The 57,671-nt window shown below is 54.4% G+C and carries 54 protein-coding genes and 1 pseudogene (2 of these 55 running past the window's edge); 19 read left to right on the top strand and 36 right to left on the bottom strand.

Features of this window, described 5'->3' with window-relative positions; all coding sequences use genetic code 11:
* Nucleotides 1-45 carry the start of a TetR/AcrR family transcriptional regulator gene (locus AC1RPZ_RS12890; RefSeq protein ID WP_493137404.1) on the bottom strand. The gene continues 663 nt to the left of window position 1, outside the view, so only the first 45 of its 708 coding nucleotides appear in the window; it begins with the start codon at nt 43-45; the stop codon falls past the left edge of the window.
* A gap of 252 nt (nt 46-297) precedes the next feature.
* On the opposite strand from AC1RPZ_RS12890, the gene lexA reads away from it, so the two are divergent.
* A complete protein-coding gene (lexA, locus tag AC1RPZ_RS12885) occupies nt 298-906 on the top strand; it encodes a transcriptional repressor LexA (protein WP_493137403.1) in 609 nt (202 codons plus the stop codon).
* 10 nt (nt 907-916) lie between these two features.
* The gene (gene sulA / locus AC1RPZ_RS12880) at nt 917-1,390 is read left to right on the top strand and encodes an SOS-induced cell division inhibitor SulA (protein ID WP_493137402.1); all 474 of its coding nucleotides are present in this window, start codon (nt 917-919) and stop codon (nt 1,388-1,390) included.
* 106 nt (nt 1,391-1,496) lie between these two features.
* Here sulA and AC1RPZ_RS12875 read toward each other — a convergent pair whose 3' ends face one another.
* The 7 genes from AC1RPZ_RS12875 to AC1RPZ_RS12845 form a co-directional block, all read right to left on the bottom strand.
* Nucleotides 1,497-1,730 (bottom strand): hypothetical protein, encoded by a 234-nt coding sequence (locus AC1RPZ_RS12875; RefSeq protein ID WP_123426092.1) that lies wholly within the window; start codon nt 1,728-1,730, stop codon nt 1,497-1,499.
* A 151-nt stretch (nt 1,731-1,881) separates the two neighbouring features.
* Complete coding sequence (locus AC1RPZ_RS12870) at nt 1,882-2,406, bottom strand: DUF6586 family protein (RefSeq protein WP_493137401.1); 525 nt, start codon at nt 2,404-2,406, stop codon at nt 1,882-1,884.
* 142 nt (nt 2,407-2,548) lie between these two features.
* A complete protein-coding gene (gene topA, locus AC1RPZ_RS12865) occupies nt 2,549-5,170 on the bottom strand; it encodes a type I DNA topoisomerase (protein WP_493137400.1) in 2,622 nt (873 codons plus the stop codon).
* 114 nt (nt 5,171-5,284) lie between these two features.
* Complete coding sequence (locus AC1RPZ_RS12860; protein ID WP_019692748.1) at nt 5,285-5,521, bottom strand: DUF1653 domain-containing protein; 237 nt, start codon at nt 5,519-5,521, stop codon at nt 5,285-5,287.
* An 89-nt stretch (nt 5,522-5,610) separates the two neighbouring features.
* Nucleotides 5,611-6,786: an acetyl-CoA C-acyltransferase FadA gene (gene fadA, locus AC1RPZ_RS12855; RefSeq protein ID WP_493137399.1), complete on the bottom strand. Its 1,176-nt coding sequence runs from the start codon at nt 6,784-6,786 to the stop codon at nt 5,611-5,613.
* 30 nt (nt 6,787-6,816) lie between these two features.
* On the bottom strand, nt 6,817-8,964 hold the full coding sequence (gene fadB, locus AC1RPZ_RS12850) for a fatty acid oxidation complex subunit alpha FadB (protein ID WP_493137398.1): 2,148 nt from the start codon (nt 8,962-8,964) through the stop codon (nt 6,817-6,819).
* A 526-nt stretch (nt 8,965-9,490) separates the two neighbouring features.
* The gene (locus tag AC1RPZ_RS12845) at nt 9,491-9,928 is read right to left on the bottom strand and encodes a hypothetical protein (RefSeq protein WP_493137397.1); all 438 of its coding nucleotides are present in this window, start codon (nt 9,926-9,928) and stop codon (nt 9,491-9,493) included.
* 104 nt (nt 9,929-10,032) lie between these two features.
* Here AC1RPZ_RS12845 and AC1RPZ_RS12840 point away from each other — a divergent pair, with 104 nt between their 5' ends.
* On the top strand, nt 10,033-10,470 hold the full coding sequence (locus AC1RPZ_RS12840) for a universal stress protein (RefSeq protein ID WP_262117248.1): 438 nt from the start codon (nt 10,033-10,035) through the stop codon (nt 10,468-10,470).
* A gap of 90 nt (nt 10,471-10,560) precedes the next feature.
* Here the strand turns inward: AC1RPZ_RS12840 and AC1RPZ_RS12835 are convergent, their stop codons facing one another.
* Nucleotides 10,561-12,477, bottom strand: coding sequence for an ATP-binding cassette domain-containing protein (locus AC1RPZ_RS12835; protein ID WP_493137395.1), 1,917 nt, complete (start codon nt 12,475-12,477; stop codon nt 10,561-10,563).
* 213 nt (nt 12,478-12,690) lie between these two features.
* Between AC1RPZ_RS12835 and AC1RPZ_RS12830 the strand changes: the two genes are divergently transcribed.
* Entirely contained in the window at nt 12,691-14,619 is a 1,929-nt protein-coding gene (locus AC1RPZ_RS12830) for a transglycosylase SLT domain-containing protein (RefSeq protein WP_493137394.1), read from the top strand.
* 147 nt (nt 14,620-14,766) lie between these two features.
* On the opposite strand, the gene AC1RPZ_RS12825 is transcribed toward AC1RPZ_RS12830, so the two are convergent.
* A complete protein-coding gene (locus AC1RPZ_RS12825) occupies nt 14,767-16,560 on the bottom strand; it encodes an ABC transporter transmembrane domain-containing protein (RefSeq protein WP_493137392.1) in 1,794 nt (597 codons plus the stop codon).
* A gap of 259 nt (nt 16,561-16,819) precedes the next feature.
* On the opposite strand from AC1RPZ_RS12825, the gene AC1RPZ_RS12820 reads away from it, so the two are divergent.
* Complete coding sequence (locus tag AC1RPZ_RS12820) at nt 16,820-16,999, top strand: PA1571 family protein (RefSeq protein WP_493137391.1); 180 nt, start codon at nt 16,820-16,822, stop codon at nt 16,997-16,999.
* Between the two features lie 219 nt (nt 17,000-17,218).
* On the opposite strand, the gene AC1RPZ_RS12815 is transcribed toward AC1RPZ_RS12820, so the two are convergent.
* Nucleotides 17,219-17,971: a DUF899 domain-containing protein gene (locus AC1RPZ_RS12815; RefSeq protein ID WP_493137389.1), complete on the bottom strand. Its 753-nt coding sequence runs from the start codon at nt 17,969-17,971 to the stop codon at nt 17,219-17,221.
* Between the two features lie 113 nt (nt 17,972-18,084).
* Between AC1RPZ_RS12815 and AC1RPZ_RS12810 the strand changes: the two genes are divergently transcribed.
* Together AC1RPZ_RS12810 and AC1RPZ_RS12805 are read left to right on the top strand one after the other, a co-directional pair.
* The gene (locus AC1RPZ_RS12810) at nt 18,085-19,305 is read left to right on the top strand and encodes a helix-turn-helix domain-containing protein (RefSeq protein ID WP_493137388.1); all 1,221 of its coding nucleotides are present in this window, start codon (nt 18,085-18,087) and stop codon (nt 19,303-19,305) included.
* Nucleotides 19,306-19,340: 35 nt separating this feature from the next.
* Nucleotides 19,341-19,970, top strand: coding sequence for a Vgb family protein (locus tag AC1RPZ_RS12805; protein ID WP_493137387.1), 630 nt, complete (start codon nt 19,341-19,343; stop codon nt 19,968-19,970).
* A 202-nt stretch (nt 19,971-20,172) separates the two neighbouring features.
* On the opposite strand, the gene aepX is transcribed toward AC1RPZ_RS12805, so the two are convergent.
* From aepX to AC1RPZ_RS12770, 7 genes are all read right to left on the bottom strand, one after another.
* Complete coding sequence (gene aepX, locus AC1RPZ_RS12800; RefSeq protein WP_493137386.1) at nt 20,173-21,063, bottom strand: phosphoenolpyruvate mutase; 891 nt, start codon at nt 21,061-21,063, stop codon at nt 20,173-20,175.
* A gap of 68 nt (nt 21,064-21,131) precedes the next feature.
* On the bottom strand, nt 21,132-22,517 hold the full coding sequence (gene fumC, locus AC1RPZ_RS12795) for a class II fumarate hydratase (protein ID WP_493137385.1): 1,386 nt from the start codon (nt 22,515-22,517) through the stop codon (nt 21,132-21,134).
* Nucleotides 22,518-22,622: 105 nt separating this feature from the next.
* Nucleotides 22,623-23,471, bottom strand: a complete 849-nt coding sequence (locus AC1RPZ_RS12790) for a hypothetical protein (protein WP_493137384.1) — start codon at nt 23,469-23,471, stop codon at nt 22,623-22,625.
* Between the two features lie 55 nt (nt 23,472-23,526).
* A complete protein-coding gene (locus AC1RPZ_RS12785) occupies nt 23,527-24,753 on the bottom strand; it encodes a pyridoxal phosphate-dependent aminotransferase (protein WP_493137382.1) in 1,227 nt (408 codons plus the stop codon).
* Between the two features lie 359 nt (nt 24,754-25,112).
* Entirely contained in the window at nt 25,113-26,345 is a 1,233-nt protein-coding gene (locus AC1RPZ_RS12780; RefSeq protein WP_493137381.1) for an MFS transporter, read from the bottom strand.
* Between the two features lie 193 nt (nt 26,346-26,538).
* Entirely contained in the window at nt 26,539-27,363 is an 825-nt protein-coding gene (locus AC1RPZ_RS12775) for a hypothetical protein (RefSeq protein ID WP_493137379.1), read from the bottom strand.
* A 2-nt stretch (nt 27,364-27,365) separates the two neighbouring features.
* Nucleotides 27,366-28,613, bottom strand: coding sequence for an MFS transporter (locus AC1RPZ_RS12770; protein ID WP_493137377.1), 1,248 nt, complete (start codon nt 28,611-28,613; stop codon nt 27,366-27,368).
* 95 nt (nt 28,614-28,708) lie between these two features.
* Between AC1RPZ_RS12770 and AC1RPZ_RS12765 the strand changes: the two genes are divergently transcribed.
* Nucleotides 28,709-29,617, top strand: a complete 909-nt coding sequence (locus tag AC1RPZ_RS12765; RefSeq protein ID WP_493137376.1) for a LysR family transcriptional regulator — start codon at nt 28,709-28,711, stop codon at nt 29,615-29,617.
* Nucleotides 29,618-29,658: 41 nt separating this feature from the next.
* Here the strand turns inward: AC1RPZ_RS12765 and AC1RPZ_RS12760 are convergent, their stop codons facing one another.
* Both AC1RPZ_RS12760 and AC1RPZ_RS12755 read right to left on the bottom strand, forming a co-directional pair.
* A complete protein-coding gene (locus AC1RPZ_RS12760) occupies nt 29,659-31,470 on the bottom strand; it encodes an ABC transporter ATP-binding protein (RefSeq protein WP_493137375.1) in 1,812 nt (603 codons plus the stop codon).
* A gap of 186 nt (nt 31,471-31,656) precedes the next feature.
* A complete protein-coding gene (locus AC1RPZ_RS12755; protein WP_493137479.1) occupies nt 31,657-32,109 on the bottom strand; it encodes an Lrp/AsnC family transcriptional regulator in 453 nt (150 codons plus the stop codon).
* Between the two features lie 186 nt (nt 32,110-32,295).
* Here AC1RPZ_RS12755 and AC1RPZ_RS12750 point away from each other — a divergent pair, with 186 nt between their 5' ends.
* The 4 genes from AC1RPZ_RS12750 (at nt 32,296) to AC1RPZ_RS12735 (ending at nt 34,835) form a co-directional block, all read left to right on the top strand.
* A complete protein-coding gene (locus tag AC1RPZ_RS12750) occupies nt 32,296-32,913 on the top strand; it encodes a LysE family translocator (RefSeq protein ID WP_493137373.1) in 618 nt (205 codons plus the stop codon).
* Between the two features lie 26 nt (nt 32,914-32,939).
* Nucleotides 32,940-33,782 (top strand): 3-methyl-2-oxobutanoate hydroxymethyltransferase, encoded by an 843-nt coding sequence (panB, locus tag AC1RPZ_RS12745; protein WP_493137372.1) that lies wholly within the window; start codon nt 32,940-32,942, stop codon nt 33,780-33,782.
* A gap of 30 nt (nt 33,783-33,812) precedes the next feature.
* Nucleotides 33,813-34,298, top strand: a complete 486-nt coding sequence (locus AC1RPZ_RS12740; RefSeq protein WP_493137371.1) for a MaoC family dehydratase — start codon at nt 33,813-33,815, stop codon at nt 34,296-34,298.
* A gap of 255 nt (nt 34,299-34,553) precedes the next feature.
* Complete coding sequence (locus AC1RPZ_RS12735) at nt 34,554-34,835, top strand: DUF3761 domain-containing protein (RefSeq protein WP_493137370.1); 282 nt, start codon at nt 34,554-34,556, stop codon at nt 34,833-34,835.
* Nucleotides 34,836-34,886: 51 nt separating this feature from the next.
* On the opposite strand, the gene AC1RPZ_RS12730 is transcribed toward AC1RPZ_RS12735, so the two are convergent.
* Nucleotides 34,887-35,231, bottom strand: a complete 345-nt coding sequence (locus AC1RPZ_RS12730) for an NIPSNAP family protein (protein ID WP_493137369.1) — start codon at nt 35,229-35,231, stop codon at nt 34,887-34,889.
* A 571-nt stretch (nt 35,232-35,802) separates the two neighbouring features.
* On the opposite strand from AC1RPZ_RS12730, the gene AC1RPZ_RS12725 reads away from it, so the two are divergent.
* The 7 genes and pseudogenes from AC1RPZ_RS12725 (at nt 35,803) to rfaH (ending at nt 41,723) form a co-directional block, all read left to right on the top strand.
* Entirely contained in the window at nt 35,803-36,030 is a 228-nt protein-coding gene (locus tag AC1RPZ_RS12725) for an AlpA family phage regulatory protein (protein ID WP_493137368.1), read from the top strand.
* Nucleotides 36,030-36,503: pseudogene (locus AC1RPZ_RS12720) on the top strand (ParA family protein); the annotation flags it as partial. The gene AC1RPZ_RS12725 and the pseudogene AC1RPZ_RS12720, both read left to right, overlap by 1 nt.
* Nucleotides 36,504-37,111: 608 nt before the next feature.
* Nucleotides 37,112-37,849, top strand: coding sequence for a winged helix-turn-helix domain-containing protein (locus tag AC1RPZ_RS12715; protein ID WP_493137367.1), 738 nt, complete (start codon nt 37,112-37,114; stop codon nt 37,847-37,849).
* Between the two features lie 210 nt (nt 37,850-38,059).
* Complete coding sequence (locus AC1RPZ_RS12710; protein ID WP_493137366.1) at nt 38,060-38,620, top strand: EAL domain-containing protein; 561 nt, start codon at nt 38,060-38,062, stop codon at nt 38,618-38,620.
* Between the two features lie 34 nt (nt 38,621-38,654).
* Nucleotides 38,655-39,350: a winged helix-turn-helix domain-containing protein gene (locus AC1RPZ_RS12705; protein ID WP_493137365.1), complete on the top strand. Its 696-nt coding sequence runs from the start codon at nt 38,655-38,657 to the stop codon at nt 39,348-39,350.
* Between the two features lie 354 nt (nt 39,351-39,704).
* Nucleotides 39,705-41,099 carry an undecaprenyl-phosphate glucose phosphotransferase gene (locus tag AC1RPZ_RS12700; RefSeq protein ID WP_493137364.1) on the top strand — a complete coding sequence of 465 codons (1,395 nt, stop codon included), beginning with the start codon at nt 39,705-39,707 and terminating at the stop codon, nt 41,097-41,099.
* 120 nt (nt 41,100-41,219) lie between these two features.
* Nucleotides 41,220-41,723: a transcription/translation regulatory transformer protein RfaH gene (gene rfaH / locus AC1RPZ_RS12695; protein WP_493137362.1), complete on the top strand. Its 504-nt coding sequence runs from the start codon at nt 41,220-41,222 to the stop codon at nt 41,721-41,723.
* 131 nt (nt 41,724-41,854) lie between these two features.
* Here rfaH and AC1RPZ_RS12690 read toward each other — a convergent pair whose 3' ends face one another.
* From AC1RPZ_RS12690 to AC1RPZ_RS12620, 15 genes are all read right to left on the bottom strand, one after another.
* Complete coding sequence (locus AC1RPZ_RS12690) at nt 41,855-43,945, bottom strand: YjbH domain-containing protein (RefSeq protein WP_493137361.1); 2,091 nt, start codon at nt 43,943-43,945, stop codon at nt 41,855-41,857.
* Nucleotides 43,942-44,685, bottom strand: a complete 744-nt coding sequence (locus tag AC1RPZ_RS12685; RefSeq protein ID WP_493137360.1) for a capsule biosynthesis GfcC family protein — start codon at nt 44,683-44,685, stop codon at nt 43,942-43,944. Before AC1RPZ_RS12685 ends, AC1RPZ_RS12690 begins: the two co-directional genes overlap by 4 nt.
* A gap of 20 nt (nt 44,686-44,705) precedes the next feature.
* Nucleotides 44,706-45,362 (bottom strand): YjbF family lipoprotein, encoded by a 657-nt coding sequence (locus AC1RPZ_RS12680; RefSeq protein WP_493137359.1) that lies wholly within the window; start codon nt 45,360-45,362, stop codon nt 44,706-44,708.
* Between the two features lie 15 nt (nt 45,363-45,377).
* Complete coding sequence (locus AC1RPZ_RS12675; protein ID WP_493137357.1) at nt 45,378-46,493, bottom strand: polysaccharide biosynthesis/export family protein; 1,116 nt, start codon at nt 46,491-46,493, stop codon at nt 45,378-45,380.
* A gap of 90 nt (nt 46,494-46,583) precedes the next feature.
* The gene (locus AC1RPZ_RS12670; RefSeq protein ID WP_493137478.1) at nt 46,584-46,847 is read right to left on the bottom strand and encodes a hypothetical protein; all 264 of its coding nucleotides are present in this window, start codon (nt 46,845-46,847) and stop codon (nt 46,584-46,586) included.
* Nucleotides 46,848-47,195: 348 nt separating this feature from the next.
* Complete coding sequence (gene rfbD / locus AC1RPZ_RS12665) at nt 47,196-48,077, bottom strand: dTDP-4-dehydrorhamnose reductase (protein ID WP_493137477.1); 882 nt, start codon at nt 48,075-48,077, stop codon at nt 47,196-47,198.
* 2 nt (nt 48,078-48,079) lie between these two features.
* Complete coding sequence (gene rfbC, locus AC1RPZ_RS12660) at nt 48,080-48,619, bottom strand: dTDP-4-dehydrorhamnose 3,5-epimerase (RefSeq protein ID WP_493137355.1); 540 nt, start codon at nt 48,617-48,619, stop codon at nt 48,080-48,082.
* Entirely contained in the window at nt 48,616-49,494 is an 879-nt protein-coding gene (rfbA, locus tag AC1RPZ_RS12655; protein ID WP_493137354.1) for a glucose-1-phosphate thymidylyltransferase RfbA, read from the bottom strand. Before rfbA ends, rfbC begins: the two co-directional genes overlap by 4 nt.
* A gap of 50 nt (nt 49,495-49,544) precedes the next feature.
* Nucleotides 49,545-50,612 carry a dTDP-glucose 4,6-dehydratase gene (gene rfbB / locus AC1RPZ_RS12650; protein WP_493137353.1) on the bottom strand — a complete coding sequence of 356 codons (1,068 nt, stop codon included), beginning with the start codon at nt 50,610-50,612 and terminating at the stop codon, nt 49,545-49,547.
* Entirely contained in the window at nt 50,613-51,731 is a 1,119-nt protein-coding gene (locus AC1RPZ_RS12645; protein WP_493137352.1) for a DUF1972 domain-containing protein, read from the bottom strand. It abuts the gene before it with no gap.
* A 64-nt stretch (nt 51,732-51,795) separates the two neighbouring features.
* Nucleotides 51,796-52,899 (bottom strand): glycosyltransferase family 4 protein, encoded by a 1,104-nt coding sequence (locus AC1RPZ_RS12640; RefSeq protein WP_493137350.1) that lies wholly within the window; start codon nt 52,897-52,899, stop codon nt 51,796-51,798.
* Nucleotides 52,900-52,901: 2 nt separating this feature from the next.
* The gene (locus tag AC1RPZ_RS12635) at nt 52,902-53,771 is read right to left on the bottom strand and encodes a glycosyltransferase (RefSeq protein WP_493137349.1); all 870 of its coding nucleotides are present in this window, start codon (nt 53,769-53,771) and stop codon (nt 52,902-52,904) included.
* Entirely contained in the window at nt 53,752-55,062 is a 1,311-nt protein-coding gene (locus AC1RPZ_RS12630) for an MATE family efflux transporter (RefSeq protein WP_493137347.1), read from the bottom strand. Before AC1RPZ_RS12630 ends, AC1RPZ_RS12635 begins: the two co-directional genes overlap by 20 nt.
* 176 nt (nt 55,063-55,238) lie before the next feature.
* Complete coding sequence (locus AC1RPZ_RS12625; RefSeq protein WP_493137346.1) at nt 55,239-56,561, bottom strand: UDP-glucose dehydrogenase family protein; 1,323 nt, start codon at nt 56,559-56,561, stop codon at nt 55,239-55,241.
* Between the two features lie 231 nt (nt 56,562-56,792).
* On the bottom strand, nt 56,793-57,671 hold the 3' end of the coding sequence (locus tag AC1RPZ_RS12620) for a polysaccharide biosynthesis tyrosine autokinase (protein WP_493137345.1). Its footprint extends 1,350 nt past the window's final position; 879 of the gene's 2,229 nt are visible here — the last part of the coding sequence; its start codon lies off the right edge, out of view — the gene reads right to left on this strand; its stop codon occupies nt 56,793-56,795.

The raw sequence follows: 57,671 nt of genomic DNA, 5'->3' as shown, positions 1-57,671 counted from the left end.
CTCGGCAGCATCGAGAATGCGTTCAACGGTTTCCGACTGGGCCATGGCTACTCCGCCTGACAAACACTTGTTTGAAACATACGTTTCAGCCTGAGCCTTGTCAAGTCTGCCTGTTCGTTTTGCGAACGGTCGGTCAGCTATTTAACCATACAAGCAGACGGGTGTAGTCAGTCCTTCAACCAACGAGCTGACGATCTGTAAACCGACCGTCCAGCGGGAGGGTGAAAAAGGAGGATTGCCAAGATCACTTCACTGTATATAATCCCAGTCACTGTATAAAAAGACAGAGCGATCGACATGCTAAAACTGACGCCACGCCAAGCTGAGATTCTGGCTTTTATCAAACGCTGCCTCGAAGACAACGGCTATCCGCCGACCCGTGCGGAGATCGCCCTGGAGCTTGGCTTCAAGTCGCCCAACGCGGCTGAAGAGCACCTCAAGGCACTAGCGCGCAAGGGAGCGATCGAAATGACGCCCGGCGCCTCACGCGGCATTCGCATCCCGGGCTTTGAAACCAAGGCCGATGAGCCCACCCTGCCGATCATTGGCCGGGTTGCTGCCGGCGCTCCGATTCTCGCTCAACAGCACATCGAAGAATCCTGCAACATCAATCCTTCCTTCTTCCACCCACGCGCCGACTATTTGTTGCGCGTCCACGGCATGAGCATGAAGGACATAGGGATTTTCGACGGCGACCTCCTCGCCGTGCACACCACTCGTGAAGCCCGCAATGGCCAGATTGTGGTTGCACGGATCGGCGACGAAGTGACCGTCAAGCGCTTCAAGCGCGATGGCAGCAAGGTCTGGTTGATTGCCGAAAACCCCGAGTTTGCCCCGATCGAAGTGAACCTGAAAGATCAGGACCTGGTGATCGAAGGCTTGAGTGTCGGCGTCATTCGCCGCTAAAGGAGGCGTTATGCAGTTCCCTCACACACCACAGCACACACAACTTCCGCTGTTCGAAGCGTTCATGGCTCAGCCGCTGGCGCCGACTCTCAAAGACGTGGTCGAGTCGCCCTGGAGCGCCGAACCCGAAGCGTTCAGTGAGTTGTCATTACGTGGTGCGGCCGGGAACTGCCTGAACCTTCTGGCCCCTATCCTCAGAGAACTGAGTCAGGATCAGGATGCTCGCTGGCTGACGCTGATTGCACCGCCCGCCAGCCTGACTCAAGCCTGGCTGCGAGACGCCGGCCTGAACCGCGAACGCATTCTGCTGCTGCAACCGAGAGGGACTCAGAGCGCTCAGCAATTGGCTTGCGAAGCCTTGCGCCTAGGTCGTAGTCATACCGTTGTGAGCTGGCTGAATCCGTTGAACAGCGGCGCGCGGCAACAACTGATCGGTGCCGCCCGTATCGGGGATGCGCAAAGTCTGAATATTCGGTTGGGTTAAGTGACACGCACCGTGCACTTGAAAAGCGCAGGGCTTCTCCAGGACAGAGAAGCCAATCTGTAACGTTGATGTGGAATGATGCCCTACGAAAAGCCGACAAACGGAATCAATGGAGAATCCGCGGCCCTTCTTCTTTGTCGAACTCGCCTTCAACCAAGCGCCCAGCCATCTGCACACCCACGCTCAACATCGCCTTGGCGACTTCAACGTGCTGGCCTTGCAGGAACGCCTTGGCGTCTTCAGAGAAGTCCAAAGTCACCAGAGAACCCTCGTCCTCAGCTCTGCGCAGCTCAATACGGCCGTCTGGCAGCTCGACAATTTCTAGAAAGGACGTTGGCATAAAGGTCTGTTCTCCACGAAAGGCGGGGATTATATAGTCATCAGCGCAGCTTCGCTCGGGATCTTGACCGGCTGCACGCCACCGAAACCGGTGTTGGAGATCATCCCTGATCCATAGCCACCCATGAACGCTCAGCGCTCAGTGCCGTGACTCAGCACTCATTCAGCCCTTCGCGAAACCGAATCGCCAGGCCTTTAAGGTTCTGACGCCAGCTCTCAAGCTCTTCTCGGCTCAACTCTTGAGGAGGCTCTTCTTCATCCAGGTTAACCGCCAGGATCAGCGGCTGCGTTACATCGCCCTTGGGTTTGCGCGGTGCGCGTGGTGGTTGAAACAGCGCGGCATGGGCAGCCAGAAGCTTTGCCAGCCAGGTTTCAGGGTTGTTCGCCAACTCGACCATCTCCGCCATCTCTGGAATAGCGATGGTTTCGAGCACTTCACGGGTCAGCAGCAATTCTGCTCGCGGCGCACTGGCCTGAGGCAAGCGGTAGAAACCAGCGATCTCATGGCATAGGCCCAGCAGTGCGCCGTACAAATGAAACAACGCCGACTCACGCTCCGCCTGGATCAGCGCCAGGGAGTTCATCGCCCGCCCCTCTTCCGCTCGGGCCAGCGCCTCAAGCGACAGACCGGCGAAGTAAATTTTCTGATTGGTACGGGTGTAAAGTTCGTGGGCCATGACGGCAGTCTCCACAACGAAATAAGACGCGTGATGCAGGTCTGACAGTGTCATGGATCAGACAAGCCCACTGCAAGCGCAAAACAAAGGCCGCATGAAATCCCGAGGGTTCGCATGCGGCCTTTTACATCGCATTGCCCGGTTACTTGGCTACGCGCTTGTCTTCAACCACCCACTTGCCACCGTCGTAGAACGCCTTCCAACCGGTAGGCTTGCCTTCGACCTCGGTCTGCACGTACTGCTCCTTGGTCTTGCGGCTGTAACGGATCACCGCCGGGAGGCCATCCGGATCCTTCTTCGGCGCTTCGCAGAGGAAGTGGTACTTCGGATCAATCTCATCCTTGTGCGGCACAATCTCGATCACCAGCGGAGCACGTGTCTCGCGGTTTTTCGGGAACTGGCTCGCCGCCAGGAACAGGCCGGAAGCACCGTCACGCAGAATGTAGGTGTCGTTGACCTTCTCGCACTTGAGCTCGGGCATCTTCACCGGATCCATCTTCGGCGGTGCCGCGTCACCGCTCTTCAGCAGTTTGCGGGTGTTCTTGCAGGTCGCGTTGGTGCACCCGAAGAACTTGCCGAAACGGCCAGTCTTCAACTGCATTTCGCTGCCGCACTTGTCGCATTCCAGACTCGGGCCTTCGTAGCCCTTGATGCGATAGCTGCCTTCTTCGATCTCGTAGCCCGCGCAATCCGGGTTGTTACCGCAGATGTGCAGCTTGCGCTTCTCATCCAGCAGGTAAGCATCCATCGCAGTGCTGCAGATCGGACAGCGATGCTTGCCACGCAACACCAAGGACTCCGACTCGCCCTCATCGTCCGCTGCGATCTCATCGCCCGGCACCAGGTTGACGGTGGCCTTGCAGCGCTCTTTTGGCGGCAGGCTGTAGCCCGAGCAACCAAGGAACACACCGGTCGATGCGGTACGAATCTGCATCGGACGACCGCAGGTGAGGCACGGGATGTCAGTCATGACCGGCTGGTTGGCACGCATGCCGTTTTCCGCACTCTCGGCTACTTCGAGCTTCTTCTTGAAGTCGCCGTAGAACTCGTCGAGCACGCTTTTCCAGTCACGCTCGCCCTGGGCAACGTCATCGAGGTTCTCTTCCATGCCGGCGGTGAAGCCGTAGTCCATCAGGTTCGAGAAGCTTTCGGACAGGCGCTCGGTGACAATGTCACCCATCTTTTCCGAATAGAAACGACGGTTGTGCAACGCGACGTAGCCGCGGTCCTGGATGGTCGAAATGATCGCCGCGTAGGTCGAAGGACGACCGATACCGCGTTTTTCCATTTCTTTAACCAGGCTGGCTTCCGAGTAACGCGCCGGCGGCTTGGTGAAGTGCTGGCTCGGATCAAGTTTGATCAGCTTCAGCACATCGCCCTGCGCCATGTCCGGCAGCACATCATCATCGCCAGGCTTGGCCATTTGCGGCATGACGCGGGTGTAACCGTCGAACTTCAGAATGCGGCCCTTGGCACGCAGCTCGAAGCCGCTAGCGGCGACGCTGACGGTGGTCGACAGGTATTTCGCCGGCAGCATCTGGCAAGCGACGAATTGGCGCCAGATCAGCTCGTAGAGACGCTCAGCATCACGTTCCATACCCGACAGCTTGCTTGGATCGGTATTCACGTCAGAAGGACGAATCGCTTCGTGAGCCTCTTGCGCGCCTTCCTTGCTGCTGTAGACGTTCGGTGTTTCCGGCAGGTACTTGCTGCCGAACTCACCTTCAATATAAGTACGCGCCATCGCCACGGCATCAGCCGAGAGGTTGGTCGAGTCGGTACGCATGTAAGTGATGTAGCCAGCTTCGTACAGACGCTGGGCCATCATCATGGTTTTCTTCACGCCGAAGCCCAGGCGGTTACTGGCAGCCTGTTGCAGCGTGGAGGTGATGAACGGTGCCGACGGCTTGCTGCTGGTCGGCTTGTCTTCGCGCTTGGCGATGGTGTAGCTGGATGCCTTAAGCTTCTCCAGCGCAGCCATGGCCTGGGCTTCGTTGAGTGGCTTGAAGGCTTCGCCGTTTTCACGGGCCACTTCAAAACGCACATTGGCGCCCTTGGCGGTGCCGAGGTCAGCGTGAACTTCCCAGTACTCTTCCGGGTTGAACGCACGAATCTCGCGCTCACGCTCCACCACCAGCTTCACAGCTACCGATTGCACACGACCGGCGGACAGGCCGCGAGCGATCTTGGACCACAGCAGCGGCGAAACCATGTAACCCACCACGCGGTCGAGGAAACGACGCGCTTGCTGAGCGTTGACCCGATCGATGTCCAGCTCGCCGGGCTGGGAGAAGGCTTCCTGAATCGCCTTCTTGGTGATTTCGTTGAACACCACGCGCTTGTAGCGGCTGTCGTCACCACCGATGGCTTCGCGCAGGTGCCAGGCAATGGCTTCCCCCTCGCGATCCAAGTCGGTTGCGAGATAGATGGTGTCAGCATCCTTGGCGAGCCGGCGCAGCTCTTCGATGACCTTTTCCTTGCCCGGGAGGATCTCGTACTTGGCTTTCCAGCCATGATCGGGATCGACACCCATGCGCGAGACCAGCTGCTTGCGCGCTTTTTCTTTAGGCGACAGCGCCGGCGCTTCGCCAGCAGCAGCCTTGCCACGCTTGGCGGCAGGCTCTTTGCTGGCGCTAGCCGAACCGCTGGTGGGCAGGTCTCGGATATGGCCGATACTCGACTTCACCACGTATTGGTTACCCAGATACTTGTTGATGGTCTTGGCCTTAGCCGGGGATTCCACAATGACCAGCGATTTGCCCATGGATCAGAAAATTCCTGAATTCTAGAAGTGAAAGGCGGTTGGCGCCTGACGCGGCACCGCTATATATAGTGGCAACAAGGTGAGGTCAAGCGCAGGGTTCTGCGCGCTCTCCGCTTATGGCCTTGAAAAAAGGCTCGGTTCGGCCTGCACCAAAGCAAAGCGTGGGACCTGCTCGCCGTCAACTTCGACCGACTCCAGGAACATGCTCAAGGGACGCACCCAAAAGCCGTAATCGCCATACAGGGCTTGGTAGAAGACCACTTCTTCTTCGGTCTCCGAGTGCCGCGCCACACTGAAAACGCGGTACTGCGGACCTTTGTAATGCTGGTAGAGCCCTGGTTGTATCGGCATGGTCTGGGCCTCCCTCAAATAGAAATAAAAAAAATCTTCAGAAAAACAAAAACCGGGGCACTTGGCCCCGGCTTCCGACGACGAAACGCTTAAACGCGTTCGAAGACGGTGGCAATGCCCTGGCCGAGACCAATGCACATAGTCGATACACCGAAGGTACCGCCATTTTGCTTCATCACGTTCAGCAAAGTGCCGGAGATACGCGCACCGGAGCAACCGAACGGGTGACCCAAGGCGATCGCGCCGCCGTGCAGGTTAACCTTCTCGTTCATCTTGTCGAGCACTTTCAAATCTTTCAGCACTGGCAGGGCCTGTGCAGCGAAAGCTTCGTTGAGTTCGAAGAAGTCGATATCGGCAATTCCCAGACCTGCGCGCTTCAGTGCTTTCTGTGTCGCCGGTACTGGACCATAGCCCATGATCGCCGGGTCCACACCTGCCACTGCCATCGAACGGATCACCGCCATCGGCTGAATACCCAGGTCCTGTGCACGCTGCGCCGACATCACGATCATGCACGAAGCACCATCGGTGATCTGCGACGAAGTACCGGCTGTCACGGTGCCGCCCTTGGGATTGAACGCCGGCTTCAACGCCGCCAGGCTTTCCAGGGTGGTTTCCGGACGGATGGTTTCGTCGTAGTCGAACAGTTTCAGGAATCCGTTCTCGTCGTAACCCTGCATCGGGATGATTTCGTCTTTGAACTTGCCTTCCACCGTCGCTTTATGGGCGAGTTGGTGGGAGCGCACGCCGAAGGCATCCTGCTGCTCACGGGTAATACCGTGCATTTTGCCGAGCATTTCTGCGGTCAGGCCCATCATGCCCGAGGCTTTCGCCGCGTACAGTGACATGTGCGGGTTCGGATCGACACCGTGCATCATGCTGACGTGACCCATGTGCTCGACGCCGCCCACCACGAACACGTCACCGTTACCGGTCATGATCGCTTGCGCTGCGGTGTGCAGTGCACTCATCGACGAGCCACACAGACGGCTGACGGTCTGACCGGCAGCAGTGTGCGGGATCTGGGTCATCAAGGACACCATGCGGGCGATGTTCCAGCCCTGCTCCAGGGTCTGGTTCACACAGCCCCAGATCACATCTTCGACTTCGTTCGGGTCGACCTTGACGTTACGTTCCAGCAATTTGCTGATCAGGTGCGCCGACATGTCTTCAGCGCGGGTGTTGCGGTGCATGCCGCCCTTGGAGCGGCCCATCGGAGTACGACCGAAGTCGACAATCACGACGTCTCTAGGATTCAAGCTCATATAATTTCACTCTCGCTCTAGTGTGGGCGCTTAACCGAAGAAGCTCTGGCCGTTTTTGGCCATCTCGCGCAGCTTCTCGGTTGGGTGGTACAGCGCGCCCAAATCAGCGTACTGGTCAGCCAGGGCAACGAACTCTGCAACACCGATTGCGTCGATGTAGCGCAGTGCACCGCCACGGAATGGAGGGAAACCAATGCCATAGACCAGACCCATGTCGGCTTCGGCAGCGGTTTCGACGATGCCGTCTTCCAGGCAACGCACGGTTTCCAGACACAACGGGATCATCATCCAGTTGATGATGTCTTCGTCGGTCACTTCACGCTGTTCGAAGACGATGGGCTTGAGCACTTCGAGTACCGACGGATCGGCTACTTTCTTCTGCTTGCCGCGCTTGTCGGTCTCGTAGGCGTAGAAGCCCTTGCCGTTCTTCTGGCCCAGGCGCTTGGCTTCGTAGAGCACATCAATGGCCGAACGACGGTCGTCTTTCATGCGGTCCGGGAAGCCTTCAGCCATCACGTCACGACCGTGGTGGCCGGTGTCGATACCGACTACGTCCATCAGGTACGCCGGACCCATTGGCCAGCCGAATTTTTCCATGATCTTGTCGATGCGGACGAAATCCACACCGGCGCTGACCAACTTGGCGAAACCACCGAAGTACGGGAACAGTACACGGTTGACCAAAAAGCCCGGGCAATCGTTGACGACGATCGGGTTCTTGCCCATTTTTTTGGCGTAGGCAACGGTGGTGGCAACAGCCAGCTCGCTGGACTTCTCGCCACGGATCACTTCAACCAGCGGCATCATGTGCACCGGGTTGAAGAAGTGCATGCCGACGAAGTTTTCCGGACGCTTGAGGGCTTTGGCCAACAGGCTGATGGAAATGGTCGAGGTATTCGAAGCGAGGATGGTGTCCTCTTTGACCTTGTCTTCGACTTCGGCCAATACCGCTTGTTTGACCTTCGGGTTCTCGACAACCGCTTCGACGACCAGGTCGACGTGGCCGAAATCACCGTAGGACAGGGTTGGACGAATGCCGTTGAGTACTTCGGCCATTTTTGCTGCGGTCATGCGACCTTTATCAACGCGGCCCACCAGCAGTTTCGCGGCTTCAGCCAGACCCTGCTCGATACCGTGTTCGTTGATGTCCTTCATCAGGATCGGCGTGCCTTTGGACGCCGACTGATAAGCGATACCGCCACCCATGATACCGGCGCCGAGAACGGCAGCCTGTTTCACGTCTTTGGCGATTTCGTCGTAGGCCTTGGCTTTTTTCTTCAGTTCCTGATCGTTCAGGAACAGACCGATCAAGCTCTGTGAAGCGGAGGTCTTGGCCAGCTTGACGAAACCAGTGGCTTCGACTTCCAGAGCCTTGTCGCGACCGAAGTTCGCGGCTTTCTGGATGGTCTTGATCGCTTCAACCGGCGCCGGATAGTTCGGACCGGCTTGACCGGCTACGAAACCTTTGGCGGTTTCGAAAGCCATCATTTGCTCGATGGCATTCAGTTTGAGCTTTTCCAGCTTCGGCTGACGCTTGGCCTTGTAATCGAACTCGCCGGAAATGGCGCGCTTGATCAGTTCCAAGGCCGCTTCCCGCAGCTTCTCTGGAGCCACAACCGCATCGACTGCGCCGACTTTCAGCGCGTCTTCCGGACGGTTTTCCTTACCGGCGGCAATCCACTCGATGGCGTTGTCGGCACCGATGATACGCGGCAGGCGAACAGTACCGCCGAAGCCTGGGTAGATGCCCAGTTTGACTTCCGGCAGACCGATCTTGGCCTTGGTGGACATGACGCGGTAGTCCGCCGCCAGACACATTTCCAGACCACCGCCCAAAGCGATGCCGTTGATCGCGGCTACGGTCGGAACATTGAGGTCTTCGAAATCGCTGAAAATCTTGTTGGCTTCGAGGTTGCCAGCAACCAGCTCTGCATCCGGCAGCTTGAAGTTGTCGACGAATTCGGTGATGTCGGCGCCGACGATGAACACGTCCTTGCCACTGCTGACGATCACACCCTTGACCGACGCATCTGCCTTGATGGCGTCTACGGCCTGACGCAATTCGTTCAGGGTTAGACGGTTGAACTTGTTGACGGACTCACCCTTGAGGTCGAATTTCAATTCGACGATGCCACTTTCAAGAGCCTTAACCGTGATGGCTTTACCTTCGTAAATCATCAACTGATCTCCACGATATGGAAGCTGAACAGTACACGTCGGACGCTGACGTTCTGGCTCGGCATGGACGTTACCGTCGATGCTAACGCCATTCCACCAGGCACACCCGCCAACGCGATAGTCGGGATTCTGTAGGAGCTGTCTGTAATACAAACGCTCAATTCATACGCCCGTTTGATTTGGGTACGCCACCTTCACGGAATTTCCGACAATTGTCAATCGCCCAAAATGCTGGTTGAAACGCGACTTTGCGGTCATATCCGTACCACGAAGACCTGCAACACGCAGATGCATGTTCAGCCATTCATAGAATCAATATTTAGAAACGTCGCCCTAATTAGCTGCGCAACTGAAAATACACAGCTACGCTGGCCGGGGACGATAAGCGAAAAACAGAGGCGCTTATGGCGAACGCCAAGCGCAAGATCGGCGCCACGCCTGAGACAGCGTGACGATTTAGCGAATTTCCGGCCTGCCTGGCCAACTCCAGCCCGATGAAGATGTCGGGCTTTTTATTGCCCGCCGTTCAGGCCAGTGCCTTGAGGACAGCATCAATCTGCTGCAACACCTCGGCCTCGCCCCTCTCCCCCCAATACAAGGTGATCATTTGCTTGTCGGCCTCAACTTTGTAGACGTTGGCCGGCAACTTCCGGAAATGAATCAACAACGACTCATCCTGACAAACTTCTCGCCATTGATTGACCCACACGCCCGGCGCACTTTGCCAATAAATCCAGCACGCCGGCTGATTACCCCGTCGCGGCCGATGGTATTGCGCACACGGGCTAGGCGGCTCAGGTTCCAGCCAGTGCGGCCACTCCTGCGGCGCCAGCTGCATGGCCAGGCCGATGCGTCGCGCCTCCATGCGCAAGGCCATCTGCCCGCCCTGTTTACGCGAAGGCCGCAGCCATGCAAGCGGACTCAGCACCACTGCGAGGATTGACACCACTATCCAGACCGTCATATCTGTACTCCCGATTCTTGATGGGCGGATTGATCCATGCCAGAACCAATCCGCTTGAAACCAGCCATACTTACCGTTATCGCAATCCTCAGGAGGAGCACCTCATGCCCTACCACCATATTCTGGTCGCCGTAGATCTAACCGAAGAGTGCGATCCTGTGATTCACCGTGCTCGCGAAATATCGGTCGGCAGCGGTGCCAAATTGTCCCTGGTTCACATTGTCGAACCGATGGCCATGGCCTTTGGTGGTGACGTGCCGATGGACCTGTCGCAATTGCAGCAGCAGCAATTTGATCAGGCCAAGGAGCGCCTCGAGCGCCTGATCAACAAGTATCCTGAACTCTCCAAAGAAAACAGCCACCTGACCTATGGCCAACCACGCCAGGAAATCCATCATATGGCCAAGGAACAGGAGTGCGACCTGATCGTCGTGGGCAGCCATGGCCGCCACGGCCTTGCGCTGCTGCTGGGCTCCACCGCCAATGACGTGCTGCATGGCGCGCCTTGCGATGTACTGGCAGTGCGCCTGATCAAAAGCTAAAGCCTCTGCTGACACACCTTCGGCAGTTCCTACGAAAAGCCCGACGTTCAGCGATGAACGTCGGGCTTTTTTACATCAGCAACGGATCAATCAGGCATCCAGCTCGGCCCAGCGCTCGACCAATACGTCGAGTTCCGCTTGCAGTTGCTCAAGCTGCGCGATGACCCTGGCAGTTTCGGCAGCCGGACGCTGATAGAAACCAGCATCGGCCATTTCGGTTTGCACCGCGGCGATCTGCTGTTCTTTGGCGTCGATATCGCCCGGCAGCGCTTCCAGCTCACGCTGCAGCTTGTAGCTGAGCTTTTTCTTGGCCACTGGCGCTTCTTGAGCCGCCACCGGCGCAGGTGCGGCGGTGACGACTGCAGAGCTCAGGTCGGCTTTGCCGGACTTGCTCTCGGTCACGCCCAACAGACGCGGCGAGCCGCCCTGACGCAGCCAGTCCTGATAACCACCGACGTATTCACGAACCTTGCCTTCACCTTCGAAGACCAGGGTACTGGTGACCACGTTGTCGAGGAATGCCCGGTCGTGGCTGACCATCAGCACAGTGCCATTGAAGGTCAGCAAGACCTCTTCCAGCAACTCGAGGGTTTCCACGTCGAGGTCGTTGGTCGGTTCGTCGAGTACCAGCAGGTTAGCCGGCTTGCTGAACAACTTGGCCAGCAACAGACGCGCACGCTCACCACCGGACAACGCCTTGACCGGCGTGCGGGCACGCTGCGGGCTGAACAGGAAGTCGCCGAGGTAGCTCAACACGTGACGGCTCTGGCCGTCGATATCGATGAAGTCGCGACCTTCGGCGACGTTGTCGATCACGGTCTTTTCCAGATCCAGCTGATGGCGCAGTTGGTCAAAATAGGCCACATCGATGCGAGTGCCCTCTTCGACTTTGCCGCTGGTCGGCTGCAAGCCACTGAGCATCAGCTTCAGCAAGGTGGTTTTGCCGGTACCGTTGGCACCCAGCAGACCGATACGGTCGCCGCGCTGCAGGACCATGGAGAAATCCTTGATCAGGAACGGGCCACCCGGATGAGCGAAACTCACGTTCTCGAGGACCATTACCTGCTTGCCGGACTTGTCAGCAGTATCCAGCTGAATGTTGGCTTTTCCAGTGCGCTCACGACGCTCGCTACGCTCGACGCGCAGAGCCTTGAGGGCACGAACGCGACCTTCGTTACGGGTGCGACGAGCCTTGATGCCCTGGCGGATCCAGACTTCTTCCTGGGCCAGACGCTTGTCGAACAACGCGTTAGCGGTTTCTTCGGCAGCCAGGGTAGCTTCCTTGTGAACGAGGAAGCTGGCGTAGTCGCCGTTCCAGTCGATCAGGCCGCCGCGATCCAGTTCCAGGATGCGAGTTGCCAGGTTTTGCAGGAAAGAACGGTCGTGCGTAATGAACAGCACGGCGCCCTGGAAATCCTTCAAGGCCTCTTCGAGCCAGGCAATCGCACCGATGTCCAGGTGGTTGGTCGGTTCGTCGAGCAGCAACAGATCCGGCTCGGAAACCAGTGCCTGCGCCAGCAAGACGCGGCGACGCCAGCCGCCAGACAATTCGGCGAGGGTCTTGTCTGCCGGCAATTGCAGACGGCTCAAGGTGCTGTCGACCAATTGCTGCAAACGCCAGCCATCGCGGGCTTCGAGGTCGTGCTGGACGTGCATCAGCTTGTCCAGATCGGCTTCGGTAACGCAGTTCTGACTCAGGTGGTGATATTGCGCGAGCAATTCGCCCACACCGTCCAGCCCCTCGGCAACCACGTCGAACACTGTCCGCTCGTCGGCCACCGGCAATTCTTGCGGCAATTCGCCGATTTTGAGGCCTGGCGCGCGCCAAACGGAGCCGTCATCAGGCTTCTGATCGCCCTTGACGAGCTTCATCATGCTGGATTTGCCAGTGCCGTTGCGGCCGATGATGCACACCCGCTCACCACGGGCGATCTGCCAGGACACCTTGTCCAACAACGGCATAGCGCCGAAAGCAAGGGACACATCGCTGAATTTGAGCAGGGTCATGAGCTTCTCCAAAAACCGGGCGCGCATTCTACCTGACTTGCGACGTCAGAAGGCCGGCATTTTCAATGTCGAAGCACTCTGCACAACATTTGTTGCGATCTTGTACCGACGAGCCGGCAAAGCTTTCACCGGTTGCTGGCAAAAGGCTAAGCTATAAATAATCAGTGCTGGCATTTGCAGGCACTTGTCGTGTTTTTTCTGCCCGGATGTCTCATGCGCAGTCGCCTTTTCAGTTTTTTATCCTGTTTGATTCTTTCTGCCGCTGCCGTTCAATCCGCCCAGGCGGTGGACTTGTCTACCCAACGCCAGTATTACGACGAAGCCAAGCGCGCCTTGGCCAAAGGCGATACAGGCCCGTATTTTCGCTACAGCCAGGAGCTGAGCGATTACCCGCTGGAGCCGTATCTGGCCTATGACGAGTTGACGGCGCGCCTGAAAACCGCGAGCAACGATGAAATCGAAAGGTTCCTCGCCGAGCACGGCGACCTGCCGCAAGCCAACTGGATGAAATTGCGCTGGTTGCGCTGGTTGGCTGAGCGGGGCGACTGGTCGACCTTCGTCAAATACTACGACCCAAAGCTCAATTTCACTGAACTGGACTGCCTCAATGCGCAATACCAGATCGGTCACAACCTCAAGTCCGAAGGTTACGCCAACGCTGACAAGCTCTGGCTGACCGGCAAATCCCAACCTGAAACCTGCGACTCGCTGTTTGCGCAATGGGCCGCCGAGGGCCAACTGACCGAACAGAAGCGCTGGGAACGCCTCAAACTCGCCGCTCACGCACGCAACTATGCGCTGGCCAACAGTTTGATCAACAACATGACCACCCTGGCATCGCGCGGGCGTTTATTGGTTGATGTCGCGCAAAGACCCGAAATGCTCGACCAGCCTTCGCGCTTCACCCCGACCGATGAAGCCATGTCTGACATTGTCAGCCTGGGCCTGCGCCGCTTCGCGCGCCAGGATCCGGACCGGGCGATGGCCCTGCTCGACAGCTATGCCGTCAGCATGCATTTCTCTCGCGACGAAAAGGTCGCCATCGCTCGTGAAATCGGCCTGACCCTGGCCCGTCGTTTCGACAGCCGCGCCCTTGATGTCATGACCAAGTACGACCCGGAGCTGCGTGACAACACCGTATCCGAATGGCGCTTGCGCTTGCTGTTGCGCCTGGCGCGCTGGGACGAAGCCTATCAGTTGACCAGCCGCCTGCCACAGGATCTGGCCCTTACCAATCGCTGGCGCTACTGGAAGGCCCGTAGCCTGGAGCTGGCCCAACCACAAAACCCGGAAGCGCAAACCCTGTACAAGAGTCTGGCCCGTGAGCGCGACTTCTATGGGTTCCTTGCCGCTGACCGTTCGCAATCGCCTTACTCGCTGATCAACAAACCGCTGATGTTGAGCCCGGCGCTGATCAATAAGGTTCGCAATACACCGGGTATACGTCGGGCGCTGGAATTCCTTGCCCGTGGGCAAATCGTTGACGGGCGCCGCGAGTGGTATCACGTCAGCCGTCACTTTAGCCGTGACGAAATGGTTGCCCAGGCAAAACTGGCGTACGACCTGAAATGGTATTTCCCGGCGATCCGCACCATCAGCCAGGCGCAGTACTGGGACGATCTGGACATTCGTTTCCCGATGGCCCACCGCGATACCCTGGTACGTGAAGCCAAGGTCCGCGGCCTGCATTCGAGCTGGGTGTTCGCCATTACCCGCCAGGAAAGTGCTTTCATGGACGATGCCCGCTCCGGTGTCGGTGCCAGCGGCCTGATGCAGTTGATGCCTGGCACCGCCAGGGAAACCGCACGCAAGTTCAGCATTCCGCTGGCCTCACCGCAGCAAGTGCTGGACCCGGACAAAAACATCCAGCTTGGCGCGGCCTACCTGAGTCAGGTTCACAGCCAGTTCAACGGCAACCGGGTCCTCGCCACCGCCGCCTACAACGCCGGTCCCAGCCGTGTTCGCCAGTGGCTAAGCGGTGCCGACCACCTGAGCTTCGATGTCTGGGTGGAAAGCATCCCGTTCGACGAAACCCGCCAGTATGTACAAAACGTGCTGTCCTACTCGGTGATCTACGGCCAGAAGCTCAACTCGCCGCAGCCGCTGGTGGATTGGCATGAGCGGTATTTCGACGATCAATAACCGGTAATGCCGGTAATGTAGGAGCTGGCGAAGCCTGCGATCTTTTTGGCGGCAATTAAAAATGCCCGCATCAATTGATGCGGGCATTTTTGTTGAAGCCTCAAAGCAAGATCAAAAGATCGCAGGCTTCGCCAGCTCCTACAGTGGTCATTCTGCCCCGAAAAAATCGCCGTCTTCGGCAGCGCCTACAAACTGCAACGCCGCCAGCCGCGCATACAGCGCATTGCCGGCGATCAGCTCGTGGTGTGTGCCAATCGCTACCAGTTTTCCCTGGTCCATCACCGCAATCCGATCAGCGTTCTTTACCGTGGCCAGGCGATGGGCGATGACCAGCGTGGTGCGGTTTTTCATCAGGCTGGGCAGCGCTTGCTGGATCAAGTGTTCGCTCTGCGCATCGAGGGCGCTGGTGGCTTCGTCCAACAGCAGGATCGGCGCATCCACCAACAACGCTCGGGCAATGGCCAGGCGCTGGCGCTGACCGCCGGAGAGGCCAAGACCGCCGTCGCCCAGATGCGTCTGGTAGCCATCAGGCATTTTTTCGATGAAATCGTGGGCGTAGGCAATTTTCGCCGCTTCCTGGACCTCGGCCAGGGTTGCCGAGGGTTTGCCATAGCGGATATTTTCTTCGATGCTGCCAAAGAATAGCGCCGGGTTTTGCGACACCAGTGCGAAACAACGGCGCAAATCCATAGGATCAAGTTGAGTCAGTGGCACACCATCAAGCAGGATCCGGCCGGCTATCGGATCGTAGAAACGCAGCAACAGGTCATAAACCGTCGACTTGCCAGCCCCTGAAGGCCCGACCAGCGCGAGGGTTTCGCCGGCCTTGATCGCAAGACTCAAACCATCGATAGCGTAACTTCCGGGCCGCGATGGGTAGGAAAAACGCAGATCTTCGAGCAGCAAATCGCCGTGCACTCGCTCAGGCAACGTCACCTGCCCAGAGACCGGAGGCTGGATAATGTTTTCCGAACGCAGCAACTCGGCAATCCGCTCAGCGGCACCGGCTGCCCGCTGCAGCTCACCGATCACTTCGCTCAAGGTGCCGAAGGCGCTGCCGACGATCAGGCTGTAGAACACGAACGCCGCCAGCTCTCCTGCGGAAATGCGCCCGGCAATCACGTCCATGCCGCCAACCCAGAGCATCACCGCAACCGCCCCCAGCACCAGCATGATCACCAGCGTAATCAACCAGGCGCGCTGAACGATACGTCTGCGTGCGGTATCGAAAGCCTCTTCCACGGTGACGGCGAAGCGCTGCTCATCCTGCACCTGGTGGTTGTAGGCCTGCACCGTCTTGATCTGGCCGAGGGACTCCGACACATAGCTGCCGATATCGGCGATGCGGTCCTGACTCAAACGCGACAGGCTACGCACCCGGCGACCGAAAATCAGGATCGGCGCCAGCACCAGCGGCAAGGCAACCACCACGATGCTGGTGAGTTTCGGGTTAGTAATGAACAGCAGGACGATGCCACCGATCACCATCAATGCATTGCGCAAAAACAACGACAGCGACGAGCCGATCACCGATTGCAGCAATGTGGTGTCGGCAGTCAGGCGCGACTGGATCTCCGAACTGCGGTTGTTTTCGTAGAACCCTGGGTGCAGGTAAATCAAGTGATTGAACACCCGCTGACGGATATCGGCGACGCAGCGCTCGCCGATCCACGACACCAGGTAAAAACGCGTAAAAGTGCCGATCGCGAGGCCCAGCACCAGCAACATGAACAAGCCAATGGATTGATTGAGCAACTGCGGCGATTGGGTCATGAAACCCTGGTCCACCAACAGGCGAATGCCCTGCCCCATGGACAAGGTGATGCCGGCAGTGACGACCAGCGCCAGCAAAGCACCGAGCGCCTGCCAACGGTAAGGCGCGACAAAACGACTGGCCAGACGAATCGCACGGCGGTGACGAGCAGAAAGCATCAGGATCATCCGAAAGCGAAAAACTGAAGGGATCAACCCGGTCAAGCCTACACCGGTCGATCCGCCGCAACCCTGTAAATCACAATGAGTCAGGTTAAATATGACCGCTGACAATAGAGCCTAGATGTTATTGGTCTAAAGTCCCGCTAGAAGTCCAAGGTTATTTCTGGTGGACTGGTAGTGCCGCCTTGTCCCCTGTAGGGAGTTGTCACAGCCTGGTCATTTGGTGGTTTTACAGTAAACGAACACCCTGATGAGGAGACAGGCCATGTCCTTGCAAAACAGCAGCGATGACAAGATTCAAGTGATCCGTACCCAGCCAGACCAGTCTTTGGGGTGCTCCATCATTGACGCCCAAGGGCGCGAAGTGCCGATTACAGAAGATATGATCCAGAGTGCGTGCCGCGAACTGGAACAACGGTTGGTCAAGCCTGCCAAGCAAGACTGATACATAGCCTGACGTCTTCCGACCCGGCCCCTTGGCCGGGTTTTTTACGGCTGCCATTTGTAGAGGCCCATTGCGGGCCGGATCAAGCACAGGATTCAGGCCAACGCACATCGCTGCGACGGTAAAGGCTCAGCCCAACAGCAAGAAACGCCAGCAATCCGGCGCAACGGCGATTGATCCATTGCATAACCCTGGCGAAGAAAGTCTGCATGGCGTGACTCAGTGCTTGTCGTACTCGTCGTGACGGCGCCACCAGGGGCCCGTCTCGTTGCGTCCCTTAGGGGCGCGGTCGAGCCATTGGTACATGCCCCAGAGGCCATCCAGCCCGCGCGCATAGGTGGAATAGGTGTGGTAGACGACACCGTCCTCGAGCAAAAACGCGCTCATTCCCGGCCTGTCCCGCGAATACGTGGGAGCGTCGGTTCCGCAGGTGGCCGCGAACCGGGCAACGGGTTCCGGGACCTGTGTCGCATCCATCGCATGGCCGCCGCGCTGATAGTTGTATTCGACGATCCCCTCGCGCTGTTGCTCCTCGGTGAACGAGACGTTGAAGTCGCTGTCGAGCGAAGACACCCAGGGAAACGTCCACCCCATTCGTCGCTTGTACGCCTGTAGCTTCGCCAGCGGCGCTCGCGACACCGCCGACAGCGTGACATCGTGGTTGGCCAGGTGGACAGCGAAGCCGTTGAACCCGTCCGCAATCGCCGAGCAGGACGGACACCCCGCTGTGTAGTCAGGCCCGAACATGAAGTGGTAGACGAGGAGCTGCGAGCGCCCTCTAAAGAGGTCTGCCAGCGAGGCGCGCCCTTCATCAGTCTCGAATCGGAACGCCTTGTCGACCCGAACCCACGGCAGCGCCTGACGTTGCCGCGCCAGCTCGTCACTGCGCCGCGTTAGCGCCTTCTCCGCGTCAAGCAGCTCAAGCCGCGCTGCCAGCCATTCTTCACGTGTGCCGGTCATGTGTCTGGTCATGATTTTTCGCTCCCATGGGTGCGGTTCTCGATGCGACGGGTTGTTTGGTGGTCGTGAGATAGACTAAGCAGCGGGCATCGGAAGGTGGGAGTGACAAGTGTGGCGCGATTCAGATGGACTCGCTAATCACGGCGGCGGCGCGTGCGCTCGCAGCGGGTGATCCCCTCGGCGCATTGAACCGGGTCGCCTTGCGCGACGATGCGCCTGCGCTCGCGCTTCGAGGGATCGCGATGGCGCAGCTCGGCGAGCTTGTTCGAGCGAAGGCTCTATTGCGAAGTGCGGCACGTGCCTTCGGTCCGAAAGAAGCCTTGGCCCGTGCGCGGTGTGTCGTCGCCGAGGCCGAGATCGCACTCGCTTCACGCGACCTGGGCTGGCCTGCGAAGGCGCTCGACGCAGCGCGGGCGACGCTTGAGGAGCATGGTGACCGGGTGAACGCTGCACATGCGCGGTATCTCGAGATCCGGCGCTTGCTCCTGATCGGGCACCTCGACGAGGCCGAACATACGCTCGCCGAGCTCGACCCCACGCCTTTACCACCTGCATCGAGGGCCGTCCACGAGCTGATCGTTGCGGGGATCGCGATGCGTCGCCTCCAGGCGAAGACGGCGCGCGCTGCGCTCGCTCGGGCTGAGCATGCCGCGCACCACGCTGGCATCCCTGCGCTGACAGCCGAGGTCGAAAGCGCATCCCTCATCCTCAACACGCCTGCGGCGCGCCTGATTCAACGTGGCGAGGAACGACTCCTGTTGCTTGAGGAGGTTGAAGCGTTACTGGCGTCGGAGGCGCTGGTCGTGGACGCCTGCCGTCATGTCGTGCGTGACGCACGCTCGCTGGTCTCGCTCGCAAGGCGTCCGGTGTTGTTCGCGCTCACGCGAGCACTGGGTGAAGCGTGGCCCGCCGACGTGCCGAGGGAGACGCTCATCGCCCGAGCCTTCCGATTGAAGCTCACTGATGAGTCGCATCGCGCGCGCTTGCGCGTCGAAGTCGGGCGGCTTCGGGTGGCGCTTCGGACATTGGCCGGTGTGACCGCGACGAAGCGCGGGTTTGCACTGGTGCCGTACGGCGCACCGGAGGTCGTCGTGCTGGCGCGGCCCGTCGAAGAGAAGCAGGCGGCGGTACTCGCCTTCCTCGCTGACGGTGAATCGTGGTCGAGCTCGGCCCTGGCGCTCGCGCTTGGAGCCAGCCAACGCAGCGCGCAGCGCGCACTCGACTCACTGGCGGCATCCGGCAAGGTGCAGTGGATGGGTCGCGGGCGAGCGCGTCGCTGGATGACCCCGCCGGTGCCGGGTTTCGCGACATCTTTGTTACTCCCGGCTCCACTACCGAGTGACTAGGATCAATCCACTACCCCGCCACCAGAGTGAAAGACATGAAACGATCAGCAGCTGAAATCATCCGTGAATATGGACCCTTTCCGGGTATCGACAATGTGCATGGGGTCACCTATGACGGTCAGCACGTCTGGTTTGCTTCTGGAGACAAGCTGAACGCCCTCGATCCGGCGAGCGGGAAAACGCTGCGCTCGATCGATGTCGCCGCACATGCAGGAACAGCCTTCGACGGCCAGCATCTGTTTCAGATCGCCGAGGATCGCATCCAGAAGATCGACCCGAAGACCGGTCGTGTGCTCGCCACGATCCCGGCGCCCGGCAGCAGTGACTCGGGGCTCACGTGGGCCGAGGGGACGCTCTGGGTGGGCGAGTATCGGGACCGAAAAATTCATCAAATCGATCCCCGGACCGGGTCGATTCTGCGCACCATCGAGTCCAACCGCTTCGTCACCGGCGTCACCTGGGTCGACGGAGAACTCTGGCACGGCACCTGGGAAGGTGACGAGAGCGAATTGAGGCACGTCGATCCTCGAACGGGAGAAGTCCTGAAGAGCCTCAAGATGCCTTCCGGCGCCGGCGTATCGGGGCTCGAATCGGATGGCGCCGATCAGTTCTTCTGCGGAGGCGGAAACAGCGGCAAGGTGAGAGCTGTTCGCCGACCTGAATGAGATTTCGCGGTTGGCAGCGGCGCCGAGGTCCGCTGCCGATGCGTGCGGGGCAAACGGATTGGCGAGACATCCCCACCATCGTCTGACCGGCCCGTAACCATCACTTAAACCATAACACCTGACGGTGACCGTCTGGCTCATTAGGCCAGTCGGTCGCCGTTACGTGTTCCGCTTATACGAATCCCCGGAAACGAAAAGTGATCTACCTGGTGCCAGGAACCACATCAAGTATTTCATCGATGCCAAGGCAACGAGGTTCGATCTCCAGCGTTCTACCATGCGCCAGTATTCCAGCAGCGACATCCCTCATCGCCAGATAAGCGCTGCGCAGCATATGGTTCGCGTAAATGACCGCGTTGAATCCTGCCCTCTCCAACTCATCGAAGCTTAAGTGGGCATAACTCGTCGGCACGCAAATCAGTGGCACCCGCGCGTAGTGCATTCGGAACAACCTTGCAAACTCCAGGATCTCCAAACCGTCCTTTTTCCGACTATGAATCATGATCCCGTCGGCGCCGGCCTCGACATAGGCCAGGCAACGCTCGATGGCGTCCTCCATACCTCTATCCAGGATCAAACTCTCACAACGCGCAATGATCATCAGATCCTGATTGCTTCGACTAGCGCATCCCACACGAATTTTTTCGCAAAATTCTTCGATGGAGTCTTGTACCTGACTGACGGCGTTGCCAAACAAAGAGTTCTTCTTGAGTCCACATTTATCTTCGATGACAACCGCCGACACCCCGGCGCGCTCAAGCATTTTTACATGAATCGCAAAATGCTCCGATTTGCCGCCGGTATCACCGTCGAAAATTAAAGGTAGAGAGCAGACATCAAAAATCTCGCGAATGCCGTGCAAACGGTTACTGGGCGAAAGGATTTCAATGTCGGGCAAACCTCTCTGTGTCGAATCAGTCAACGAACTCGACCAAATGGCATCGTATGTCACACTTTGCCCGGAGGTAAGTTCAAGTTTTGCTTGTTCTGCCAGCAAGGCTGAAATCGGACTATGAGCTTCGAGCACTCGAAGACAACGTTTACTATCGAGCAATTTTGCCAGGTTGGTTCGGCGAACATCAGTGTCAATCATACGAATTTACGCTCCATTTTTATAATTAAAACGAGCCACACCTGAACGGCAACAATCGCCAAAACTCACTAAGGATGAGTCATGTCCAAGGGCACAACGTACTTGTCGAAATTCGCCGTAGAGACCAACCCCAGCTCATCAGCTACTTCGCGCAGCGATTTCCCTTCATGGTGAGCAGTCTTCGCGATAACCGCCGCCTTGTCGTAACCGATATACCGATTGAGTGCGGTAACCAGCATCAGATTTTTTCCGATATTTTCATTCATTTTCTCGAGGTTCGGCTCGATACCGACGGCACAGTTATCATTAAAGGCTCGGCATGCGTCAGCCAGCAAATCTATGCTCTCCAATACGTTATGAACCATCACCGGCTTATAGACATTGAGCTGAAAGTTACCTTGACTGCCGGCAAATGCCACCGTCGCATCATTGCCAAACACCTGGGTACATACCATCGTCAGTGCTTCGCACTGTGTAGGATTGACCTTGCCCGGCATTATTGAAGAGCCCGGTTCGTTCTCGGGAATATCCATTTCGCCAATACCGCATCTCGGTCCGCTTGCGAGCCAGCGCACATCATTGGCAATCTTGAGCAACGCCATAGCCAGCGTCCGAATAGCAGCAGAAGTACTCACCAGCGCGTCATGGGCAGACAGAGAAAAAAATTTGTTAGAAGACGCTTTAAACGGGAATCCAGTCAGTTCAGCGATGAACTTGGCACACACGTCACCAAACAACGGATGAGCGTTTAATCCCGTGCCCACTGCGGTACCACCAATGGCCAGATCGTACAGGCCCGTCAAATTGTTTTTAATTGAAACCACTGCATAATCAATTTGCTCAACCCACCCACCAATCTCTTGTCCGAATGTGATGGGCGTGGCGTCTTGCAAGTGCGTCCGACCGACTTTCACAACCTCGGAAAACTGCTGTGACTTCTCGGCCAACGTATCACGCAAACGTGAGACATCAGGAAATAACGTTTCGAATATTTCACTGACAACGGCCATATACATCGCTGTCGGGAAGGTATCGTTTGACGATTGACCCCGATTGACGTGGTCATTCGGATGGATCGGCGCCTTGCTGCCCATTACGCCGCCTGCCAGCTCGATGGCCCGGTTTGAAATGACCTCGTTGGCATTCATGTTGGACTGGGTCCCCGATCCCGTCTGAAACACCACCAGCGGAAAGTGCTCATCCAGGCGCCCGGTAATCACTTCATCTGCCGCCTGCACGATGGGGAGCGCTATCGACTCGGGCAATTCGCCGAGCTCGAGATTTGCCAAAGCCGCCGACTTCTTCAAAATCCCCATTGCCTTGATCATCGGTGTTCCCCATCGGAAACGAGACCGGCCAATCGGAAAGTTGACGATAGAACGTTCGGTTTGTGCTCCCCAGTACTTGTCGGAAGGTACCGCAATAGATCCCATCGAATCAGATTCGAAGCGCATGAGTATTTACCTGTAGAAACCCGTCAAAGTTGTCGGTATGGAAAGTTGTTGTCTAACGCCTTCGTCGCGTAACCGCCGCCAATGTTGCTCAGCGGTCAAATCACGCTAATCCCAGGCAGGCAGTTCGCTTTTCAGCACAGAAGCCATCTTCCCAAGGTGCTCACAGGCCTTGGCCACGTACTCCCTGGACAGACTCTCGATACGCCGGTAGTTGATCTCTTGATGGGTAGCGCTGGCATAGAGTCTCAATGCCTCTGCTGCATGCCTGAAATGTCGAGCCTCTACACTTCCACAATGGACGCTGAGAAATGCAGCAACCCGATTGGCCTCACCCGATGGATAGCCGCGGACTTCCCGAAGCCACTGCTTCCACATCGGCGTCATCAGGTTGTATTCGCCGGTGTTGAACAACTCGGTCATTGCCATCATCTCAAGCGCTTCGATGAGGTCCGGCGCCAAGGGTCTTTTTTGCCCCACCCATGTAGAAAACTCTTTTGTGACAGGATCGAGAAACGTGTCCTGGAGGCGCCAGTTGTCAGAGCCACAGATGGCGGACGCCATGCGGTAATACAACTTTGAATGGTGAGGATGCCCATGCATTTCGCCAAGCCCCACATCCTCGATAATAATTTCCCCGCAATGCCGCGCCGCTTCCAGCATCTTCAACTTGGCGTCATCAGTCGTTAACGACTCGGCTTCCTGAAGTATTCGCACAATGATGCTAGATACCGCATGGGCAGCCCCGTCTGGACTTCTCCACCCACAAAAGAAGGTGCAAAGCGAGGCTTCGGACCAGTTGCTGGCGGTCATGCCTTCATAGGTATTGCGATACGCGTTCAACTTATCAGGGTTACTTTCAAAACCACTCAGTAGTGCTTCAACGAGATTCCTGTCTTCGACATCGACCAGTGCCTGGTTGACATAATCGATAAAATCCTGACTCGATTTCGCCACAATCTTTCTCCTGTAGTAATGGATCACTTCACAACGACACGATGGGTAAAGACGCTTAAATGACAAGCGCTGACATGAATTGACCAAAGCGCGTCAAGCCTTCAATCAGTTCTTCGCGGTCAACGGCATACGATAGTCGAATGCTGTTGGAGTCACCGCAGCCGGAACCTGGAACGACAGCAATATGAGCCTCGGTCAATAGCAAGTCGGCAAGATGATCTACGTCGCGAACTTTTGTCCCGAGATAACGGCAACCCAACTGATGAGAAACATCAATAAAGAGATAAAACGCACCTTCTGGAGGAGCGTATGTAATATTTTCCACACGATCGAGATAAGTACGGGCCCACTGCAATTGCTGTTCGAGAAAGTGATTTACCTCGCCAGTAAAATTCCGGGAATCGGAGGTAAGGGCATTCAGCGCCGCATACTGGGAGAGACTGCTTGGGTTAGAGGTCGTATGCCCTTGCAAGTTATGCATCGCGGAGATCACCTCTGCCGGTGCGCATGCATAACCTACCCTCCACCCCGTCACGGCTTGACTCTTGGAGAATGAATCAACCAAAACAGTCTGTTTCTTGAGCGGCTCGAACAGAGACAAAATGTTGTGATGTTCACTGGGCTGGCGTACCAGGTCTCGATAACATTCGTCGAAAATCACCCAGAGTTGATGATCGAACGCGAGCTTGGCTATTCCCAGTAACTGCTCTCTTTGATAAACCGTTCCCGTTGGATTGTTTGGCGTGTTGATTACGATCATTTTAGTGCGGCTGGTCAGCGCTCTTTCGACCGCCTTGCAGGTTAACCGGTAGTCATTGGGTTTCGTATCCACAAATACCGGCGTGGCGCCTGCAAGAAGGATCTGAGTCGGAAATGTCTCCCAATAAGGAGTCGGAACAATCACCTCGTCACCGGGATTGAGCAGCACCATTGATGCGTTGTAGAGTGCTTGCTTGGCGCCTGCTGTTACAGCCACCTCATTGGCGGCGAAATGTACACCGCAGCGTTGACTGACACGTTCCGCGAGCTTTTCGCGAAGCTGAGGCAACCCGAGGGGCGGTGTATAACGATTTCGCGCACTTTCTATCGCCTCGATGGCTCCCGCCTTCATCTCTGCGCAGGCATCGAACGATAACTCCCCCGCAGCAAAGTTAATCACCCTGATGCCACTTTCTTTCAAGGCATTGGCTTTACTCCGCATACTGGATGTTCCCGGAGCACTGAGATTAAGAGCACGATTTGATAACGAAAATCGGATGGCGGAGGTCTCGCTTTTATTCATATTTTTACCTGCGAAGACGATTTGAAAATAAAGTGACCTGATGACCGGAAGTTCCCCATACCGCCGAAAGAGATGCCTTGCCTGACCGAGTCTTCTCACATTTTGACGACCGACAGAAATGTGGGCCAATACTGTTTCCGTCGTGATTGATACTGAAAAAACAATAAATGCCAGAGCCTCGCCGTCTCCGTTACTTAGTGACCATCGCCGACGAGTTGCATGTATGCGAGCGTCATCCCGATGTCCGATGCGCTCTCGGAAATAGAGGCCCACCAAGTCCTGCGCCCCCCTCGTAACAGAGTGGCGAATGGCGGTTTAACCCAGGGAAAACCTGAACCATCAGCAAGGAAACCGCGGGCTCAGAACTCAGAGGCGGGCCGCACATCAGCGTCCAGGCCTCTTTGCACATACCAGGACAACGGCAGCGTCATCAACAGCGTGGCGGCCAACGTGATTACAGCAGCGGGGACACCAGTGACATCACCCAGGCTACCGAACAACACGGGCGCCAGCGCCCCGCCGCCTATCGTGCCCGTATAGAACACCGCGAACGCTTGCTCGCGTTTGCCTGCACCTGCTAAATCCGGTACAGCGCCATACAGCACCGACGATGTCCCGTTCAAAACGAGCCCCAGCAGCGGTAACATCGCCATCAGGCCAAAAAACGGCAAATACACCGCCAGGATGATCAACAACGCCGTGGTGAACTCCGTCATCCACACCGTCTTCATCATGCCGATGCGCGTTCCCAGATAACCGCAAAACAACTTGCCGAACCCACCGCCCACGAACAACATCGTCAGCGCCAAACCGATGCCTGCCGTCCCCGCACCTTTGTCTTTCAACAGGAATGGCAAGAAGGTGAGAAAGCCCATCCGAACCGCACTGTCCAGCGTACCGGTCAGGATCAGTGCACGTAGCCCACTGACGGAGCCACTGCCAGTGTTCGCCTTGAGGGCTTTCTCCTGCCGGGACGACGGCACAGCCCGCGCCGGGATCAGCCACCACAGCAAGCCTGCTGCGGCCAGGCCGAGCAGGCCCATCAGCGTGACACTGGCGCGCCAGCTGACGACCGTCAGCAACAAGCCAACTAATCCCGGTATCAATGTTTTGCCGATGTCGCCCGCAAAGTTGTACTGCGACAACGCTTCCTTGACGCCACCTCCCGCCTCGTGAGTATCGGTGATTATCGAGGATGCCAACGGGTGCTGGGTGCTCGCGCCCAATCCCCCCAACAACAGCGCAAACAGCAGCACCGTCAACCCGCCGGCCTGACCCGCCACCAGGTAAGCCAGACCCGCGAGTGCCGTCCCTCCCACCAGCATGCGCTCTCGCCCCCATCGGATTGCTGCCCGACTCGCCAACAGTTGGAAGCCAGCCATCATCCCGGAATAGGCACCGCGCAATAGCCCGACCTGTGCGTAGCTCATGGCGAACTGCGCCTGCCAGATCGGCAACAACACATAGATAAGGTCGGTCAGGCCATCATGGACGGCGTGGGCACCGCAGCCAGCCACCAGGGATCGGCGACGTAATGAAGCATCGGCAGATCGCGACTCACGCAAAGATACTTCGTCTTTCAGATCGTTCATCGTATTGAGAGGCTAACTATTGGGTTGCTGTTTTTTAATCAGGAACAGGACGTAGGTACAGGGATTAGCTGAGTATCCCTACCCCGGACCAGACACGTGAACGCGGCATAAACCGACCCGCGCATTTACAATGCTCAAGCACTGCGACGAGTACTGTCGGCAGCGCCTGACATCAGCCAAGCTTGTCAGCCCTTCACTGCAATAATTGAGCGCAATCCCACATCACGCTGGACTTGCGGCGCAGGTATTCGGAGAAAATTTCCCGCGCGGTTTCCTGATCGACCTGGATCTGCATGGCATCGACAAATTCGCTCACCGCCGCCACGGCATGGGCAAAGTGATTGCTCTCGGTGCCGCCGGTATGGACCGTGACCCAAGCCACCGTGGCGCGGGCTTTTTCTGCAGGCACGCCCATGTCGCGGACGAACCACTGTTTGTACAACGGATGGATGAATTCCACCTCTCCGTGGGTGTAGACCTCGTGGATCAGGGTGGTCAGCAGCCCCTGCAACAGGTCGCGATCGCGCAGACGGCGGGTGTCGGTCCAGTCCTTGAAGGACTGGGCCGAAGGCAGGCAGTTTTCCTTCAGAAGCCACTGATCATCGCCGCAGATGGGCGTGGCCATGTTGTAAAACAGATCCGAGTGCAAGGTATTACCCAGGGCGCCAAGGTCTTCATCGGTAATGCGCTGAAGACTACCGCAGGCCCGGTAGAGCATCTCGGCCGCCTCGGAGCCCTGCTCGGAGCGCGCCAACAAGGTGATACGGTTAGCCAGGCCGGAGACGCTGGCAGCCGAATTGTTGGTCTTGGACCAGCTGGCGAAAAACTTCCGCAACGCCTCTGGAGAATGGCGGCGAGACGTGAGCTTCTCAAAGGCATTTTCGATGTCCACAAGCGTACCCTCTTCGCTCCAGAACGCCTCGAACAGGGCATGCTTCAAGATACTGGCAGGCATGTCGTTCAAGACCGGCTCGACGATCTTCAACAACTGGCTCTGTTGGGTCAGTACGTTATTCATGGTCACCTTACATATTCCTTGTTGGATGATGAATCAAGCGGATTCACGGGCTCGGTCGAACCTGGCCCTTTGCGGTCGCGCATGACCGGTGTTTCGGGTTTTAGGGGCTTCCAGCCGGTCAAGGCGATCAGTAAAGACAACAGCTGGAAGCCGATGATCAGCGCCACACAGCCCTGCCAGCCCCACTGGCTCCAGATCATGGCGGGGACGATGGCGCCGAAACTGCCGCCCAGGTAATAGCAAGTCAGGTACAGCCCCACCGCGCCGGCCTTGTTGTGTCGGGCAGTCGCCGTGGCAAAGGAGTTGGCGGCCGCCTGGGCGAGAAACACCCCAGTCGAACTCAGAGCCAGGCCCAGAACGATCAGCCACAATGAGGGCAGCAGGGTCAGGGCCGAGCCGCTGACCCCGAGCAGCGCCGCGCCCACCAACAATTCCGATTGCGGGCGCGATCTGCTCAAGCGTCCAGCGATAGGGATCACCACCAGCGCCAGCAGGAACACCGCATAGATCGCCCCCAGGGCCGCAGCACCCAGATCGAACGGCGCCTGACTGAGGTACAGCCCGGCGTAGGTAAAGGTCGCCACTTGCGAGAACAACACGCAAAAGCCCACACCGTAGACCGCCAACAAGGGCTTGCTGTACAGCTCGCGAATGGTCAACAGGCGGCTGGGCTTGACCCTGGCAGCCAGCACCGGGTTGGCCGGCAGCAGAAAGTGGATAGCCAGACCGATGAGCAAGCTCAAACCCGCCAACAGTTCGAAAGCCTCACACCAGCCAACATACTCGGCCATGACCCCGGTCACGAAGCGCCCGGCAAAGCCACCCAGCACGGTCCCGGCGACATAGAGACTGGTGACTTCAGTGACGGTGCCGCCGCTCCAGCGATCGCCGATGTAAGCCACGCTGGTGGCGAACACCACCGGAATCAACATACCCTCGGCAAACCGCCAGACCAGCAATTCAGCAAAGCTGCCGGCATGAGCGGTCAACAGGGCCGGTACGGCCAGCAGCAACGCTGCACCGACAATCACCGTGCGCTGATCGATGCGGCCGGTGAGGACGCTGACAAAGGGCGCGGTGATGGCAACCGCCAGAGTGGTGACCGTGATGCTCCATCCGGCCTGCCTCGCGCTCACCTGAAAACTCAGGGCAAACTCCTGGAGAATGCTCTGGGTTGCATACAGGTTGAGGAAGGCCGCACAGCCACACAGAAACAGGGCGATACGAGCACAATGTAGGCGCGAACTCATGAAACCTCTCGTTTTATGACGAAAGGTCTTTATAGAATGTACGGCTTGCCCAAGACCAATACCGAATTCGGACCGATTAATACCCAAGGACCAGGATGCTCGATCTACGCAGGTTGCGTTACTTTTTGACAGTCGCCGAGGAGTTGCATTTTGGCCGCGCAGCACTGCGCCTGCACCTCGCCCAACCGCCCTTGACCCGACAGATTTCGGCACTGGAAGCCGAGCTGGGCTTTCGCCTCTTCGACCGCACCAGCCGTACGGTATCGCTCACTCCACAAGGTCATTACTTCCTGCCATTTGCCCGCAATGTGCTGGAGCAGGTCGACCTGGCCGAAGTCATCGCTGGCAAGCTGGCCACCGGCTCCGCCGGTCAACTCTCCCTGAGTTACGCCAGCTCCATCGCCCTGTCGGATATTTTCAGCCAGGCCATTCAGGCCTTTACCCAACGCTTTCCCAAGGTACAGCTGACCCTGGTGGAAGGGGCCTCGGGCAGCCAGTGGTCGCAAATCGTCGATGGCCGCATCGATATCGGCATGAGTCGGCTACAGCCACCAAGCGGGCAAACCGAGGTCCAGGCACTGTCGCTCGGCGAAGAACCGCTGGTGGCCGCCCTCTCCAGCGACGGCCCGCTGGCCAGCCAAGCTCAAGTGACCCTGGCCCAGCTCAGTGCGCACCCGTTGATTCTGTTTCCAGCCGACTACGGCTCGGGGCTCAACGAGGCCATCGAGCAGCTATACCAACGCAGCGGCCTGCCCCTGCTGCCCGGCCCGACCGGACGGCAGATCACCTCGATTATCGCCCTCGTGGCCGCCGGCCAGGGCGTCGCCCTGGTGCCCCGCTGCACCCAGACCCTGGCGAAAAAAGGTGTGACCTACCGGCCTCTGGCTGACCCCGACGCCACTGCGCAACTGCTGGTGCTCACGCGCAAACAAGGACGCAGCCTGCTGGTCGAGGCATTCATGGGGGTGATCAACGAACTCCTGCTGGCCCGGCAACGCCTCTGAAGGGCGCGATCCTGGCCTGGGGACCTCATGAGGCTCCCGGTCTATCGATAACCCCGCGCCTGCAAGTCAAACAACTGCGCATAACGCCCGCCAGCCGCTACCAGGCTGGCGTGATCGCCCCGCTCCAGGATCGCGCCCTGGTCCAGCACGATGATGTGGTCCGCATTGCGCACACTGGAGAACCGGTGAGAAATCAGCAAGGTCATGCGACCCTGGGTGTGCTGGCTGAAATGCTCGAACACCGCCGCTTCCGCCGCAGGGTCAAGTGCCGAGGTCGGCTCATCCAGAATCAGGATATCGGCGTTGCGACGCATGTAGGCGCGGGACAAGGCAATCTTCTGCCATTGCCCGCCGGAAAGTTCCTGCCCACCGGCAAACCATCGCCCCAATTGAGTGGCATAGCCTCGATCCAGATGTTCGATGAAGGGTGCGGCCATGCCCTCGGCGGCGGCTTCATGCCAGCGCTTTTCATCGTCAAAGGCCAAGGTGTCGCCCACTCCGATGTTCTCGCCGACGGAGAATTGATAGCGAATGTAATCCTGAAAGATGACACCGATGCGCCGACGAAGCGCATCCTCCTCCCACCTCTGCAAATCGCTGCCGTCCAGCAGAATGCGCCCCTGATCGGGGCGATACAAACGGGTCAACAACTTGATGAGCGTGGTCTTGCCCGAACCGTTCTCCCCCACCACCGCCATACTGCGACCCGGTACAAGGTGCAGGTTGATACCCTCCAGAGCGGCTCGACTCGCCCCCGGATAGCGGAAACCTACATTCTCGAAACGCACGCCATCACCGGGCACGCTACCCACGGTCAGGCTTCCGCTCTCCACCACCACCGGTTCGGCGAGGTACTCATAGAGGCTCGACAGGTAAAGCCCGTCCTCATAGAGACCGCTAATGGCGCTCAAACTACTGCTGACGGCAGTCTGCCCCTGCTTGAACAGCACCAGGTACATGGTCATCTGCCCCAGGCTGATGTTGCCGTGAACGGTATCGACCACCACCCAGGCATAGGCCAGATAGAACGCCCCCGTACCCAGCAGACCGAGCACAAATCCCCAGCCATCCCGGCGCAGTGTCAGGCGCCGGTCTTCGGCGTAGAGACGAGCGAACGTGTCTCTGTATCGCTGCAACAGCAGCGGCGCAAAGCCGAACAACTTGACCTCTTTGATGTAGCCCTCGTGGGAGAGCAGCGTTTCGATGTAACTTTGCTGCCGACTCTCCGGCGCGCGACGGGTGAAGAGACGAAACGCATCGCCGGAGAAATGTGCTTCGGCGAAAAACACCGGCAACGCACCGACCACCAGCAGCACCAGCGCCCAAGGTGAAAAATGCACCAGCAACAAGCCGAAACTGATCAGCACAATCAGGTTCTGGATCAGCCCCAGCGACTTGATCACCAGCGCCAACGGCCGGGTCGAGGCCTCGCGCCGCACCCGGACCAATTTGTCGTAAAACTCGGAATTTTCAAACTGCACCAAGGACAAGGTCTGAGCCTTCTCCAGAATCAGGGTGTTGACCTTCTGCCCCAACTGCACCCGCAACAACGACTGCTGGACCGAGAGTGCGCGTTGGGTCCCGGACAGAAACGCGAGCACGCCGGCTTCGAACAGCACATACCGCACAACGGGCCACAACGGCGCACTGCCCTGCTGCGCATGCAACTGCATAGCGGTCACCACCGCATCGACGATGCGCTGCCCCAACCAAGCCGCCAACGCAGGAAGCACACCGGCAATCAGCGTCGCCAGCACCAGCCCCAGAAACAGCCCGCGGGACGTTCCCCAAACCAGCAACAAGGCGCGTCTCGCCTGGTCGAGCAACGAGGCGAAACGGTTAAGAACAGGCATAGGACGATGAGCTCGGCGGTGGACGGAGAAAAGCCGTGTAGGGTTCTGTGAGCATGACAACGCGCCATGGTACTTCAGCTCGACAATGGGCCTCGCGGGAATCTCCGGACAAGCCGATTCCATGCTCAACCCTGCAGACGTAAAACTCTGTGCTGAACGACGAAACCTTTTCGCCTGCCTCTCGTATTACAGAGGCAGAGGTCTATCTTGCACAACCCGCTTCATAACAAGCGTTGAGGTTAGCCGTTGAACGTTGGGCAACGTCGAAAGGCTCTCATCGTAGAGCCTTTGAAAGGCCGGCAAATCCTGAGTGATGACGTGCAGCAGGTAGTCCGGCTCCCCGAATAGCCTCTGGGCATCGACCACTTGCGGGATCTCAACGAGCGCCGTCTCGAAAGCCTCGACAGCTTGCCTGTCGCCCTCGCGAAGCGTGGCAAACACCATGGCGGAAAAGTTAAGGCCCAATGCGCCCGGGTCCAGCTGTGCTCTATAGCCGAGCAACACACCCGACTCTTCCAGTACCCGGACTCGTCGATGGCAAGGGGAAAGACTCAGTCCCACACGCTCGGCGAGTTCGGTGACCGAAAGGCGACCGTCCTTTTGAAGCTCAGAAAGAATCTTTCGATCAATCCTGTCCATTTGGAAGAATCTCCCATCCTGTAGCGTTTTCATGACCATCTTTGAAAGTAAATTCTAACAAGATTTCATTATCCTTCCTCAAACCAATAATTGCCGCACTCCTTGGACCAAAGGAGCGGCGGCCTTTGATTCGCGGAGCAGGACGATGCAGAGAGCGGTGTATCAGCAGCAGGAGTGGGTTGCGCCATGACCTTCAGTATTTTTGTTGCCTTCTGGGCGGTGTCGATTCTGTTCGTCATCACGCCAGGCGCAGATTGGGCCTACGCGATTTCAGCGGGTTTGAGGGGCCGGGTCGTCATACCCGCCGTGGGCGGGCTTTTGTCCGGTCATTTGATAGCAACGGTGATTGTTGCCGGTGGTGTCGGCACCCTGGTTGCCAACCACCCCGTTGCCTTGTCGGTGCTGACCGTTGCTGGAGCGGGTTATCTGCTTTGGTTGGGCATCAACATGCTTGCCCGCCCCGCTACGCCGCACGCTGATGACATTCAGGCGTCGGACTCCTGGAAGCGCTGGGCGATCAAGGGGCTTTGCGTGAGCGGGCTGAATCCGAAAGTGTTCCTGCTGTTCCTGGCGCTATTGCCTCAATTTACCGACGCTGCCGCTGCCTGGCCTGTACCGATGCAGATGATTGCGCTGGGGCTCATCCACACTGTCAGTTGCGGCGTTATCTATCTGCTGGTCGGATTTGGCTCACAGGTCGTACTGCAGGCACGCCCCGCCGCGGCTCACTTTGTCAGTCGTTTCTCCGGAGCGGCCATGATCATCATCGCAGTCGTTCTGCTCACCGAGCAGATGCTGGGTTAATCCATTATTTCAGCGAGACAACGCCAATGAGCGACCAACCTTCACCGTATGGCAGCACCCCTCTCGCCCAACAGGCGCCTCGCGTCCGAATCCCGCATCTGAAACAGATGAAAGTGGAGGGCCAGAAATGGGCGATGCTCACCGCGTATGACATGTATAGCGCAGCCATTTTCGAAGAAGCCGGGATACCCGTCCTGCTGGTGGGCGATTCAGCCTCCAACAATGTCTACGGCAATGAGTCCACACTATCGGTTACCGTTGACGAACTTATTCCTTTGGTTCGTGCAGTCAGCCGGTCGACACAACGAGCACTGGTGATTGCCGATCTGCCGTTCGGCTCGTACCAGGCCTCGGCCGAACAATGCTTCCACACAGCCGTCCGGTTCATGAAAGAAGGCGGCGCACATGCGGTCAAACTGGAGGGCGGGATCGAGGTGTTGCCTCAGGTCGAGAAGCTCGCTAACTCAGGTATACCCGTCATGGCGCACATAGGTTTCACACCACAGATGGAACATCAACTGGGTGGCTACCGCGTCCAGGGCCGGGGCGACGATGCGCAGCGTCTGATAGACAGTGCCAAGGCATTTGAAGCAGCGGGCGCATTCGCTATTTTGATTGAGATGGTGCCAGGCGATGTGGGTCGAGCAATCACTGAAGCGATTTCAATTCCGACCGTCGGGATTGGCGCGGGTAACCACTGTGATGCCCAGGTGCTGGTCTGGCAGGACATGGCCGGACTGCGCACCGGTCGCATGCCGCGATTCGTCAAGCAATACGCCGACCTCCGTTCGGTACTTCACACGGCGGCAAGGGACTTTGCACTTGAGGTGGGGGCAGGAACATTTCCTGGCCCCGAACATACGTTTTAACCGCCCACCCTCACCGCCCAAGGAGCCTTTATGAAGAGCCCAAGAGAACGTGCCGCCGAAGGTCTGCAGGTCGGAGACCGGTTCACGATAGCCCGCTGTTTTTCAGATGAGGATATTCGTCAATTCGCGCAGATTTCTCGAGACTACAATCCGGTTCACTGCGATGCCCGCTATGCGGCGTCGCGCGGGTTCGAGGCGCCCATCGCCCACGGCCTTCTGACAGCCAGCCTCGTCACCGAAATTGGCGGGCAAATCGGTTGGCTGGCAACTGGGATGAGTTTCGCGTTCAAACGACCGGTTTATGCAGGAGAACAGATCACCTGCCACTGGCTGATCGCTGACATCGATGAGCGCGGTCACGCAAAAGCCGAAGTCAGGATACTCAACGCAGAGGGAATCACGGTGCTGGAGGCGACTACGACCGGAGTGCTGCCCGGAACTGAAGAACGTGAACGCCTCAAACAGATGCTTTCTGAAGGGAATCCAACCAACGGGGCTGCCGGATCCATGAGTTGATTCCGACCTTGGAACTCGCAAGGTGCCGACCAGAGAAACCATTTCTCAGTTCTTGAACCTCTTCCTGGAAAAGCCTTTTGATTTCACTGAGCAAAACCTCGAAGAGTATTTCTCCAAGTAGCCTGGCCAGATGCAAATCTATGGTCACCCCGACACCCTGCGAGGGTTACGCTTTCGCAGGGTGTCGGGGTGACCATCTCATTAAAGCCCAGCGCTAGGCTAGACTCTGCCCACACACCAAGGATTGGGCGCCAAATGAAACTAGCCTACCTGGTTCTTACTGCCTGCTTGATCTTTCAGCCCGCTTTCGCAAGGTCTGATACTAATCCCCAAGCAGTAAACCCTGACGAATCGCAGTTGATCGAGCATGGCTCGTACATAAATAGCGCCGGAAAAACCGTACACAGCCCCGCCCATACGAAATCAGATCGTGTACCGGAGGGCGCAACCGCCAAGTGTCGCGACAACTCCTACAGTTTTAGCCAGCACCGACGCGGCACATGCTCTCGGCATGGTGGCGTGATGGCTTGGCTGTAGCCTCATGGGAGCGAGGATGTCAGTGGGCGACTACGCTGATTGAGCATCGCCCTAGATAGATGTGCGGGAAACTCTGATGGCATCAATCGCATCTTGAGTGAGCACCATAACTGTCACTGTACTTACTTCAATCCGACTGATGATGTCTGCCCTCGGGCCTTGTCTCCAGGCAGCGCTTGCGTAGAAAACATTTTGAGAGACTACGCGATGGCTCTCGCTTTCATAGGAGCGAATCAAGTGATAGCTGTCATCGTTATGTAATGAGCCGCCATAAGAAACGACATCCATGCCAGCCTTCAAGTGAAGCGGAACACTTGCCTCTTGCATTAATCGATGGAAATCCGATCCCGATCCCGGTTTCAAGGTGTACATCAGGATTTCAACAATTCGAGTCATTCCAAGTCTTCCATGTGGGATTTCAGGCTCCCATCTTACGAACATGCATCCCCTTCGCAAACCTCTAGCGCTCGCAGCAGTTGTACCTTTTCGTTGGTGCTTCTGCCTCTCTCGCATAAGCATTACAGACTGAGCAAGGATGTGAAGCGATGAACAACAGATGACACACTCGCCTGGCCGAGCCCCAGAAACGACAAAGCCCAGCTCTAGACTGGGCTTTGTCGTGTCGGTCCCCCGAAACCTCCGGCCAATACACCCTCCCGAATCCAAACCTCAATGAAGCAAACACCAGTGCTCCCCAGCGCCGGGATCAAAACGAGATGCTGGCAGAGTGATTAGGCCAATGCATCACCAGTTCATAATCATCGGCAACCCAGGACGGAAATCGTGTGTCTGCTCGCTTGTGCCATGATCGATTTCCAATACGAGAAATTCGCAGCCTTTCCCGTGCTTAAGTCTGTGCATTGCACTGCAATAGTTACGATTGCAGTGCAATGACTGCCGGACTTTTCTGGTTTTGAATTCAGGTCTCTTCCCAAAATGCGCTATCCAGCGCCAAGGAATGACGATCATGCAATCCCGAACAGCCATTGACACATCTCAGCCTCAGCAATCACCCGAACGTCACATCATGCGCCGCAACGAGGTGGAGCGGAAAACCGGCTTCAAGCGTGCGCATATCAACTTGATGAAGGAAGGTAAATTCCCTCAAGCCAAACGCATTGGACTGCGCGCAGTCGGCTGGGACTCGCTGGAGATCGAACAGTGGATCACTGAGCGTTTAGCGCAGCAGGCCTGATGCCATGCTCCACCAAAGGCGGGGTAGGTAAAACCACAGTAGCTGCCAATCTCGGCGGTCTGCTGGCTGATGCCGGCCTACGCGTCCTGCTGCTCGATCTGGATAGCCAACCCACCCTCTCCAGTGGTTACGCCTTGAGCCAAAAAGTTGTTGCTGGTGCGTACGAGCTCATTGCACTCAACCTAACAACTCCTGCGCAGATTGTTTCCAGGACAGTGATCACAGGGCTCGACGTGCTCATCTCCAACGACGATCAAGGCCGACTGAACACATTGCTGCTGCATGCCCCCGACGGGCGATTACGGCTGCGCAATTTGCTCGACAATGTCCGCCCCAATTATGACCTGCTTTTGATCGACACTCTGGGCGCACGTAGCGTGCTGCTGGAGATGGCCATCCTCGCCTCCGACCTCGCCCTATCTCCCATCACGCCGGAAATGCTCGCCGCCCGCGAACTGCGCCGCGGCACTCTCAATGGCGTCAGACCTTCTCGTTGAAAACACGTTGATTTCTCTGAGTATTTAAAGCCTGACGACGACACGCTGAGAAAACAGCGCTCACACGCAAATCCCCACTACCAGCATGCCTATCACTTTTCCGCAATAAAATCTATTAGACCAATGAATGAGTAAAGTGCATCAATCTGCCAGCCGCAACTCGACGTTATAAAACGTCCAGGATCAATATGTTATCCTCGCCCGCTACATAAAATCGCCATTAAATAACACCCGCGAGCCTGTTATTTTAAGCGACAACACCCCGTCCACTCATAACAATCCATCGGAGATCACACAGTGGGAACTTTACTGGCCAACGCGCGTCCTGTAAGCGGGATATGCAGCGCTGGCAGGCGCCGGAAGCGAAGATAGCATAGTGCCATGCTATCCAGGCCAAGGTGGCGATCACCGGAAACTCACCTCCCTCGCAGGATAAGACAGAACCACCGCAGACTCACAACCGTGTTAAACAACGTAATATCCATCTAAAAAAACGTATCAAAATGTTAGCAATCGTCAGTCATACACAGGAACTATTGCACTAACATTCGTATACCAGTACCAGTACCAGTCCGAGTCAAAGCATGACGCTTATAGTGAAAGGAAGGGCCACAACTCACGGCCAGACAAAGGAGGAAACGGGTGTCCTCACCATAGGGCGAACCCGCACTTTAGCTGAGGGTTTCAGGCAGTTGCTAGCAAACCATGTACGCGATATACCTATTGATACGATGTGCTACAGTCATCTGCCCCAAAAAAACAAGCACTCAAGTTCGTATCGAGCGATCTTTGTCGTCATTGACAGCCCCCATGCTTTCCTTGAGAGCCTCGCCGTTGTGGAAAATATTCGCGCCGAAAATCTGACGCCAATAATCTCAGTAATCATTACCGGCAAAGGCACTTACAACAAGATGAAATATTATCTTGCCGGGGCCGATCACTGCATTAAATTCACCAGTGTTCCTGATGAAAATGCTGATGTGCTTACCGATTTTTTTTGCAGTCCCGAATGGCAAAGAGAAATAAATTTAGTGTTGGACCCCACGCGCATGTGCCTTCATGGCGCCGATCAAAAACTGGAAATATCGTTTGCGGAAATGAAAATTCTGGAGGCGCTAACGCAAACAACAAATCACATCTTGAGCCATGATGAAATTGCCAAAGTCATGGGGCTGAATATAAATTTCTATGATCCGAGAGCCTTGGAAAAGTCAATTAGTCGTCTTCGTGGAAAAATAAAAAACACGTATGGCACCAACGCCATTCAAAGCATCCGCGGGCATGGATACCGTTTAAGCAGAGGTCTGATTTTGTCAACCTGATCCACTTATATATTACAGAGGAGTTATTGCTTCATGAATGCGACTGGGTGCACCTCACACGCTAACGGTGCAGATCATTATCTGTCTCGACAATTGATCCTTAGGCGAGATGACTGCCCGTTCGGCAGCGAGATAAGGATAAACCACGAAGGCAGTCAGGTTCTTCCCCCTCACGCATCCTGCACCAGTGGCCTATACAGTGAAATACTGATGCAGACCCGATCGATTGCCTTCTCGCTAAAAGATCGCAACACCGCTACCGGGAGAGAATACTTCAGCCGTAGATTCGTTTGCGTAGCACAGTCAGATCTCGTCGATTCTGCGCTCGCAGAGGAACTGATACAATCCGGTGAGGCACTGCGCGATCTCGGCCAGACGTTGGTCATCGCCCTGAATGAGTTGCCCCTGTCGGCGGCCAGTTTCAAGGACAAGAAGAAGATCCTCCACAACGTGTATCTATTGAAAGACCACGGTATAGAAATTGCCCTCGACCACTACAACCCTCATGATGAACGTATCGAAATATTTACAACCCTGAATCTATTCAACTATATAAAGATTCCGATTTCGGACTTAGACTTGAGCCTTAAACTCAATGACAACCCTGAGTTATTCAATCGACTCTATGAACGCATGGTCACACTGAGTCACAACACCAAGGTTTTTTTTATAGCTGACAGAGTCGAACACACCCTCAGCCATATATTGGCACGCGCCTTGCCTTTTGATTACTTTCAAGGGAGCTATTACTCCCCTGCCGACAACCTTTAGATTTTTGACCTGTTGTGCCCTTCAGGAGAGTGAAATGGGAAATGGAATGACTGCCCCTCGAAAATACTTTGTCGTTGTTACTCATAACCCGGAATTACAACTTGAGCTCGAGACAATACTGTCCAGTGAGCGATATAATTCGTTCGGCACATCACTGGCAAAAATGTTTGTCGAAGATTTTGTATTGCCCTTCCCATCCCCTAAGCTTGCCGACGTTTTTTTCCAGCACGTGAGCAGAGCGGCCCCGCCCGCCAACAGGCATGACACACCGCTTATTTTGTCAGCATTGGAGTCTGAGTGGCGAACGTCCCAGCCATCCACCCAACCGAATAGCATCGCCTCGGCTATAGAGGAAGCCAAAGGCGGCGCCGATGATCCCCCGGACTTAGCAGCCAAAGTGCACTTGCCATACGCTGAAGCCTGGCGCCTGAGCAATGGCAGCAACGCCTTGGTGAAAGACGATGTTGAAATTGTATTGACGGGTTTGGAGGCCACCCTTGTAAAGAAAATGTTGCACCATGAAGAGCGCGTGGTCAGTAAAGATGATCTTATTCGGAGCATCGGCAGAGAGCCCGAACACTATCAAGGTCTCGAAATGTGCTTGAGTCGACTTCAGGAGAAGTTCAAACAGGTCAGCAACGGCGAACGTCTTTTCCGCGCCGTGAGGAACCGTGGCTACTGCCTCATACAAAAAATAACACGCGGAAAAAAGCTTGATATGAACACATAGAGCAATACCCCGGTGGTACCACTACAAAAATAAAAATCGTACCCATTACTATAAATTCCCCTGCCTTTCTCCCTCACCGCCAAACTAAGCATCGATATAATACCCACTGTGCCAACCCCCATCATCGACCATTTCTAACGCCGCCTGACACCAGCGACAATCGTGATATTCGGCCGTTATAAGTCGTCAGACAGTGCACCTCTCAATAAATTAATCTATTCATTGACGACAGCGCCGACAGCGGTATTGCTATTGCTATCGCCGTGCCACCCAAAATAAAAATAATAACTTCGGCTTCAGTAACCTGGCTTTTGTCTGTCGACACGTGAATGGACGCATGGGGGGATATATAGCATGGTTAACAGTCTTCGCATCAATCGAGATACCAGCCTCAAAGGACTTACCTTCTGGGGACAATGGACACTTGCACTGGGCTTTGTTGTCGCTCTGTTATTTCTACTGGTTTATTCCCGGACAGGAACGGTAGAGTTTTATTATCGTGTGTGCGCAATAGTTACTGTTCTCGCGTCCGTCCCGGCCTATTCATGGTGTGGCGTCTATGCAAAAAAAGATGACTACCTGACGGGGTTGTTACGCCTGCTCATGGGTTGGTTGCTGACACTGGCAGCTTTAGCAGTCGTGGGCTTTATCTGTAAGGCCAATGAGTTATTTTCTCGTGAAATAATTCTGGTGTGGTCCGTCACCAGCTACATCGGACAGGCACTTTTGTACGTGCCTCTGCAGGTTTTTTCCAAATACTATCAACGGTCACTTCAAAGCGAGCATAAAACGCTGATTGTTGGTACGAGTGAGCTGGCATTGGAGTTGGCTAAAAAACTCCGCACCCTTGAACACTTTCCCTTGGTCGGCCTGGTCAGTTCTGACCCCACTCCCTTGCTGGAAATGGGTTCGCCTTGCGTCGTAGGTCAGCAGGAAGAACTGCTTGAGCTGATCCAGACCCATGACATTCGACGTTTGTACATCACGCTGCCCCTGAGTGAAGCGTCACAAATCGAAGCCATGTACATTAATTTGCTCGATGCCAACGTAGACGTTGTCTGGGTTCCAGACTTGAACAGCCTGACGCTGCTTAATCACTCGGTGCGAGTGGTGGATGGCTTGCCGGCGATCTATTTGAATGAAAGCCCGTTGACCAGCCAACCTACTGCCGCCCTGAGTAAAAGCCTGCTCGACAAAAGCGTGGCGCTGATGGCCATTGGTGTTCTGAGCCCGCTGTTATTGCTCGTTGCACTTGCCGTCAAACTCACCTCCCCGGGTCCAGTGTTCTTCAAACAGGACCGCCACGGCTGGAATGGCAAGGTCATCAAGGTCTGGAAGTTTCGCTCGATGCGCGTGCACGACGATCTCGAGGTCAAGCAGGCTAGTCGTCATGACTCACGGATCACCCAGGTCGGGCGCTTTATCCGTCGCACCTCAATCGATGAGCTGCCGCAGCTGTTCAATGTCATACAAGGCCATATGGCCCTTGTCGGGCCACGTCCTCATGCCATTGCGCACAATGATTACTACTCCGGCAAAATTCTCGCCTATATGGCTCGCCACCGAATCAAACCAGGTATTACCGGGCTGGCTCAGATCAACGGTTGCCGCGGCGAAACCGACACCCTCGACAAAATGCAAAAACGCGTCGAGATCGACCTTAAATACATCAATAACTGGTCGTTGTGGCTTGATGTGAAAATCTTGATCAAGACCCCCTTCACCTTGCTGTCAAAAGACATTTATTGACGGCGAAGACTTCAGTTTATTGATTGTGCGCCAGCAGATTAATCAGGGGACGTGAGTCCCCTTTGCATTTGATTCTGGCGACAACTCAAGACCATAAACTTGCTAGTAAGGAAGACTCGGATGATCGCGAGCGAGCAATGTGCCGTGCCAGCCTGGTACCTGATTCACTGCAAAGCCAAACAGGATGAACGCGCCGAGGACAACTTGATGCGTCAGGGGTATGAATGCTTTCGCCCCACCTATCGATGTGAGCGTCTCTCACGGGGCAAGCGACAGACTCTCTGCGAGTCGCTGTTTCCTGGCTATCTGTTTATCCAGCTCAGCCTGCACGACAACTGGGCGCCGCTGCGTTCGACGCGCGGCGTGTTGAGGACCGTGAGTTTCGGCGGCCAGCCTGTAGCGATTGCAGATGAAGTCATTGGTCACCTAAAACTGCGTGAGCGTGAACCGGGCGTGCAAATGCTGACACCGGGTGACCCGGTGCGTATCAATCAAGGGACTTTTGCAGAACTCGAAGCGCTGTTTATGGCGATGGATGGCGATGAACGGGTTGTACTGCTGATGAATTTTCTACAACAAGAGCAGCACGTCAATCTGCCGTTATCGAGCATCACCAAGCTTTAGGAACATCAGGGCGCTGCGCGAAAAGGAGCCTCTTGCACAACGCCCTGATCATTGTTCCACCCTTCCTGCGCGCGTCCTCTGGCTGACCACACTGCGATCTACAGAGTTTGTCCACTCTGCAGATCGCCTCCTCACTCGGTGATCTTCTCAAAGTTGCGATAGAACAAGTCACTGTCACGGCTATCGGTCATCGTGTGCAGTGAGTAGGCACGATTGAGCCGTGCACCACCATCCCGGGTCAAAGGTGACCAGATGATATTGGCGCGGCGCATCGTCGACACGCTCATCAACTCGTCGAAGGGGATGGAGATGTAGATTCCCTTATCGAAACTGCCTTCGCCATATTCTGCTTTCGTGGCGGTGGTCAGCGTGACCCAGCCACCGAATCGCACACCATTGCTGAACCCACGCGACAGGTCGATCGTCGTGCCCCAGTCGCGCGCCAGGTAACGTCCAACGCTGACAGCCGCTTGAGCCTCGTATGGCAAGTCGGTATAGCCCGTAATGTGGCCAGTGACGGTCGAGTAATCACGTAGACCGAACCCCTGGTCGAAGTCACGTTGGCGAACGTAGTTCAGATCGGCGCCGACAGACCAGCTCTGGCCCATAGGACGAAAGAGCAACTCGCCGCCGACGCCGGCAAACATCGACTCCAAATAGCCCCCATAGACCATGCCATACAGGTCTTTATCCAACTGCCTGGCGTGGTTGAGCTGGAACGTGGGCATGGTGACTTCAGAGGTCGTCAAATACTTGCGCAGGTCCGTGCGCACCCGGGGCAATCCACTCGGTGCGTCGTAGGTGAACTTGTTGTAGTTGTTCAACAAATTGGCACTCAACTGGCCACTCCACCAGATATTGCGCGTAAAGCGGTATTCAGCGTCCGCATCGGCGGTGAGCTGGTAGAGCAAGCCGTCAGGACCACCGATGTTCTGTTTGTAGCCCAAACCAAACCCATAAGTGAAGGGGTCCCGAGCCCCGGTATACAGCGTCGTCTCGGTGTGTGGGAGTGCGGCGTTGACCTCGGTGGCACGATGCAGATCTTGTAGACCCTCTTCGTTTTTGACCACCTCGCGAAATATTTCGCGGGGCACACTGGTTTCTTCCAGCGGCATGTCGTATCGCTTGTTCACCAGGGTGAACCAATCGATATCGTCGTTGACGCTGTTGTCCAGAATCCGGCTGGCTCGGCCGACGGCTTTCGCTGGAAAGAAGTAACGCGACTGCTCGCCGTACACCAACAATTCAGAGCCGCGTTGGGTGATGCGCTCTACTTTGTAGCCGGCATTGTTCTGCAGGCGCTGGGAGACATTGGCCCAATTGACCTGATCCGCAGAGGTAGCGGGTGCCTGGGCCGGAAGTGGTTCCGCTGGCGGGTCATAGGTCTTGGTCGGCGTCTTGCGGCTGACAAAGTTGGTATGCACTGTGATTCCGAACATCGCGGTATTGCCGCGCTCCCAGCCGGCGCTAAGGTCAACCGAGTCTGTCAGCTTGTAAACCGCACCGATGTTGATAGGCGAATCTTGCTTGATAACGTTTTTGAGCGGCTCGTTTTTATAGTCGTTGCCTTCGTACTCGACTTTCAGGCTCAGAGGCGCCCAGGGTGTTTGATAAGCCACCCCGCCGAACAAGGCTGGAGATCCTCTGAAATAGGAGTTTGTGTTCACATTGCCCGCTCGGGCAACTGCAGCAGTGCTCTGGGGGCGGTCGTTGAATTGGTCCCCAATCACGGCCAGCGGGTTACTGAAATCTCCGCGATTGCCGATGTAGCCCCACGCGACGCCTAGACTGAAATCAACATCGCCAGCACGCTTGTTCGCAACGAAGTACTCGCTGGAGAATAACCCGGTGCCGCCAATATCCCGGAAGCCCAACGCAACTTCGGGCAGCCAATGGCTTTCTTTCAAAAGCCGGGCTTTGGCATCGATCGCTTTGTCTTTGAAGCTTTGACCGCCACTGAATGAGTCGGGACCGTACTTGCGGTTAGTAATGGCGGTGTATCGGAAGGAACCTTCAAGCCATTCAAAGGGCTGCAATGAAAAACTGTAGCGGTTGTAGGGACTGGTTCGACTGGCATTGACACTCAGTTCGCCGGCAGGCGCCATACGCGCGGTGGGGGTCTGTAACAAGCCCACACCACCGAAATCACTCTGGGTATAACGCGTCTCTCCATGAGCCAAGCCACAAGGCAACAACAGGACGGCTGCAAAACGTAACTTCAAGGGACCACCTCAGCCACCGGTTGAGTGGCGAGGAACTCGGCCAACTGCTGATTGAGTTCAGGCGTGGGCGGATCAAGATCATCGTTCTTGATCGGCACCAGGATTTTGCTACCGGCGGCAGGGACGTATCCCGCCTCCCGATTCCACAAGGCGATGCCAACCTGTTGGGTGTGGCCATCGGGCTGGATAATCCAGAGGTAGTCCGCCTCGGCATCGGACGAAGCCTGACAGGATGGCAGATAGTCGCGGGCTTCTTGCATCGCGCGATAAGGCAAATGACAGGGGACCGCAACAGCGCCTAACACCTCCACAGTATCGGGACGCAGCGGATAGACAAGACGGTCGCCGTCATCAAGACGGTAGTTACGAGCAAACCCGACCTCTACGGCAACCGGATCAAGTCGTGCAACCTGACGACCCGTCACGGGTAAGCGGCTGACCTCTTCATAGAGGTGGTCCGCCAAGGCAGCCCGGGCAGGTTTGTCAAACAGCAACGCGCCGCGCTGAAGTACTTTCAGATCGAACAACACCCCGGCTTTTAGCCGACTCTGTTTTTCGAGCAAGGGCCGGCGCAACCATGCTGCGCCCAACCAGTAACTTTCGGCGTTGGGCTGAGCCGCGCTGATGACGTCCAGCAAGCGCGCTCCCGGCTGAACCTCGAATTGACCAGGACTGCGAACGTCACCGCTGACAGTGACAGCCGCATGGCTCACGCCCGAGTTGGCTAATAGCAAGCCCATAAACACTCTATTCAGGCGCTTCAATTAATAGCTCCCTGCTCACGTAGCTGAATGACCTTCAGGGAAAGTTGAGGCGTCAGATGTTGCTCGCTCTGCATGACGAAGCCATCGCGAGGTCTGATCCAATAATGATTGACTGCATGGAAATCTATTTCGGGAGCGTCAATGCGCTCGTCAACACGGAGCAAGGCGTAAGTCTTGTCCAGAACCTTGATGTCCTCGGTGCCTTGTCGGGTAAACCGGCTGTTCACGGCAATCCCGACACGGTAGCCGTCATAGATATCGATCCAGCGGGTACTGCTATAACCGTCGGGCAGCAGATGCAGGCCTCGCTTGAACGGAGACTCTCCCTCCCAGCGAGTACCGTCGAGGTTGATACCAAGGCCGACGCTGCGCACGATCAAACCGTCGCGCATCAACAACACCTGCTTACCGGAAGCGACCCAGAACTGCAGGTCGCCGCGCTGGCGAATCATCGCCATCACCCCTTCGTTAGTGGGGGTGGTGACTTTGATCTGTGGAAAGGGAACAGCGTCCACTTGAGCCTGAGTCAACTCCAAAGAGTCTGGCCCCACAATGGACGCTTCAAGAGTATTTAAGGAGGCCCTCATCAGCGGGTTACACCCACACAATAGGAAAGCCATCACCAGATAGGTGCTATTACGCAAAATGCTCACGGGTAAACGGTGCCCTTATCTGCTGCTGGCTGCGCTCATATCATTTTTTGCAGCTGCGCCTATACCGACGAGGGATGCGGATGGAAGCAACTGGCTGATAAAGCGATTCCAACGGGTAATATTGGCAGGCCCGACATAGACCACATCTTGCGCTTGCACATCGAAACGTGTTGCCAATGCCATGGCAGAAGGCGAGTTCGCTTCCAGCTGGAAAATTTTCGCCGGCTCTTTATCCAGATTATCTACGCCCCTGATCACATAAACCGCATTACCATTAGAGGTTGTCTGGTTCAAGCCGCCTACCGTACCGAGCACATCGGAAAGGTTCATGGTTTTGGTCTTGAAGCTCAATGCCCGGGGCTGGTTAACCTCGCCCATGACATAGATCCGTTTGCGATCGTTGTAAGGCAGATACAATTGATCGCCATTTTTGAGGTAGACATTGGGCAACTGGGAGTTGCTCTGACGGTTGAGCGCGTCCAGGTCCAGTTTATATTCGTGACCATCACGGGTAAGGGTCAGGCTCGAGAGGTCAGCATTGAAAGGATCGACGCCAGCAGCACCAATAGCCTCCACAACACTCAGTGGCGTTGTGGTGAGCGGCTGTTGCCCTGCCCTGATGACGGCGCCAGAAACAACGATTTTTTGGCTGGCGAACCGCAATACACTGATGTCCACTTGTGGACTTTCAATGAACTGCGATAAACGACTGGAGATGTAGGCACGCAACTCTTCAATTGTTTTACCTGCGGCAGCGACATTGCCAACATAGGGGTAAAAAAGATTGCCGTCCGGGCGAACAAGACGCCCATTCGCATCAATTTGCTGCTGTGGCCCCGAAGGAGCTGTCAACTCTGGATGGTCCCAAACGGTGATAAACAGCAAATCATTGGCACCAATCCGGTAACTTTCCGGCGAGTAGTGCAACAATTCGGCCGCAATTGTCTCACCTGGCTGAGTCGCGGCGTCCATGGCGATCAATTTAGGCGTGATAGGGATCAGTTCAACGCGGCTGCTCTCCGGCGTCCCATCACGAACGATTTGACTAGTATCCATATGTTGACCAGGAGAAAACATACAGCCTTGCAAAGTAATACTTGCCAGTATGGCAACAGAAAAATGACGAATCATATTGGCACTACGCTAGTTGAGAGCACATCCAAAAAAACAAGGTCACCCAAGTAGCCCTGCGTGACCTTGTCCAGAACACTTCAGGCTATTTCACTTACTGGTACCGGTGGTACCTGTAGTGCCGGTAGTGCCCGTAGTACCACCATTAGAACTTCCGCCACTGTTGGAAGCGGCTACCGCACCCGCGACCACCGCAGCGCCGACCAGCACGCTTGTACCCACAGTGACTGAACCGATCAGAGGGGTACTTAGAGTGAGCGGACTCTCCACCGCCGCACTCGGAGCGACCGGTTCCGCCGCCATTGCTGAAGTACTTGAAATAGCCAACAACGCAACAGCCAATAGTTTTTTCATATCAGATTCCTTCTCGATATACAGGATTTGATACTCGGCTCCAAGAAGCAAAAAAAGAAAAGGCACCGACAAATAATAAGTGTCAGATGACTGTATCCGTTCCCCTCCTACATTCCTGTAGATCATGTCACTCACAGATCATGTATGCCAGTGTCGACCGTTGCTCAGCCAGTCGCGCGAACCATAGCCAATAGCTACAGTGTTTTCTAACATCCATGGATTCTCTAATGAACTCAGCGTATTCAGAAGCTTTTTCAGTGCGCAGTATGGGATCCGAACAGCTTGATTTCTGCGAGGAGTGTTAATAATGGTCAGTTTTACATTTACGGTTTTTAGGCTTCGGACGTTTCAACGCGTCACTAACTGCTGAAGAACTGGCTGGAGCTCTTGTACCCAGCCTCTCGGTAGCAATCCATGTGCGTCCGCCAGTTTCTGGCAGTCCAACACGGACCACTGAGGCCGCTTGGCTGGAGTCGGGTACTGCGCGGTGGTGATTGCACTTAAATCCGGGCGCTTTACCAACAGACCAAAGCTAACAGCCTGGGTGAATATCTCGTTGGCAAAGTCATACCAGGTGCAAGCAGGGAAGCCACTGTAGTGATACACCCCCCACTCAAGGCGCCCTTCTCGCTGAAAAATCGAAGCCAACGCCCATAGCGTATCGGCAATGCTACCTGCGGAGGTCGGACCACCGTGCTGGTCAGCGACGACGGACAAGGTGTCCCGATCCTGTCCAAGACGAAGCATGGTCTTGACGAAATTGTTACCGTGCGCCCCAAACACCCAACTGGTCCGCAGAACCAAATGGCGTGAGCATTGCTGTAACAGTTGCGTCTCTCCGGACAACTTGCTTAATCCGTATACACCGGTAGGAATGGTCACGTCATCGGGCGTATACGGCTTATCGCCATCACCGCTAAACACATAATCCGTGGAAATATGCAGCAGCGGGATGCCCATCTTTTCCGCAGCAATCGCCAGATTCGCCACGCCGTCTGCGTTGACAGCATAGGCGCGCTCCCGGTCAGTTTCGGCCTTATCCACCGCCGTATACGCAGCAGCGTTAATCACCAATTCAGGCTTAAGCGTTTCAAATACGGCCTGAACCTGTTCGCGATTACTGATGTCCAGTTCTTGCGAGCCATAGCCAAATGCAGAAAAACCCGCGGGCACCCGCTGGAGCAACTCGTAGCCGACCTGGCCCTGAGCGCCTGTGACAAGAACACGCATATTCATTCCCCGCCCAATAGAGCTCGCAAGCTCGGGTGACGCAGATCCTTCTCCGAAAGTGTGGGGGCTTCCATTGGCCACGGAATGTTTACATCAGGGTCATTCCAGATAAGACCACCCTCTTCCTCCGGTAGATACAAATCGGTGCATTTGTATTGAAAGTCTGCAATATCACTCAGCACACAGAACCCGTGGGCATAACCCGGTGGAATCCATAGTTGAAGATGATTGTCCGCGGTGAGTTCAACGCCAACATACTCGCCACAGGTCGCAGACTCAGGGTTGATATCGACCGCCACATCGTAGACCGCACCCCGAGTAACGCGCACCAATTTGCCCTGGGGCCGATTGCGCTGGAAATGCAAACCACGCAAGACGCCATACTGAGACCGTGAATGATTGTCCTGCACGAACGGCAGCTCAATTCCGGCGTCACGATAGCGCTGCTCCTGGTAGCACTCCAGGAAGAATCCACGCTCATCGCCAAACACCTTAGGCTCAATGATCAGAACGCCAGGTAATTGGGTCTGGATGACATTCATTTTGAAGGCCTCGTTGCCAACAGACCAGCGAGGTACTGGCCATAACCTGTTTTGTGAAGAATAGTTGCTTGTTTATCCAGCTCTTGCGCGCTTAACCAGCCCTGGTTGTAGGCAATCTCTTCCAGGCACGCAACCTTCAAACCCTGACGCGCTTCAATAGTCTGAACAAAGTGTCCGGCTTCCATCAATGAATCATGGGTGCCGGTGTCCAGCCAGGCGAAGCCCCGACCCAAGACACTGACGTGCAGGTCACCACGTCGCAAATAAGCATTGTTCACATCAGTAATTTCAAGCTCGCCCCGTGGCGAAGGCTTAACGTTTTTGGCGATCTGCACCACGTCGTTATCATAAAAATACAGCCCGGTAACCGCATAGTTGGACTTCGGACGCTTGGGCTTTTCTTCGATAGAAATAGCCTTTCCATGGTCATCAAACTCCACCACACCAAAGCGCTCTGGATCAACGACATGGTAGCCAAATACGGTGGCACCGGATTGACGTTGCGCAGCTTCCAACAGGCTGGCGCTGAAGCCATAACCGTAGAAAATATTATCGCCCAGAACCAAAGCGACATTGCTGTCACCGATAAAGTCTTCCCCAATAATAAACGCTTGGGCTAAACCATCCGGCGAAGGCTGCTCGGCGTAACTGAGCTCAATACCAAAAGAAGAACCGTCACCTAACAGCTTCTGGAAGTTGGGCAAATCTTCCGGGGTTGAAATAATCAATACTTCACGGATACCGGCAAGCATCAATACCGACAACGGATAGTAAATCATTGGCTTGTCGTAAACGGGCAGTAACTGCTTGGATACACCACGGGTGATGGGATGCAAGCGGGTGCCGGAGCCCCCTGCCAAAATGATACCTTTCATAGAGAGCGTCCTTTAGTCGTTAATCAGAAAATAAAGTAGTTTTACACCTATCAGAGATCGCCAATACGCCCTAATTGGTATTGACCATTGAGCACACGCTCCCACCATTGAGTGTTATTCAGATACCACTCGACTGTTTTTCGCATCCCACTCTCAAATGTTTCTTGCGGAACCCACCCGAGTTCACGCTGAATCTTGCTTGCATCGATCGCATAACGAAGATCGTGACCTGGTCGGTCCTTAACAAAGGTGATGAGCTCACGATAAAAACTCACACCCTGCGGCTTGATCGGCGCAAGCTCTTCAAGTAAGTCACAGAGCGTTTCTACGACGTCAAGATTACGCTTTTCGTTATGGCCGCCAATATTATAGGTTTCACCTACGACTCCCCGTGTGAGCACCTCATACAAAGCACGCGCATGGTCTTCAACAAACAACCAATCACGAATCTGTGTACCATCGCCATACACCGGCAATGGCTTCCCATGAAGGGCATTCAAGATCATGTGAGGAATTAATTTTTCAGGGAAATGATAGGGCCCATAGTTGTTGGAACAATTGGTGACCAGTACGGGCAACCCGTACGTTCGGTACCAGGCACGCACCAAATGATCGGAACTGGCCTTGGATGAAGAGTAAGGTGAGCTGGGTGCATAAGGCGTCGTTTCTGTGAAAAAATCCTCAGTACCTTCAAGATCTCCATACACCTCATCGGTAGAGATATGATGGAAGCGAAAATTTTGCTTCGCCTCATCTAAGAGCTCACTCCAATACCGTCTGGCTGCTTCCAGTAGCGTGTAAGTGCCCACAATATTGGTTTGTATAAAATCAGCAGGGCTATCTATAGAACGATCAACATGAGACTCAGCAGCCAAATGCATGACTGAATCAGGACGAAATTCTTTAAAGGCATTATCCAACGCGACGGCATCACAAATATCAATTTGAAAAAAATGATACCGGGACGACTCTACAACATCGGACAGGGATTCCAGGTTACCCGCATACGTCAGCTTATCGAGGTTAGCCACCTCGCACTGAGTATTTCTGATTAAGTGGCGAACCACGGAAGACCCGATAAATCCTGCGCCCCCCGTTAGAAGAATTCGTTTAGTCATTTACTTAAGCCTCGCGGGATACCAAGTTGTAAGCAATTTTTCATACTGAGAAAGAATATTTTCCCACGTAAAGCTCTCTTGAAAGCGACGAGCACTCTCTGCCTTCATCAAGAGCACGTTGGATTTATAATCCTCATCAAGAGCTGCATCAAATAGTGAAGCGCAATCAAACTGATCCTTAAAATAAATCGCCGCATCACCCGCAACCCAACGATTGAAATGGTTGTCATGGGCAATCACAGCACACCCTGCACCTAACGCTTCAACGAGTGATGGATTCGTCCCTCCCACCCGGTGACCATGAATATAAAACCTACTGTAGAACCGTAATGCCTGTACGACTGATTGTTCGTAGATGGCGCCAGGGAAGATGACTTCATCACTAGCGGCATCCATTACTTTTTTGTGATACGGTATTTTCTCGGGAGTAAAGTTACCCAATACCACAAGTTTATGATTACGAACCTTGCTGCTGAATGCTTCGATAATTTCAAAAAATGAGTTTTCAGGTTCTGGACGAGCAATGACGACTGAAAACCCACCGTCCTTTAAGTTATACCTGTCCAAACACGTTACATCAGCATCCAAGACTTCATCGCCACCATAAGGAATCATTGTCACTTTCGACTCTGACACCCGGGTTGCCAAATGCGATTTTATGAGCGGATGATCCGCCACTAGGTGATTTCCGACCCAGCATCCCGCCCTCTCATTCATCCAAAACCATGCCTTAGCAACACTTCCCCACTTATCTCGCTTCCACTCAATACCATCCATATTGATGACATTGACTTGACCTTTAATTCTTTGAAGCATATTGAACAGGGCTGTATTATAACCAAGGGTTAGAAACAAGCCCTTTTTACCCAGCGCATCAGTAGTTGCCTTCCAGTCAAATAACACAGTACCACCAGCACCCGATCGAGATACCGGGATATGTATTCTGTTGATGCCATTCCAATTACTTGTTGAAACGTCACCATCACCATCTTCCTGACAATACACGGTGACATCCCAGCCGTTTTTTGTCAGGTACAGTGAAAGTTTCTCTGCGAATGTCTCAAACCCACCATGTCGTGCGGGAATTCCGCGTATCCCAAGGATAAATAATTTTTTCATCGTGCTCTACAATATAGGTGAAACATCACTGAGGCATAGCTAAGCTTTAAACTAGAGGCAACCACTAAACACCCAATGCAATCAGTATGTTTTTTTTATAACTTCGCATTGAAAATCTTTCCAAATAGGTACGCTTCGCCCTTAGACTAACCTGCCTGTATTCTTCACTATCAGAATTAGAAAGACTCATTAGCGCCTTACACAAGCTGTCTACATTAGCAGGTTCAAATAGATAACCATCATGACAATCAGTAACTATTTCTATTAACCCCCCGTGTGCAGCTGCTATGACTGGTTTTCCCACCGAGAATGCCTCAATCGCAACGCGCCCAAAGGGTTCTGGTTTTATGGAGGGGACAAGAACATAATCTGCCCACTCATAATGCTCCGCAGGGTCAGAACAAAATGAAAAAAACTGAACGTTTTCAGACAAACTAGAATGTCTTTCAACTCTGCCGACCAATTCTTTTTCTAGATACTCATACCCCTCATAGGGGCTGCCCACTATGCGGATTTTGAAAAAAATAGACTCACTCTCCGACAACTTCTCCAAGGCATCAATTAAAAGACTTTGCCCCTTCCACGTATTAATCCTCCCAATCAATAAAATATTTTTAACAGGAGTTATTTTACGCTTGGAAATAGCGAGATGCAGCTCTTCCACCCCATTGTAAACCACCTCCCCAGGCAACTTAAAACTTGACTGGGTTGCCTGCGAATTAAAAATTAATTTCGCACCAGAAAAAACCAAAAGAAGCTTGAAGACAATTATACTTTTGCGATCTGGTATTTCTCTAATATGGCAATACACCTTCTTGCTCGACAACCTATATAACCCAGACGCCAACAAGGCGGAAAACATTACAGCAGTATTAATATAAACAACATCATAAGACCTGAATTTTCTCACGTAAAAAAACACAGCCCGTATAATTTCAAACGCATAACGGAATGGTTTTTTTAGTTTTTGCTTACGTAAAACCCCATAAGGATAAAACTCAACGACAGAACCTTTATCTCTTAGCAGTGGCGCTAACTCGCCATCAGATGGCAATATCGAATGGACCTCCGTCCCTGTACTTGATATCGACTCGATTGCGCTTAGAAAGCTACGATCCGACCCATATAGCTCGGAGCCTTGATGCAAACATAATATTTTATCGAGCATACTCAATCCTGAAATTTTAGTATCTTAGGAAACAAACCCAGCAGAGAGATATAATTGATATTTCTTTCCCTGATTATTGTTTTCATACAGAAAAAAAACAGATAGACCGCTATCTTAAACTTAAAGTTATTGACCTGATCAAAGACATACAGTCTGGACAACACTAAATTTTTCAGTCGATTCACTCGTGACGCGTAGGCCTGCCCCTGCTCCCTCAATGCAGAACTGTGAATCAACACTGCATCCAGGATAAATATTTTAGGGAAGCGTTTTGCATAATCAATAAAAAACCTTGTGTCTACACCATAAAAACTCAAGCGCTCATCAAATCTAATTCCTGCATCAAACACCCGCCGGCTTATGATAGTCCCGCTCATCATTGCGACTAAACTTTCTGAATCCTTGATTCCCGTTTTTAAATGTTCGTTATTTATTTGCTTCCCTCGGACACCTTTCACCTTACCTGGAGAAATCAGACTGTCATTAAAAAGAATCCGAGGTATGCCCACCTGAACGTCACTGCCAAAAAAGCCATGCAAGCTTTGAATATATTTTTCAGTTACTTCTGAATCATCATCTAGAATGATGAAGTACTCTGCACCTTCTGAGACGGTTGTTATTTTATTATAAACAACAGAAAGCTTTTCATTTCTTCCAGCGTGGAAATAGTTAACAGTCCCGTTAAAATCGGGAATCGCTTCCTTACCAAATCCTTGAGTAGAATTATCCCAAACGGACAACGATGGGATTATGCGAAATCTGGAGTAATTAATCGAGGCCAATGACTTAAGTGTCACGGTAAGCGCTGGCCGTGTTGCATAGACGACCACAATGAAATGTATCTTTACCTGTTTACCATTGTAAATGGTCATCCTTCACTCTCCATACATTTCGCTTATTCAAGTCGATCACGGCAAGAGGAAATAATATGCAGTTAACCCCCGCGACGGCACAGGCAATAGAAAGTGCAGCCCCGATCGTCCCCCACATCTCGAGCAATACATAAGTCACTGCTGGGGAGCCAAAGGCTACAACATAAAGACTAATATTCAATGCGCTCATTTTAGAAGCGTTCTGAAAGTAATATCCGCAGACAGAAGAAGCACAATTAATAAAGTAACCAACCAACACTATATAGGCTGGAATTTTAAACTCCTGAGGAAAATCATTATAATAGCTGACCACTAGAAGCAGTAAAAACAGGTATGCGCTTGACAAAAGCATCAGCTTCTTGGTGTTCGACCAAAAAATAGTATGGATCGATTTAAAGTCCAACTGACTTGCGAATTTCGAAATATGAGGTGCAGAAATTGAATTAATGGATATTGATATGAACGATGAGAGCATTGCTAGCCGTTGCAAGATATTAAAGACCGACGCAAAAGCCGGGCCCAACATATAAGATGCCAATAGATAAGGTACCCACCCAACCAATTGAGTGCCCATCGTGGCAGTGGCATATTTAAGTTGATGCTGTACGGTGGCGCTCAGGGTGCGATAAGATAAGTACCGTCTCAGATTGAGGAGCAATCCTGCTTTCTTTACAAGACCTGCCGATATCACGGCATAACATATGACAGAGCCTATAAACGCAATGGCTATACCTAAAGATGGGCTGAGCGCCCCTCCTACCCCATCTGACAGCTTGATACATAGATAAGCAATCAAAAATATCCAAGGCTGTATAACATTTATTCCCAATATTTGAGTGATTACTTTATGCCTGGCTTGATAGATGAAAAATATCACCGAAGATGCAGAGAATATTGGAAGCGCTATAAATATAGACAACAGCACCAGGTAGTCTCCTGACGCAGCAGCCACCATCGATAATTTATCCCACGATGAAATATAGATATAACCTAACGCAGCAAGGATTGGCGCTACCCCCCCCCCAAACAACAGCGATACTACAACGGACTTACTATAACACTCCTGAATGTCACTCTTTGAAAGCGTGTAATACTCTCTGACCAAATATATATCAGCACCGAACCGCGAAAATATAGCCCCCAGCTGGAAAAGTGTATAAATTACAAAAAAGGCTCCCGCCAACTCCTTACTTTCATACTGGATGACAACCACGTTTGAAAGCAGTACTGCAAGAGCACCAATGACCCGCACACTGAACAAGCTTAGCGACTTTGACTTTATAAAACTCATGGCGTTTAAATTCATACAGTTAGGGGATGATGTTCAGACTGTTTACTTCGTCGATCCACCCATTACCATGAACGAAACTGAATGTGCCAGTCCTGCACTTCAGCCACCCCATTTTAATAGATCAACCATTTGGGGCTATCGCGTAATGGGCATGTCGACTAAACAACATCGCGTGATCAACGGCCTATAGAAAAATACTCAAACCCGTTCTCAGCCATTTTAACAGGGCTAAACAAATTTCGACCATCAAACACTACTGGCTGTCGAAGCTGCTGTTTGACAACCTCAAAATCAGGAGCTTTGAATGCCGGCCATTCCGTTATAATAATTAACGCATCGCTATTTCTCAGTGCGCCCTCTTTAGTACCGCAAAGGCTTAAATCGTTTCGATTGCCATAGATTCGTTGTGTTTCTTCCATCGCCACGGGATCATAGGCTCGAACGATAGCTCCGTGCTGCCAAAGAGACTCAATGAGCACCCGACTTGGCGCATCTCGCATATCATCAGTATTGGGTTTAAAGCTGAGCCCCCAGAGAGCAAATGTTTTCCCTTTGATATCGCCATTGAAATAATTGAATATTTTATTAAACATGACCTTTTTCTGTTCGCTATTGCGTGCCTCTACAGACTTTAATAGCTTTGCATCAAAATCAAGCTGATTTGCTGTTTGTATTAAAGCCTGAACATCTTTAGGGAAGCATGAGCCGCCATAACCAGCACCTGGATATATAAAGTGATAGCCGATTCTCGGGTCAGAACCTATGCCTTTGCGAACCATCTCAATATCCGCGCCTAACATTTCTGACAGGCCTGCCATTTCATTCATAAAGCTTATTTTGGTGGCGAGCATGCAGTTTGCTGCATACTTTGTAAGTTCAGCGCTCCGCACATCCATTATAATTATTTTTTCGTGATTACGATTGAATGGTGAATACAAATCTCGCAATACGACTTCTGTTTCCTGGTTACCAGTACCAATGACGATCCTGTCGGGACGCATGCAGTCTGCAACAGCAGAACCCTCTTTAAGAAACTCTGGATTCGATGCAACATCAAACTTTATATGGGTGCGTCCGTGCTCAGCCAGTGTGCGTTCGACATGAGCTCTCACCTTATCCGCCGTTCCAACTGGGACAGTAGATTTATTTATAATGATGCAATTAGTCTCCATGTGTTCAGCTATTGTTCCAGCCACAGAGAGAACGTATTTCAGGTCGGCAGATCCGTCTTCATCTGGAGGAGTACCTACCGCAATGAACTGAACGTCGCCATGCTTGACGCCTAAGGCAGCATCGGTGGTGAATTTTAAACGACCCGCACTATAGTTTTCCTTTACCAGTGACTCTAGCCCTGGCTCATAAATAGGAATCTGTCCATTTTCGAGGTTTTTCACTTTCTCGCTGTCGATGTCCACACAAATCACATCATGTCCAATTTCAGCCAATACCGCTCCCTGAACCAACCCAACGTAACCAATACCGAATACCGTAACTTTCATGGCTATTTCCTTTTACAAATTGACACGCTACCGCCCCAGGATTAGTCGTTAGCTTCCTCAGAACGTGAGCTCAACATGTTGTTTTCTGCAAACACCCGCGCGATCCAGATAGCGTTTATGCTATCTAGATCGTACGAACGCACTTAAAAACCAATCAAAAATTTTCGACTACACGCCCCATCAAATATAACGCTCGCGATGAAACCACCGTACGACTTGTCGTATGCGCAGCTACGCTTTCGCTTTTTCATCCTTGTACTCATAGTGATAATAACCATAACCACTATCTCCATAGTTCGCGGACGTTCTTTTTTCAACCCCATTGAAAATTGCCCCTGCTAACTTTATTCCGTTTTGAGCAAACCGATTAATGGTGAGTTCAATCTCTCTGACGGGATTCAAACCAAAACGGGCGACAATCAGGTTTGTGCCACATTGCCTTCCGACAATGGCTGCATCTGTAACAGCCAACAGCGGTGGGGTATCCAAAATCACTAAATCGTACATCGAACTAACTTTAGCTAATAACTCGGTAAAGCTTCGCCGCATGAGCAGTTCTGAAGGATTTGGAGGCCTTTCACCTCGACTCATGAAATCAAACCCTTCGATGTCAGTCTTATGAATGGCCGCCGCAACATCACAACGGTTTACAAGAACGTCGGAAACACCATTTCCGTCAGCGCCACCCAGCACGTCATGCAAATAACCCCTTCGCATATCAACATCAATCAGAAGTACACGTTGACCAGCCTGGGCCACTACTGCCGCGAGGTTGGCAGAAACAAAGGTTTTCCCCACATTGGGACTAGGACCAGAAATCATAAGTAAATTATTTTTAGCATCCAGCATGCCAAAATGCAGGCTCGTACGTAGACTGCGCAATGCTTCAATCGATAAATCGGTAGGGTGATGTATTGCAAGTAACGATGGCGCTTTATCCGCTCGATTCGGACCGCGAGATTTTTTTTGGTCCTCCGACTTTTGCAACATACTATAAGGAACAGATGCATAAACGGGCAGGCCCAATTTTTCGATCATCTCTGGGCTCTCGATGCCACGATTAATTGCTTTGCGTAATAGAATCAACGCCACAGCCAAAAAGGCACCAAA

It is taken from the genome of Pseudomonas sp. GW822-FHT02D10, from assembly GCF_058802345.1.
The sequence above is the reverse complement of the archived record's forward strand: the minus strand, read 5'-3'. Positions and strand labels throughout refer to the sequence as shown.

Bases quoted from the DNA above. Each gene is read 5' to 3' on its own strand.
- AC1RPZ_RS12815 (WP_493137389.1), bottom strand. From the start codon at position 17,971: ATGACCAGACACATGACCGGCACACGTGAAGAATGGCTGGCAGCGCGG.
- AC1RPZ_RS12770 (WP_493137377.1), bottom strand. From the start codon at position 28,613: ATGAGTTCGCGCCTACATTGTGCTCGTATCGCCCTGTTTCTGTGTGGC.
- fadA (WP_493137399.1), bottom strand. From the start codon at position 6,786: ATGAGCTTGAATCCTAGAGACGTCGTGATTGTCGACTTCGGTCGTACT.
- AC1RPZ_RS12670 (WP_493137478.1), bottom strand. From the start codon at position 46,847: ATGAAAAAACTATTGGCTGTTGCGTTGTTGGCTATTTCAAGTACTTCA.
- AC1RPZ_RS12810 (WP_493137388.1), top strand. From the start codon at position 18,085: ATGGACTCGCTAATCACGGCGGCGGCGCGTGCGCTCGCAGCGGGTGAT.
- sulA (WP_493137402.1), top strand. From the start codon at position 917: ATGCAGTTCCCTCACACACCACAGCACACACAACTTCCGCTGTTCGAA.
- AC1RPZ_RS12705 (WP_493137365.1), top strand. From the start codon at position 38,655: ATGGGAAATGGAATGACTGCCCCTCGAAAATACTTTGTCGTTGTTACT.
- AC1RPZ_RS12785 (WP_493137382.1), bottom strand. From the start codon at position 24,753: ATGAATAAAAGCGAGACCTCCGCCATCCGATTTTCGTTATCAAATCGT.
- aepX (WP_493137386.1), bottom strand. From the start codon at position 21,063: ATGATTGACACTGATGTTCGCCGAACCAACCTGGCAAAATTGCTCGAT.
- AC1RPZ_RS12765 (WP_493137376.1), top strand. From the start codon at position 28,709: ATGCTCGATCTACGCAGGTTGCGTTACTTTTTGACAGTCGCCGAGGAG.
- AC1RPZ_RS12845 (WP_493137397.1), bottom strand. From the start codon at position 9,928: ATGACGGTCTGGATAGTGGTGTCAATCCTCGCAGTGGTGCTGAGTCCG.
- AC1RPZ_RS12805 (WP_493137387.1), top strand. From the start codon at position 19,341: ATGAAACGATCAGCAGCTGAAATCATCCGTGAATATGGACCCTTTCCG.
- AC1RPZ_RS12635 (WP_493137349.1), bottom strand. From the start codon at position 53,771: ATGACCATTTACAATGGTAAACAGGTAAAGATACATTTCATTGTGGTC.
- AC1RPZ_RS12630 (WP_493137347.1), bottom strand. From the start codon at position 55,062: ATGAGTTTTATAAAGTCAAAGTCGCTAAGCTTGTTCAGTGTGCGGGTC.
- AC1RPZ_RS12700 (WP_493137364.1), top strand. From the start codon at position 39,705: ATGGTTAACAGTCTTCGCATCAATCGAGATACCAGCCTCAAAGGACTT.
- AC1RPZ_RS12875 (WP_123426092.1), bottom strand. From the start codon at position 1,730: ATGCCAACGTCCTTTCTAGAAATTGTCGAGCTGCCAGACGGCCGTATT.
- AC1RPZ_RS12780 (WP_493137381.1), bottom strand. From the start codon at position 26,345: ATGAACGATCTGAAAGACGAAGTATCTTTGCGTGAGTCGCGATCTGCC.
- AC1RPZ_RS12820 (WP_493137391.1), top strand. From the start codon at position 16,820: ATGTCCTTGCAAAACAGCAGCGATGACAAGATTCAAGTGATCCGTACC.
- rfbC (WP_493137355.1), bottom strand. From the start codon at position 48,619: ATGAATGTCATCCAGACCCAATTACCTGGCGTTCTGATCATTGAGCCT.
- topA (WP_493137400.1), bottom strand. From the start codon at position 5,170: ATGGGCAAATCGCTGGTCATTGTGGAATCCCCGGCTAAGGCCAAGACC.
- rfbB (WP_493137353.1), bottom strand. From the start codon at position 50,612: ATGACTAAACGAATTCTTCTAACGGGGGGCGCAGGATTTATCGGGTCT.
- AC1RPZ_RS12830 (WP_493137394.1), top strand. From the start codon at position 12,691: ATGCGCAGTCGCCTTTTCAGTTTTTTATCCTGTTTGATTCTTTCTGCC.
- AC1RPZ_RS12825 (WP_493137392.1), bottom strand. From the start codon at position 16,560: ATGATCCTGATGCTTTCTGCTCGTCACCGCCGTGCGATTCGTCTGGCC.
- AC1RPZ_RS12775 (WP_493137379.1), bottom strand. From the start codon at position 27,363: ATGAATAACGTACTGACCCAACAGAGCCAGTTGTTGAAGATCGTCGAG.
- AC1RPZ_RS12755 (WP_493137479.1), bottom strand. From the start codon at position 32,109: ATGGACAGGATTGATCGAAAGATTCTTTCTGAGCTTCAAAAGGACGGT.
- AC1RPZ_RS12730 (WP_493137369.1), bottom strand. From the start codon at position 35,231: ATGACTCGAATTGTTGAAATCCTGATGTACACCTTGAAACCGGGATCG.
- AC1RPZ_RS12750 (WP_493137373.1), top strand. From the start codon at position 32,296: ATGACCTTCAGTATTTTTGTTGCCTTCTGGGCGGTGTCGATTCTGTTC.
- lexA (WP_493137403.1), top strand. From the start codon at position 298: ATGCTAAAACTGACGCCACGCCAAGCTGAGATTCTGGCTTTTATCAAA.
- AC1RPZ_RS12735 (WP_493137370.1), top strand. From the start codon at position 34,554: ATGAAACTAGCCTACCTGGTTCTTACTGCCTGCTTGATCTTTCAGCCC.
- AC1RPZ_RS12640 (WP_493137350.1), bottom strand. From the start codon at position 52,899: ATGCTCGATAAAATATTATGTTTGCATCAAGGCTCCGAGCTATATGGG.
- fumC (WP_493137385.1), bottom strand. From the start codon at position 22,517: ATGCGCTTCGAATCTGATTCGATGGGATCTATTGCGGTACCTTCCGAC.
- fadB (WP_493137398.1), bottom strand. From the start codon at position 8,964: ATGATTTACGAAGGTAAAGCCATCACGGTTAAGGCTCTTGAAAGTGGC.
- AC1RPZ_RS12675 (WP_493137357.1), bottom strand. From the start codon at position 46,493: ATGATTCGTCATTTTTCTGTTGCCATACTGGCAAGTATTACTTTGCAA.
- AC1RPZ_RS12740 (WP_493137371.1), top strand. From the start codon at position 33,813: ATGAAGAGCCCAAGAGAACGTGCCGCCGAAGGTCTGCAGGTCGGAGAC.
- rfaH (WP_493137362.1), top strand. From the start codon at position 41,220: ATGATCGCGAGCGAGCAATGTGCCGTGCCAGCCTGGTACCTGATTCAC.
- AC1RPZ_RS12710 (WP_493137366.1), top strand. From the start codon at position 38,060: ATGCAGACCCGATCGATTGCCTTCTCGCTAAAAGATCGCAACACCGCT.
- AC1RPZ_RS12685 (WP_493137360.1), bottom strand. From the start codon at position 44,685: ATGGGCTTGCTATTAGCCAACTCGGGCGTGAGCCATGCGGCTGTCACT.
- AC1RPZ_RS12835 (WP_493137395.1), bottom strand. From the start codon at position 12,477: ATGACCCTGCTCAAATTCAGCGATGTGTCCCTTGCTTTCGGCGCTATG.
- AC1RPZ_RS12725 (WP_493137368.1), top strand. From the start codon at position 35,803: ATGCAATCCCGAACAGCCATTGACACATCTCAGCCTCAGCAATCACCC.
- rfbD (WP_493137477.1), bottom strand. From the start codon at position 48,077: ATGCGTGTTCTTGTCACAGGCGCTCAGGGCCAGGTCGGCTACGAGTTG.
- AC1RPZ_RS12860 (WP_019692748.1), bottom strand. From the start codon at position 5,521: ATGCCGATACAACCAGGGCTCTACCAGCATTACAAAGGTCCGCAGTAC.
- AC1RPZ_RS12625 (WP_493137346.1), bottom strand. From the start codon at position 56,561: ATGAAAGTTACGGTATTCGGTATTGGTTACGTTGGGTTGGTTCAGGGA.
- AC1RPZ_RS12870 (WP_493137401.1), bottom strand. From the start codon at position 2,406: ATGGCCCACGAACTTTACACCCGTACCAATCAGAAAATTTACTTCGCC.
- AC1RPZ_RS12840 (WP_262117248.1), top strand. From the start codon at position 10,033: ATGCCCTACCACCATATTCTGGTCGCCGTAGATCTAACCGAAGAGTGC.
- panB (WP_493137372.1), top strand. From the start codon at position 32,940: ATGAGCGACCAACCTTCACCGTATGGCAGCACCCCTCTCGCCCAACAG.
- rfbA (WP_493137354.1), bottom strand. From the start codon at position 49,494: ATGAAAGGTATCATTTTGGCAGGGGGCTCCGGCACCCGCTTGCATCCC.
- AC1RPZ_RS12715 (WP_493137367.1), top strand. From the start codon at position 37,112: ATGACGCTTATAGTGAAAGGAAGGGCCACAACTCACGGCCAGACAAAG.
- AC1RPZ_RS12760 (WP_493137375.1), bottom strand. From the start codon at position 31,470: ATGCCTGTTCTTAACCGTTTCGCCTCGTTGCTCGACCAGGCGAGACGC.
- AC1RPZ_RS12645 (WP_493137352.1), bottom strand. From the start codon at position 51,731: ATGAAAAAATTATTTATCCTTGGGATACGCGGAATTCCCGCACGACAT.